Genomic DNA, 56,650 nt, shown 5'->3' with positions numbered 1-56,650 from the left:
CAGGGCATCGGCTTCGGTCTGCATGATCTGCGCCGCGCTGCGCCCTTCCCAGTCGCCAAAGTGCAGCTCGCGCACATCTGCCTCGCGCTGCACCGGCAAGCCCAGGCGCGCGCCCAGTTCGTCGGCGAACAACGCACAGCGCTGCAGCGGTGAGCTGACCACGATGTCCCAGGGGCCAGCCTGTGCCACGGCCTGACGCATCTGTGCCCAGCCGGTGGCGGTCAGTGCATCGTCCAGGCTGCCGCGCAGGCCGCCACCCAGTTCGGTCTCGCCGTGGCGCAGCAGGTCGAGGATCATGCCGGGCGGTCCGCCACCGCCGCTTCGGCGAAGGTCGCCATTTGCCCGTGCAGGGCACAGGCCAGGCGCAGCAGCGGCACAGCCAACGCCGCACCGCTGCCTTCGCCCAGGCGCAGGCCCAGGGCCAGCAGTGGCTCGGCCTGCAACGCGGCGAGCAGCGTCTTGTGGCCCGGCTCGGCGCCCTGGTGGGCGAACAGCAGCCAGGGGCGGCAATGCGGGTTGAGGCGCACCGCCACCAGGGCGGCGACGCTGCAGATGAAGCCATCGACCAACACCGCCACGCCGTGCTGGGCACAGGCCAGGTAGGCGCCGGCCAGCGCGGCGATCTCGAAGCCACCGACACAGGCCAGGGCCTGCAGCGGTTGGTCGGCGCGCAACCCGTGCAGTACCAGCGCCGCCTCGATCACTTCGGCCTTGTGCCGCACACCGGCGCTGTCCAGGCCGGTGCCCGGCCCGCTCAGTTCGCGCGCCGGGCAGCTCAGCAAGGTGCTGGCCAGGGCCGCTGCCGCCGTGGTGTTGCCAATGCCCATCTCGCCGCCGATGAACAGCTGGGCGCCGTCCTCGACCGCACGCAGGGCGCTGTCGCGACCGGCCTGCAGGGCGGCGGCCAGCTGGGTGTCGGTCATCGCCGGCTGGCGGGCGAAGTTGGCCGTGCCCGCGCCCAGGCGCAGGTGGTGCACGCCGGGCAGTTCGAGGGACGGATCGATGGTGCCGAGGTCGACCACCTCAAGACTTGCGTCGAGCTGGCGGGCCAGCACGCTGATCGCCGCGCCGCCACCGACGAAGTTGCGCAGCATCTGCCCGGTCACTGCTTGCGGGTAGGCGGAGATGCCCTCCTCCACCACACCGTGGTCGCCGGCGAAGATGCTGATCGCGACCTTGTCCACGCTGGGCCGTTCGCGCCCCTGCAAGGCGGCCAGGTGAATCGCCAGGCCTTCGAGCTGGCCAAGGGAACCGGCGGGCTTGGTCAGTTGCTGCTGACGGGCGCGGGCCTGGTCCATGGCGGCGGTGTCGAGGGATTGGCAGGCATCACGCCACCACATCTGGGTCATAGAGCGGGTCCTTTGAGCATGAGAGGGAGGCCGGCCACGGTCAGCACCACGCGCTGGCAGCGTTCGGCCACGGCCTGGTGCAACAGCCCGGCGTGGTCGACGTAGCGGCGGGTCAGCTCGCCCATGGGCACCACGCCCAGGCCGGTTTCGTTGCTGACCAGGATGATCGTGCCGGGCAATTGCTCAAGGCACGCCAGCAGCGCATCGCGCTCCTGCGCCAGGCGTTGCTCGTCGTCGAGCATCAGCAGGTTTGTCAGCCACAGCGTCAGGCAGTCCACCAGCAGGCAACGCCCTTCGCCGGCTTCGGCACGCAGCACCTTGGCCAAGGCCAAGGGTTCTTCGATCAGCCCCCAGTCGGCCGGGCGGCGTTCACGGTGCAGGCGCACCCGGTCGTTCATCTCGCCATCGAGCGCTTCGCTGGTGGCGATATAGGTCACCGGCAGGCCACTGGAGCCGGCCAACTGCTCGGCCAGGCGGCTCTTGCCCGAGCGGGCGCCGCCGAGGATCAGGTTACGCATGGGCAGTGATTCCACACAGCTGGCGCAAGTGCGCGGTGTCCAGGTGTTGCTCGACCAGGTCGGCCAGGCGCTCGATATCACGCTCGCGCAGGGCCTCGTAGTCGATGGCCTGTACATCGGCGAGCCCGGCCCAGCGCAGCAGTGCCGCACACGACTGGCTGCCTTCGAACAGGCCGTGCAGATAGGTGGCGAGAATCTGCCCGTCGGCACTGATGGCACCGTCGCTGCGGCCGTCCTGCAACTGCACGGCTGGATGCTCCAGCGCCGGGCCACGGGTGACACCGGCATGAATTTCGTAGCCGGCTATCGGTGATTGCGCCAACGCCAGCGTGCCACTGACGTTGCGCAGTTGCTTCTCGGCCTCGAGCACCGTCTCGTAGTCCAGCAGGCCAAGCCCGGCACTGGAGCCGGCCGGGCCTTCCAGGCCGAGCGGATCGTGAACTTCGCGGCCCAGCATCTGCAAACCGCCGCAAATGCCGATCAGCTTGCCGCCGTAGCGCAGATGCCGGGCGATGGCCGTGTCCCAGCCACGCGCGCGCAACTGCGCCAGGTCCCCGCGCACGCTCTTGGAGCCGGGCAGGATGATCAGGTCGGCGGGCGGGATCGGCTGGCCCGGGCCGATGAATTGCAGGTCGACCTGCGGGTGCAGGCGCAGCGGGTCAAAATCGGTGTGGTTGCTGATGCGCGGCAGCACCGGGACTATCACCTTGAGCAGCCGTTCGCCCTTGACTGCTTGGCGCACGTCGATGCCGTCCTCGGCCTCCAGGTGCAGGTCGGTGACAAAGGGCAGCACCCCAAGCACCGGCTTGCCGGTGCGCTGCTCCAGCCAGTCCAGGCCCGGTTGCAGCAAGGCGATATCGCCACGGAAGCGGTTGATGACGAAGCCTTTGACCCGCGCCTGCTCGCTCGGCGAGAGCAGCTCCAGGGTGCCCACCAGGTGCGCGAACACCCCGCCACGGTTGATATCGGCCACCAGAATCACCGGGCAGTCGACCGCTTCGGCAAAGCCCATGTTGGCGATGTCGCCGGCGCGCAGGTTGATCTCGGCGGGGGAGCCTGCGCCTTCGACCATCACCACTTGATAGGCCTGTTCAAGCCGCTCATGGGAGGCCAGCACCGCCTGCATGGCAATGGCTTTGTAGCCGTGGTAGGCCACGGCGTTCATGCTGGTGACCGCGCGCCCATGGATGATCACCTGGGCCCCGGTGTCGCTGTTGGGCTTGAGCAGCACCGGGTTCATGTCGGTGTGCGGCGCCAGCCGGCAGGCTTGGGCCTGCACCGCCTGGGCGCGGCCGATTTCGCCACCGTCGGCGGTCACTGCGCTGTTGAGCGCCATGTTCTGCGGCTTGAACGGCACCACTGCAACGCCTTGGCGCAGCAGCCAGCGGCACAGGGCGGTAACCAGCGTGCTTTTGCCGGCATCGGAAGTGGTGCCTTGCACCATCAGGGTGGTCATGCCGATTCCTTTTGATAATCCAGCAACGCGTCGCGCAGGCGTTGCTCCTGCGCCGCATTGGCCGGCAGGCCGAAGCGCAGCGCCGCCGGTTGCTCGAACAGGCGCACGAGGATGCCGCGCCGGGCGAGGAACTCATGTAACTGCGCAGCACGCTCGGTGGCCACGTACTGGAACAGGTCGCAGCCCCCCGTCGGCGCCAGGCCGGCTTCGCTGAGCAACGCCACCAGCCGCGCGCGAGCCTTGGCGCAGCGGTCGATCTGCATCAGGTGGGCCAGTTCATCGGCCAGGCACACCTTGCCCAGCACCCGGGTCGGGCCGCTCACCGTCCACGGCCCCAGCAGCTCGGCCAGCGCCTGCAGCAGTGCCGGTTGCGCCATCACGAAGCCCAGCCGCACGCCTGCCAGGCCGAAGAACTTGCCGAACGAGCGCAACACGATCAGCCCAGGCCGATCGGCATGGGCGCACAGGCTGAGCTTCGGGGTGTTGTCGATGAACGCTTCGTCGACCACCAGCCAGCCGCCCCGCGCTGCCAGCCGGGCGTGCCAGGCCAACAGACGCTCACGGGAGATCAGCCGGCCGGTGGGGTTGTTGGGGTTGACCAGCACCAGCACGTCGAGGCTGTCGAGTGCGTCATCGACCTGGTCGTCAGCCAGCTCGACCAGCGTGTGCCCCGCGCGCTGCCAGGCGTGCGGATGCTCGGCGTAGCAGGGTGTCAGCACCCCGACACGGCCAGGCGCGCGCAGCTGCGGCAGGGCCTGGATCGCCGCCTGGGAACCGGCCACGGCCAGCAACGGATCGGCGTGATAGTAGGTGCGGGCCGCCTGCTCCAGGCCGTCCTCGGTTTCCGGCAACCGCGCCCAGGCCTCCTGGGGAATCGACGGCACGGCATAGGGCCAGGGCGCGATGCCGCTGGACAGGTCGAGCCAACGCTCGCGGGCAATTGCGTACTGCGCCACCGCCCGCAGCAGGCGGCCACCGTGTTCAAGCATTCAGGTAACTCCCCAGGCAGATCACCAGCAACCATAGCCACACCCCGCGCTGCACCAGGCTCCAGCCGCGCTCGATGGCGTCGGCGTCGGCCATCGGCCCCTCGCCCAGGCGTGGCCGCTCGTGCAGCTCGCCGTGGTACACCGCAGGCCCTCCCAGCTCCACACCCAGCGCACCGGCGCCGGCGGCCATCACGGGGCCGGCGTTGGGGCTGTCCCACAGCGGCCCCTGCTGGCGCCAGCAGCGCAGCGCCAGGCGAGTCTTGCCGAGCACCGCGTAGGTCAGCGCCACCAGGCGCGCGGGAATGTAGTTGAGCACGTCGTCGATACGCGCCGCGCACCAGCCGAAGCGTTCGAAGCGTTCGTTGCGATACCCCCACATGGCATCGAGGGTATTGCTCAGGCGATACAGCACCACCCCCGGCGCACCGGCCACGGCAAACCAGAACAGCGCGGCGAACACGGCATCGCTGCCGTTCTCCAGCACCGATTCGGTGGCGGCCCGGGCTACGGCGGGCTCGTCCAGCTCGCGGGTTTCGCGGCTGACCAGGTAACCGACCCGGCGCCGCGCTTCGTCCAGGTCTCCCTGGCGCAGGGCCTGGGCCACCGGCAGCACATGCTCGCCGAGGCTGCGCAGGCCCAGCGCGCAGTACAGCGCCAGCACATCGACGACCCAGCCAACGTACGGCAGCCAGGACAGGAACAGCGCCAGCAGGGTCAGTGGCACCACGGCAAGGAACCAGGCGCTGACACCATGGCTGCGCCAGCCACGGCCACCGGCATTCAGGCGCCGCTCCAGGTTCGCCGCCAGGTTGCCGAAGCCCACCAACGGGTGCCGGCGTTGCGGCTCGCCGAGCAAGGCGTCCAGGGCCACGCCCGCGACAGTCAGCAAGGCCACGCTCATGGCCGGTCTCCCCAATGGTTCTCGTACAGCATTTCGCTCAGGGGCCGTTGCTCGGCCCAGTTTTCCAGCACCAGCATCGGCGCCGGGTAGAACTCGGTCACCGGCCCCAGGCACAGCACCGCCACCGGTTTGGCCCCGGCGGGCATGCCCAGCAGCTCGGCCAGCGCCTGTGGCTCGAACAGCGACACCCAGCCCATGCCCAGGCCCTCGGCCCGCGCCGCCAGCCAGAGGTTCTGGATGGCACAGGCCAGCGAGGCCAGGTCCATTTCCGGCAGGGTGCGTCGGCCGAAGATGTGCGGCTCGCGGTTGTCCATCAACGCCGCCACCCACAGTTCGGCGCAGTCGTTGATGCCCTCGACCTTGAGCTTCATGAATTCATCGGAGCGTTCGTTCAAGGCGTCGGCGGTGCGTACCCGCTCGTCCTCCACCAGCGCCTGGATACGCGTGCGCAGCTCGGTTCGGGTGATGCGGATGAAACGCCACGGCTGCATCAGGCCGACGCTCGGCGCCTGGTGCGCGGCGGCCAGCAGGCGCTCGAGCAGCTCCGGCGCCACTACCCCACCGGCGAAATGGCGCATGTCGCGGCGCTCACCGATGGCCCGGTAGACGGCCGCGCGCTCGGCGTCGCTGTAGGCGTGCTCGCTCATGGTCGCAGCAGCGCCGCCGCCGCGTCGGGGTTGGAGGGGAAGTAGAAATGCACGTAGGAGGCGGTCAGCCGGCCCAGGCGGTACACCGCTTCGTTGCCACGGCCGCCGTTGGGGCTCAGGCCACGGGCGATCGGCTCCAGCGTGGTGCTGGTCAGCGAGTGGTGATAGGTGTGCCCGCGCAGGGTGCCCTCCGGCAGTTCGACCGCCTGCAAGGCCAGGGCGGCCAGGCGCTTCTGCATGGTCGCCTCGCCCGGCAGCAGGCCGAGCAGCGCGGCGCGTTCGCCGGCCACGTCGGTCAGGGCATCGAGCAGGTAGAGCATGCCGCCGCATTCGGCCAGCAAGGGCTTGCCCTGGGCGTGATGGGCGCGGATCGCCTCCAGCATCGGCGCGTTGGCGGCCAGTGCGTGGTGGTGAAGCTCCGGGTAGCCGCCGGGCAGGTACAGGCTATCCACCGCGGGCAATTCGCGGTCATGCAGCGGCGAGAAGAATTCGAGGTGCGCGCCGAGGTTGCGCAGCAGCTCCAGGTTGGCGCCGTAGGTGAAGGCGAAGGCTTCGTCACGGGCCACGCCGATGCGTACACCCTCGAGCGAAGTCGAAAGCGCGGCAGGCGCTGGCGCGGCAAAACTCACTGGTGGCGGCAACGCCGCATCGCAACTGGCGGCGAGTGCTTCGGCGGCGGCGTCCAGGCGCGCATCCAGGTCATTCAGCTCGCTGGCCTGGACCAGCCCCAGGTGGCGGCTGGGCAGTTCGATGCCGCGCTCGCGGGACAGCCCGCCGTACCAGCGCAGTCCTTCGGTCAGGCTGCCTTCGAGCAATTGCGCGTGACGCAGGGTGCCGACACGGTTGGCCAGCACACCGGCAAACGGCAGGTCCGGCTGGTAGCGCGCCAGGCCCAGGGCCAGGGCGCCGAAGGTCTGGGCCATGGCCGTGCCGTCGATCACGGCCAGCACCGGAACGCCGAAGTGGCGCGCAAGGTCGGCACTCGACGGGGTGCCGTCGAACAGCCCCATCACCCCTTCGATCAGGATCAGGTCGGCATCGCGGGCCGCTTCCCACAGCAGGCGACGGCTCTCATCGGCACCGATCATCCACAGGTCCAGCTGGTACACCGGCGCGCCGCTGGCACGCTCGAGGATCATCGGGTCGAGGAAGTCCGGGCCGCACTTGAACACCCGTACCTTGCGCCCGAGGTTGCGGTGCAGGCGCGCAAGGGCGGCGGTGACGGTGGTCTTGCCCTGGCCGGAGGCTGGCGCTGCGATCAGCACCGCCGGGCACTGACGTGCTTCACTCACAGTTCAACGCCCTTCTGCGCGCGGATACCGGCCTGGAATGCATGTTTGAGCATGCCCATCTCGGTGACGGTATCGGCCAGTTCGACCATCTCGGGCTTGGCCGCGCGGCCAGTGACGATCACGTGCTGCATCGGCGGGCGGGCCTGGATATCGCTGAGCACCTGATCGAGGTCGAGGTAGCCGTGCTTAAGGGCGATGTTCAGCTCATCGAGCACGACGAACTGGATCGCTGGGTCCTGCAGCAACTGGCGCGACACCGCCCAGGCGGCCTCGGCAGCGACGATGTCGCGCTGGCGGTCCTGGGTTTCCCAGGTGAAGCCCTCGCCCATCACGTGGTAGCTCACCTGCTCGGGGAAGCGCCGGAAGAACAGCTCCTCGCCGGTGCTGTTGCGGCCCTTGATGAACTGCACCACGCCGCACTGCATGCCGTGCCCCATGGCCCGGGCGAGCATGCCGAAAGCCGAGCTGCTCTTGCCCTTGCCGTTGCCGGTGAGCACCAGCAGCAAGCCGCATTCGTTAGGGGAGTTGGCGATGCGCTCGTCGATGAGCGCCTTCTTGCGCTGCATGCGCGCCAGGTGGCGTTCGTCGCGTTCGGGGGATTCGCTCATCAGGGTTCTCCGCAGCTGTCGCAGCCAGGCGACAGGTAAAAGGCGGGCAGACGGAGAACGCGCAGGGGCCGTGGCCTGGGCCACATCGCACTGCGCATCACCCTCCGTGATGCCGTTGGCAGTTCCAGGCCGGTCTCCGGGCTCGTGAGCGGGCATCTGGCCCTTGCCTGCGCGCCTTCCCGGGTGCTTGCACCCAGTGGCCCTGCGCGGATTTTCACTCACTTACCGTTGCGGGGGCAGCGCCGGAATCGCGCCTGCTGGCGCCCACCGGCTTCCCAGTTTCACCCTGCCAAACCAAGGTTCGCAGGGCACCTGAAACACGCCGCGAAGGTTAGAGGGTTGCACCGGGAGCGTCAATCGAACGTGGGCCGATCTGGCCTGGATCAATGGCCAATCCGTCGGCTTGTGCCACACTGATGGCAGTGATATCACTTAGCCATCAATCTCGCTGACCTCAATGACAATGACAAGGAGCGCCCAGCATGCAAGGCCTTATAGTCAACAACACCCACTTCGAATTCCTGCGCCCGGCGCTGGAGCGCTGGGTCGACTGCATCGACCGCTTCAACCAGCTGCAAGGGGACGCTGACGCGCCCTACTGGCACGGCAGCGCCGCCAACGTCGGCATGCTCGCGGCAGCGGCCTGGCAAGGCGAGCTGGTGGCACTGCAGCAGTACCAGAGCAAGAAGCAACGTGACGAGGGTGAGCGCGAGGGGCGGTGCGACCTGTCGATCAGCAACGCCGAAGCCTCCGTGCACCTGCATGCTGGCCAGCGCTGGCCACGTATCGCCCGCCTCGACCTGGCCTCGGCGCTGCAGGAAACCGCCGCCCAGGCCAGGCACATCGGCTATGCCAGCCAGCTCAAGGCCGGCGCGCTGTTCGTCACCCCCTGGAAAGCCGGCCAGCACGCCAGCCCCGAAGAGCTGCAGGACCTGGTCGACGACCTGCAGAAGCACACCGCCTGCGCCATCGCTTGGTACTTCCCCTATGCCTATCGCAAGCTGCACAACGAGCTGGGGCAGTACTTCCCCGGCGTGGCGTTGCTGCTCAAACAGGCCTGATGCCCCTCAGTCGGGGAAAAAGCGGTCTGCCAGTTCCGCATTCCCCAAGCGCACGGTGTAGCCGGCCTTGTCGAACGGCAGGCCGGTGCGCAACTCGAAGACCGGGCCGGTCGCAGGCTTGGGCACCTCGCTCAGCTTGACGTTGACGAAGTGGTAGTCGCTGCCGCGGATCTCCTTGATGGCGTCGACACGGAAGTAGGAGCCCGGCATGAACAGTGTTTCGGCCTCGTTGGAATGCGTGGAGAAGGCACTGACCGGCGTTCCGTGCTGATAACTGCCCGCCGGCAGCTCGAACACCACCGAGCTGTCGTCGAAGACCCCCTCCAGGCCACTGCTCGCCTTTAGATCGTTGTCGGCGGCGAACAGCCGGACGATGTAGGGGTTTTCAGTGAAGGATGTGAGGTCGGTGTTGACCAGAACATCGCCTGCCTTGATCTGCCCGTTGCGAAAGTGGCTGCCGCTGGTGCTGCGCGAACCATGCCCGCCCCGGTACAACGGTACCTCGTGGCTTTCCGGCAAACCCACTAGCCCGTCGGCGAGTTTGTTCAGGTACGCCACTTCATCGCCGTAATCGAACTCCCGTACCCCTTCACGCAGGTAGCGATTGATCTGCGCCCCGTCTTCATCCGTGTAGATCAGGATCAAGTGGTTCTTGTAGAGGCCATGGTGTTTGTAGGTATAGACACGGGCGCCATCGTCGTCGGCGTAGTCGAACCCTTCCTCGTCCTCCAGGGGGTCACTGTCCTCATCTAGCTCGAAAAAATCACAGTCCTGCAGCAACGCCCGCTGACGCACCAGCGCCGCCTCGGACATTGCATTGCTGCGTGCTTCATCGGTGCGCATGTATTCATCCCAGAAAGCCGATGGCTCACTGGCCAGGCTATTTTCCGGGGCGCCGCCGGCCAACCGGGGTGGAGCAAGCAGCTCCCACTCGCCTGCCGTGCCGAGGCGCACCGGGCGCAAGGGAGCGAAGGCGAAGGGGTTGTCCGCGTCCACGATCAGCCAACTGGACAGTTCCGGGCTATAGCGAACTCGATAGGGCAGGCCGTCCAACTCGATCCAGCACGAGCCATCCCCTCCCAGACGAATGCCCTGCAAGCGGCCATGGCCCAGCGCCTTGTTCTCCAGCAGCTCGTTGCCTTCTTGCCCTTCGAGCGTCGATTGCGGCGCCTCGGCCACCTCCCAGTCGGCCAACGAAACGTCAATTTCATGAAAGGGCGCCTGATAGGCGAGCGAGGCCAAGCTACTGCCGAACCCCACATCGACCATGTTCAGCGCAGCGAAGATCGAGTCGAGGATCGCCGCCCGCATGGCCGCGCGCCGCTCCAGCCTATTGCGCGCATGAAGCGCCGCATCCACATCCAGCCCGACCTTGGACAGGGTGACGCCAAGCAGCACCAGGGACATCGGCCAACCCAGCGGCACGAAACCGCCGAACACCGTGAGGAAAGCGCCGAGGTAACCACGCCACATGGCCTTGCGCAGTTGGCTGTTGTCGACCATGCGTGCCGCGACGCGTTGCATCTGTGCATGGGACTGATCGGCCAGAAATTCGAAGAATGAATCGCTGACCTCGATACGCCCCTGCTCGAGCAGCACCAGTGCGGCGGCATCGCTTTGACTGTCGCCCAACGCCTGCAGCGCCTGGGTTACCGCCAGGGACAGGTCACTGTCGTGCGGATCGCAGATCAGGGCCTGCTCGAAACGCGCCCTGCCCTCGGGTGTTCCCAGCTGGCTTCGCAACCATCCGGCCATGGCCTGTCGGGACGCAAAGCCACGCAGCGCCTGATCGGCCCATGGCAGGTACAGCAGGACCCGGCCACCCTGCCGAGTGAAAACATGCAGACCCGGCTGGACCGCCCCCATCCGGTAGCTGCTGATGGCCAAATCGACGGTTCGAGCGTCGCTGCGCAGTTGCGCCAACGTCGGCACTTGGCCCGGCGCCCTCAGTTCCGGCGACGCCATGGCCCGCACGCTGGACGCATCCTCGGCGCTCAAGCGTCCATCTTTTTCTGCTGTCGCGCACTGAGCGAGCAGATTGACCTTGGCCAACAAACGGAAGCCTTCGCGATGCCTGTCCCAGAACGTGGTCACCTGCTGGCGAAAAAGCTGGGCGAAATCCAAAGCCCAGAAATCCGCCTGAACGTCGCGGGCCAGCAAGGGCACTTCGTTGCGCTCGTCATAACGAGAAGCATGCCCGCCCTGGCGATAGAAGCCGCCGTACAGGTCCAGTTCGTCCGAGGCATCCTGGAACGCCACGTCGAATCGTTCGAGCATCAGCTGGGGGAAGCGCATCGACTTGACCGGCAGGCCACTATGCGCCCAGCCGGTGAAACTGCGACTGCTGGAACTGGCGCCGCTGAATTGATGCCACCAGACCTCTTGCGGATCCCAGTCCTTGCCCGTGCGTGCGCGCAGAATGCCGGCTGCCTCGGTGATGGCCAACTGATAGGGGTCTGGATAATCGCGCAGCAAGCCTTCGGCCATCCGGGCCAGCTCACGCCCGGTGCCCAGCACATGCAGATTGTGCTGCAGCGCGTTTTCGATGGTGCTCATGGAGGTGCCTCTTTCGATGAAGAAGCACGCATCCTTTACCAGCGGCTCAATCTATCCGCGGTAGATAAAGCAAGCGGCTGGCCGAGGCGCCGAAATCAGGGATTCTGCGCCAGGTGTCCGGGCGGCAGTACCCGCTTGGCCTGCAGATAGGCCTTGGCCCAGTAGTTGCTGGAGAGGTAGTCCAGGCGCACCGTGCCGCCGGTAGAAGGCGCATGGACGAAACGCCCTTCGCCGACATAAATGCCGGCATGGCTGACCTGCGCTCCACCATTGGTGGCAAAGAACACAAGGTCGCCGGACTGCAAGGCATTGATGTCCACACTGGGCGCACGCATGACGATCATGTCGCGCGTGGTGCGTGGCAGGCTGATGCCCGCCGCATCACGGTACACGTAGCCGATCAGGCCGCTGCAGTCGAACCCCGAATCAGGGGTATTGCCGCCCCAACGATAGGGCGTGCCGACGAGGCCGATCGCGCGGAACAGCACATCCTCCGCCGCAGGCGATGCCGCCGGTTGCTGGCTGAAGACCATGGGCTGTTTGACCGGCGCCGGGGCCGGTGCACGGCTGGAGCAGGCAGCAAGCAATGCCGCCATGGAGAGAAATGCGAAGCGCGCCAACATCGCCATGATGCGAACGTCCTGTCAGACAAGCCTCGGCCACGGCCGAAGATGAAAATAGGTGAGAAATTAGATTAGACGCTTTCTGTAAATGCGCACGGCGGCGAGCTTTTCAGCTACGCCGCCGCGGCAGGGTACAGCATTTTGATATCAAATCAATTGCGCGAAATGGTGGTCGGTGCCATGGCCAGCGCGCGCTTGGCTTCGATGAAGGTCTTGCTCCAGTAGCGATCGCCGAGGCTGTCGATGCGCACGCCACCGCTGCGGCGGCTGCTGGAGTGGATGAACTGGTTGTCGCCCAGGTAGATGCCGGCGTGGCTGACGCGGCCGCGACCATTGGTGCTGAAGAACAGCAGGTCGCCTGGCTTGAGCTTGTTGCGCGCGACTTTGGGGGCGTCGACGTTGATCATCTCGCGGGTCGAGCGCGGCAGGTTCATGCCGGCTTCTTCACGGAACAGATAACCAATGAAGCCGCTGCAGTCGAAGCCTTGCTCGGTGGTGCCGCCAAAGCGGTAACGGGTACCGATCAGCGCCATGCCACGCTCGAGGATGCTGTCGGCCAGCACCGGGAGCTGATAGGGCTTGCTGTTGCTGGAGAAGGCATTCAGGTCATCTTCGCTGGCCAGCTCTTCCTCGGTGAATACGGAAGAAGCGGAAGCCTTGGCCTTGAGCGATTGCTCGGCGACCGGGCGATGATCCTGGGATTGAGTGGCCGGGCCATGAGCGGCGCAACCAAACAGAAAGGTGGCAAGTGCAAGTGGCACGAGGGGTGCGAAGCGCTTCAGCATGGGCACGACCGTGTCTGTAGTCCTTTAGAAGGGGGAAACTATGCCTTCTATCGGAACCATTTGCAAATTTTATCGAAAAACATGTGACTTTTCTGTTTTGACGCTCTGGCCCCGTGTTTTCAGGGGGTCACCAACCCAGGGTTTCCTTGAGGAACGGGATGGTCAGCTTGCGTTGCGCCTGCAGCGAAGCCTGATCGAGGCGTTCGAGCAGGTCGAACAGCGCACTCATGCTGCGTGTGCCACGGGTGAGGATGAAGTGGCCGACTTCGTCGGTCAGGTGCAGGCCGCGCCGCGAGGCACGCAGTTGCAGGGCGCGCAGCTTGTCCTCGTCGGACATGCCGCGCATCTGGAAAATCAGTGCCAGGGTCAGCCGCGACTTGAGGTCCGCCAGCTTGATCGGCAGTTCGCGAGGCGAGCTGGAAGCGGCCAGCAGCAGCCGTCGGCCACTGTCGCGCAGGCGGTTGAACAGGTGGAACATGGCCTCTTCCCAATCCGCCTTGCCGGCGATCACGTGCAGGTCATCGATGCACACCAGTTCGTATTGTTCGAGATGGTCGAGCAACTCGACGCCGCGCTCCAGCAGTTGCGCCAGCGGCAGGTAGACGGCGGGCTCGCCGCGCTGCTGGAAACGCTGGGTAGCGGCTTGCAGCAGGTGGGTACGGCCAACGCCCTGTTTGCCCCACAGGTAGATGAGGCTCTCGGTCCAGCCGGCGTCGGCTTCGCATAGCCGCTCGACGTAGCCCAATGCCGCGGCATTGGCGCCCGGATAGTAGTTGATGAAGGTGGCGTCATCACGGAGACGCACACCCAGGGGCAACTGGATCGGTTTCATGCTCGCGGGCGGTCGCGGGGACCACAGGGGGCCTTTGGTGAAGAGTGTGCAAAGTCTATACCCGCAACGCGGGCGGCACAATCCGGCAGGGGAAGAGCACAAGTAAAATCAAGCAGTTGCGATGTTCACACAGCCCCTGTGGGCGCGGCGGCTCGCCGCCGCTCCCCAGTTGACGCGGTCACTTACAGGTCCGGATCGATCTCCCCGGCATACATGTCCGACTCCTTGTAGAGGTCATGCACATGCCGCAACAGCACCATGATCACCGCCGCCACCGGCAGCGCCAGCAGCACCCCGGTGAAGCCGAACAGCTCACCACCGGCGAGGATGGCGAAGATCACCGCCACCGGATGCAGGCCGATGCGGTCGCCCACCAGCAGGGGCGTCAGTACCATGCCTTCCAGCGCCTGGCCGACCATGAACACCGCGACAATCCCCAGCATCGGATACAACTCGCCGCTGAACTGGAACAACCCGGCCACCAGGGCTGCGCCGATGCCGATGATGAAGCCCATGTACGGGACGATTGCCGCCAGCCCCGCCAGCATGCCGATCAGCAGGCCCAGCTCCAGGCCCACCAGCATCAGCCCGGTGGAATAGATGACGCCCAGGGCGAGCATCACCAGCAACTGGCCACGCACGAACGCCCCCAGCACTTCATGGCACTCACCGGCCAACCCCACCACCTGCTCTTCGCGCTGGCGCGGCAACAGGCTGCGCAGCTTGGCCATCATCAGGTCCCAATCGCGCAACAAGTAGAACCCCACCACCGGGATCAGCACCAGGTTGGCCAGCCAGCCGATCAGGGCCAGGCTCGACGCGGTGGCCTGGGACAGCAACACACCGACGATGTCGGTGGTCTGGCCCATGTGCGCGCCGATGGCGGCCTTGATCTTGTCGAACTTCCAGAACCCATCGGCCAGGCCCAGGCGGCTTTGCACCCAAGGCAGGGCCACATGCTGCAGCCAGTCGAGCATCTGCGGCGCCAGCTCGTACAAGCGCACCAGCTGCTTGGCCAACATCGGGATCAGCACCAGCAGCAGGGCCATGAACAGCAGGGTGAACAAGCTGAAGACCACCACCACGCCCCAGGTCCGCGACAGCCCGGCCCGTTCTAGGCGGTCGACCAGCGGGTCGGCCAGGTAGGCCAGCAGAATCCCCACCAGGAAGGGGGAAAGGATGTTGTGCAGCAGGTACAGCAACACGGCGACCAGCAAGGCGGCGCCCAGCCCGATCCAACGACGCGTATCAATCATGTCCAATCTTCCTTACCAGCGAAAACGCAAGCCATCGAACGGCTTGGCTGCAGCGCCAGGGGGTGTCGCGCCCGGCTCGCCCTGGGCCGCAGGTGGCGGCGCGGCCTCGGCAGGCAACTCCTGCAACTTGGCTAGGCCCAGTTGCGCCCGCAACTGCTCACGGTTGCCGGTGACGCCGTAGGTCAGGGTGGCGCCGTCGGCCATCTGCAAACGCGCGCCGTAAGGTTCGAGCACGCGGCTCAGTTCGGCATAGCGCTGCAGGTTCATGCCCTGCACCTGCACCTGCAGGTCACTGCTGGCGCCGGGGCGGGTCACATAGCGCGGCGCCAGGCGGTTGCTCACGGCCAGCAGCACGGCATCGGCCAGGGCGGCCTGGTCGGCACCTTCGGCGTTGCCCTGCTCGCGCTGGTCGCCCAGCCACAGTTGCCACTTGCCTTGCCACTTGCCGTCGGCCTCATGGGCATGCACCGCCAGCAAGGCATTGGCGCCGTAACGCTCGGACGCCTCGCGCAACGGCGCCGGGTCATTGCCTTCGAGCTGCTTGGCGTTGGCCACCAGTTGCTCCTGCAGGTCGGCCAGCGGCAGGCGCAGCGGCAAGCCACGGTGCTGGGCGGCACGGCGCAGCGGTTGGGCGGCGGCCTGGCCATCGCCGACCAGGTTGCTGCCCTCGACACTGTCGAAGAGCCACCAGCCGAGGATCGACGGCCGGTTGTTGCCCCACAGCGCCAGGCCCGCCTGGCGCAGCGCGCGTTCAGTACTGCCGGGGTCGAACTCGACCAGCAGCGCCTCGGGCGGCCCGGCCTCGGTGCCGACCTGGTTGATGATTTGCTGGGGATCCTTGCGCAGGGCCGCCAAGGCCGGGCTCTGCGCTGCCTTGGGGTCGCCGGTCAGGCGCAGCACCAGGGTATCCAGGGCCTTGCTGGTAGCCTGGGCGCGGGCATCGGCGCCCTGCCCTTCGACCGGTTCGCGGACCTGATACAGCCCGGTGACGGTTTCGGCCTGCGCCGCAGCGCCGACCAGCACCAGGCACCCGGCCGCGATGTAATTGAAAAGACGCATTGAGGATTCCTGTCCAGATGACCACGAGCGACGAGCCCGGACCTGCCGGCTGTGACCGCGCAACGCAGAGAAATGCTCCGCTGCCGCGGCCCTTTGTGCCCGTCACGATGCCTATACCTTATACAGGCACCGCCGCGGCAACCAGTCGCGCACCGTGAAAGCGCTTTTTTGCCCAGATTTCCGGCCTGCCCGTCGGCCTGAGGATGGCCGCTTCGGGGCAACCCTGATAAAATCGCGCGCCTTCGCAGACCAGTGACGTACAGGCAGCCGCCGCTTCTGAAGCCGGCCTTGGCCGTCCCGGTCGTTTTCCAAGAATCCCTCCCTCTTAAAGGCCTGGATCAATGAGCAAGCAACCCTCCCTGAGCTACAAGGACGCCGGTGTAGACATCGACGCCGGCGAAGCACTGGTCGAACGCATCAAGGGCGTCGCCAAGCGCACCGCACGCCCTGAAGTCATGGGTGGCCTGGGCGGCTTCGGCGCCCTCTGCGAGATCCCGGCCGGCTACAAACAGCCGGTGCTGGTCTCCGGCACCGACGGTGTCGGCACCAAGCTGCGCCTGGCACTGAACCTGAACAAGCACGACAGCATCGGTCAGGACCTGGTCGCCATGTGCGTCAACGACCTGGTGGTGTGCGGCGCCGAGCCGCTGTTCTTCCTCGACTACTACGCCACTGGCAAGCTCAACGTCGACGTGGCCGCTACCGTGGTTACCGGCATCGGCGCCGGTTGCGAACTGGCCGGCTGCTCGCTGGTCGGTGGTGAAACCGCCGAAATGCCAGGCATGTACGAAGGCGAAGACTACGACCTGGCCGGCTTCTGCGTCGGCGTGGTGGAAAAAGCCGAAATCATCGACGGCTCGAAAGTCGCCACCGGCGACGCCCTGCTCGCCCTGCCTTCCTCCGGCCCGCACTCCAACGGCTACTCGCTGATCCGCAAGATCCTCGAAGTGTCCGGCACCGACATCGAAAACACCCAGCTCGACGGCAAACCGCTGACCGACCTGCTGATGGCGCCGACCCGCATCTACGTCAAGCCGCTGCTGCAGCTGATCAAGAACACCGGCGCGGTCAAGGCCATGGCCCACATCACCGGCGGCGGCCTGCTGGACAACATCCCGCGCGTACTGCCGAAAAACGCCCAGGCCGTGGTCGATGTGGCCAGCTGGCAGCGCCCGGCGGTATTCGACTTCCTGCAGGAAAAAGGCAACGTCGACGAGCACGAGATGCACCGCGTACTGAACTGCGGCGTAGGCATGGTCATCTGTGTCGCCCAGGATCAGGTCGAAGCCGCCCTGAACGAACTGCGCGCCGCCGGTGAGCAGCCTTGGGTGATCGGCCACATCGCCGAAGCCGCCGAAGGCGCCGCTCAGGTCGAGCTGCAGAACCTCAAGGCACACTGATGCCGAGCAAGACCTGCAACGTCGTGGTATTGCTGTCGGGCTCCGGCAGCAACCTGCAAGCGCTGATCGACAACACCAGCGCCAGTGACAGCCCGGTACGCATCCGCGCGGTGATTTCCAACCGCGCCGATGCCTACGGCCTGGAACGTGCCAAGGCAGCCGGTATCGACACCGCGCTGCTGGAGCACCAGGGTTTCGACGGCCGCGAAGCCTTCGATGCGGCGCTGATGGCGCTGATCGACGGCTTCGAGCCCGACCTGGTGGTACTGGCCGGCTTCATGCGCATTCTCAGTGGCGGCTTTGTACGCCACTACCAGGGCCGCCTGCTCAACATACATCCGTCACTGTTGCCCAGGTATAAAGGCCTGCACACCCACCGGCGCGCGCTGGAGGCTGGCGATGCCGAGCACGGCTGCAGCGTGCACTTCGTCACCGAGGAACTCGATGGCGGGCCTTTGGTCGTACAGGCTGTGGTTCCGGTTGCAACGGACGACACCGAGCAGTCGCTCGCCCAGCGCGTGCACCTGCAGGAACACCAGATCTACCCGCTGGCGGTGCGCTGGTTCGGCGAAGGACGCTTGCGTCTGGGCGAACAGGGTGCATTACTGGATGGCCAGCCGCTGGCGGCCAGCGGTCACTTGATTCGATCCTAGGAGAATTTATGCGTCGCGCCCTGCTCTTGGCTCTCGCCGTGCTCGCCCTGCCCCTCCAGGCAGCTGATTTGAAGCCTTTCGCAGCCAGTTACACGGCTGACTGGAAGCAGCTGCCCATGAGCGGCACTGCCGAGCGTAGCCTGGTGAAGAACGCCAACGGTACCTGGGACCTTAATTTCAAGGCCTCCATGATGATCGCCAGCCTCACCGAGCAAAGCACCCTCAAGCTCGACAACGACACCCTGCTGCCGCAGAAGTACCACTTCGAGCGCGGTGGCCTGGGCAAGGCGAAGAAAGTCGACCTCAGCTTCGACTGGAACGGCAAGAAGGTCACCGGCAGCGACCGTGGCGACGCGATCAGCCTGCCGCTCAACCGCGGCGTGCTGGACAAGTCGTCCTACCAGTTGGCGCTGCAGCATGACGTGGCCGCCGGTAAGAAGAGCATGACCTACCAGGTGGTCGACGGTGACGAGATCGACACCTACGACTTCCGCGTGCTGGGCACCGAGAAGGTCGCGACCAAGGCCGGCCAGGTCGATGCGATCAAGGTCGAGCGCGTACGCGACCCGAGCCAGAGCAAGCGCATCACCGAGCTGTGGTTCGCCAAGAACTGGGACTACCTGCTGGTGCAACTGCGCCAGGTCGAGACCGACGGCAAGGAGTACGTGATCGTGCTGCAGGACGGCACGGTCGATGGCAAGGCGGTCAAGGGCAACTGATTGGTCATTGCCCCAGTAACACCGGAAGCCCCGCCTTGTGCGGGGCTTCTTTTTGCCTGGGCTACGCCGACCTCTGTAGGAGCGGCCTTGTGTCGCGAAAGGGGGCGCGTAGCGGCCCCGGGATTTCAGCGCCGACGCAGAAATTGCCGGGGCCGCCGTGCGGCCCTTTCGCGGCACAAGGCCGCTCCTACAGTGCTATGCGTTGCGCCTCATGAAACTTGTTTCATCGCCGTTTAATTTACTTAGCCTGCTAACAAATTCTATAAAGAAGGCCTGCGACACAGTGCCGCAGCCCATCAAGCAGTGGAGTTTGACGATGACAGTTCAAGTAACCGAACGCGACGAATCGAAAATGTCCCACGAAGGCCTGGCCGCTGGCGTGCGGATCTGGGACGTGCACCAACAGGGCCAACTGGTCGGCATGTTCCACGAAGAGCACCTGGCCCAGCAGTACCGCAGCGAACTGGAAGTCCTGGAAAACCAGCGCACGCCCCAGTAACGCCTCCTTAAAACAAAAAACCCCGCCTAGGCGGGGTTTTTCATGCTTACCACATCAGATCGTCAGGGATCTTGTAAGCGGCGTACGGATCGTCCTCGTCCGCTTCCTCGACATGGGTGTTGAGCAGCAGGATACGGTTGGGATCGCGTTCCTGAATCTTCACTGCCGCTTCACGCGGGATCACTTCGTAGCCGCCGGCATGGCCGACGATCGCCAACGCACCGTTGCTCAACTTGGTGCGCATCAGGGCGTTGACGGCGATGCGCTTGACCTTCTTGTCATCGACGAAGTTGAAATAGTCCTCGGTGGTAAGCTTGGGCAGGCGGGTGGCCTCGATCAGTTGCTTGATCTGCGCGGCGCGGGCTTTCTGCTCGGCCTTTTCCTGGACCTGGCGGTTCAGTTCCTGGTCTTTCCTGGCCTTTTCGGCCAGGGCTTCCTTGGCCAGGCGTTGCTGGCTGTCGTCCACCTCGACCTGGCCTTTGTGCTCCAGGCGCTTCTGTTTTTTCTCAGCCTTGTTGGTCTGGGAAACCTGTTTCTGGTTGACCAGGCCGGCTTTGAGCAACTGGTCGCGAAGGGAAAGGCTCATGGGTGTCTTTACTCACTTATGCATCGGCTCAGCCGCAGCTGGGCAGGTTCTTTTCCTGACGCTTGGCCTCGCCCCACAGGGCGTCCAGCTCGTCGAGGGTACGATCTTGGATGTTCAGGCCCTGCTCGCGCAATGCCTGTTCGATAAAACGGAAACGTCGTTCGAATTTGCGGTTGGCGCGGCGTAGGGCGTTTTCCGGGTCGTGCTTGAGGTGCCGGGCCAGGTTGACAGTGGCGAACAGCAGGTCGCCCAGTTCGTCTTCCAACGCATCGCTGTCACCATCGGCCATCGCCTGCAGCACTTCGTCGAGTTCTTCGCGCACCTTGTCCAGCACCGGCAGCGCGTCGGGCCAGTCGAAGCCGACCGTGGCCGCGCGCTTCTGCAACTTGGCGGCGCGGGACAGTGCCGGCAGTGCGGCCGGCACATCGTCGAGCAGCGACAATTGCTCCGGCTCGCTGTTTTCGGCACGCTCTTCGGCCTTGATCTCTTCCCAGCGCGACTTGACCTGGGCCTCGCTCAACGAAGGCGTATCGACGGGCGCATAGAGCTCGCCGGTGGGGAACACATGGGGGTGGCGACGAACCAGCTTGCGGGTGATCGAGTCGACCACGCCGGCGAACTCGAAACGCCCCTCTTCCCGCGCCAGCTGGCTGTAGTAGACCACCTGGAACAGCAGGTCGCCCAGCTCACCCTGCAGGTGGGCGAAATCACCCCGCTCGATGGTGTCGGCGACTTCGTAGGCTTCTTCGATGGTGTGCTGGACGATGCTGGCGTAGTCCTGCTTGAGGTCCCACGGGCAGCCATATTGCGGGTCGCGCAGGCGGGCCATGAGGTGCAGCAGGTCGTCGAGGGTATAGGTCATGAATGCAGGTCCTTCGGCGGCGCCTGCTTCGCGGGTAAACCCGCTCCCACAGAGGCTTGCGACCTGCCTGTGGGAGCGGGTTCACCCGCGAAGAAGCCACCTCGTTCTCAAGGGGTACGGTTACGCCGCGTCTCGATGATGTTCGGCAACTGCGAGATCCTGCCGAGCAGGCGCCCGAGGGCATCCAGGCCGGGGATCTCGATGGTCAGCGACATCAAGGCGGTGTTGTCTTCCTTGTTCGAGCGGGTGTTGACCGCCAGCACGTTGATCTTCTCGTTGAGCAGCACCTGCGACACGTCGCGCAGCAGCCCCGGGCGGTCGTAGGCACGGATGACGATGTCGACCGGGTAGGTCTGCACCGGGATCGGCCCCCAGCTGACCTGGATGATCCGCTCCGGCTCCTTGCCCGCCAGTTGCAGCACCGAGGCGCAGTCCTGGCGGTGAATGCTCACGCCGCGGCCCTGGGTGATGTAGCCGACGATGGCATCGCCCGGCAGCGGCTGGCAGCAGCCGGCCATCTGCGTGAGCAGGTTGCCGACGCCCTGGATCTGGATGTCGTTGCGCTTGCCCGCGCGGATGCCCCGCGCCTGGCGCGGCACCAGCTCGACCTGCTCGATACGCTCGGGCTCGAGCAACTGCTGGGCGGCGTTGACCATGTGCGCCAGGCGCAGGTCGCCGGCACCGAGGGCGGCGAACATGTCTTCGGCGGTCTTGACGTTGGCCTTCTCGGCGAGGCGCTCGAAGTCCACCTGTGGCAGGCCCAGGCGGCTGAGCTCGCGCTCGATCAGGGTCTTGCCGGCAGCGACGTTCTGGTCGCGCGCCTGCAGCTTGAACCAGTGGACGATCTTCGCCCGTGCCCGCGAGGTGGTCACGTAACCGAGGTTGGAGTTCAGCCAGTCCCGGCTCGGATTGCCGTGCTTGCTGGTGATGATCTCCACCTGCTCGCCGGTCTGCAGGCTGTAGTTGAGCGGCACGATGCGCCCGTTGATCTTGGCGCCCCGGCAGTTGTGGCCGATCTCGGTGTGCACGCGGTAGGCGAAGTCCAGCGGCGTGGCGCCCTTGGGCAGGTCGATGGCATGGCCGTCGGGGGTGAACACGTAGACCCGGTCCGGCTCGATGTCGACCCGCAGCTGTTCGGCCAGGCCGCCGATGTCGCCCAGCTCTTCATGCCATTCGAGCACCTGGCGCAGCCAGGAAATCTTCTCTTCGTAGTGGTTGGAGCTGGGCTTGACGTCGGTGCCCTTGTAGCGCCAATGGGCGCACACCCCAAGCTCGGCCTCTTCGTGCATGGCGTGGGTGCGGATCTGCACTTCCAGCACCTTGCCCTCGGGGCCGATCACCGCGGTGTGCAGCGAGCGGTAGCCGTTTTCCTTGGGGTTGGCGATGTAGTCGTCGAATTCCTTGGGGATGTGCCGCCACAGGGTGTGCACGATGCCCAGCGCGGTGTAGCAGTCGCGCACTTCCGGCACCAGCACGCGTACCGCACGCACGTCGTAGATCTGGCTGAACTCCAGGCCCTTGCGCTGCATCTTGCGCCAGATCGAATAGATGTGTTTCGCCCGGCCGCTGATGTCGGCGTTGACGCCGGTGGCCAGCAGCTCGTTCTGCAGCTGGTTCATCACGTCGCTGATGAAGCGCTCGCGGTCCAGCCGGCGCTCGTGCAGGAGCTTGGCGATCTGCTTGTACTGGTCAGGCTCGAGATAGCGGAACGAAAGGTCTTCCAGTTCCCACTTGATATGGCCGATGCCCAAGCGGTGGGCCAGCGGTGCGTAGATATCGAACACCTCGCGGGCCACACGCAGGCGCTTTTCATCGTCGGCGGACTTCACCGCACGAATGGCGCAGGTGCGTTCGGCGAGCTTGATCAGCGCCACCCGCACATCGTCGACCATGGCCACGAGCATCTTGCGCAGGTTCTCGACCTGCGCCTGCGAACCCAGCACCAGCGACTGACGCGGGCTGAGGCTGGCACTGATGGCCGCCATGCGCAGCACGCCGTCGATCAGCTTGGACACCACCGGGCCGAAACGCTGGCCAACCTCGGCCACCGTCACCTTGCCTTCGCGCACCGAGCGGTAGATGACCGCCGCCATCAGCGAATCCTGGTCGAGCTTGAGGTCGGCAAGGATTTCGGCGATCTCCAGGCCCGCCTGGAAACTGGACGTGCCATCGGCCCAGGAATGCTTGGCCGGGTTGCCCTTCTTCTCGATTTCCTGGGCGAACTCGCAGGCCTCTTTGAGCGCCGCGCGATCGAGCTGCGAATCGACGCTCACCACATGATCGAGCCATGCTTCGAGATTGATACTGCCGTCATTGTTGACCGGCTGGTGCACTCTCACCTGTACCATCTTTGTTTTACCTTTCCATACAGCGCACCACGCGGGTGCGCTGGTTATCACCTGTGCCGCCCTCGTTCCCTGAACGCCGCACCAAGAAGACCAGGCTCGCTAGCCCACTTCGAATAACGCCATGGCCTCGACATGCGCCGTCTGAGGAAACATGTCGAGAATCCCGGCCCTTTTTAACCGGTACCCCTGCCCGACCAGCACCTGCGCATCTCGCGCCAGCGTGGCCGGGTTGCACGATACGTAGACCAGCCGTTTCGCGCCGAGCCGAGCGATGCCTTGCACCACCTCGTAAGCCCCGTCGCGCGGTGGATCCAAGAGTACCGCAGAAAAGCCCTCGGCGACCCATCCGGCGCCCGCCAAAGGCTGCGATAAATCGGCCTGAAAAAACCGTGCGTTATGCACATCGTTGCTGCGGGCATTGGCCTCGGCGCGCTCGACCATGGCCTGCACGCCTTCTACCGCCACCACTTCCCGCGCCTGCCGGGCCAACGGCAAGGCAAAGTTGCCCAGGCCACAGAACAGGTCCAGCACCCGTTCATCCGCCTGCGGCGCCAGCCAGGCCAGGGCCTGCTGGATCATCAGGGTGTTGACCTGGGCATTGACCTGCACGAAGTCGCCCGGCCGCCAGGCCAGCTGCAACGCCCAAGGCTCCAGGGCAAAGCCCAGCTCGCTTGAGGCATCCACGGGTGCCGGGTCGCCTTCGCCCTGCAGCCACAACTGGGCGCCGGCCGCGCGGCAGAATGCCTCGAGGCGCGCCAGGTCTTCAGCAGGAAGGGCCGCCACATGACGCACCAGCACCGCCTCGGCACTGCCGCTGAACAGCTCCACATGCCCCAGTGCCTGCGGCTTGCTCAAGCTGCGCAGCACGGTCGGCAAGTGGCGGAAAATCGACTGCAAGGGTTGTACCAGTACCGCGCACTCGTCGATGGCGACGATGTCCTGGCTGGCCTCGGCGCGGAAGCCCACGTCCAGTTGACGGGCCTTGGCGTCCCAGCGCACGGCCACCCGTGCCCGGCGTCGATAACCGAACTCAGGCCCGCTCAGGGGCGCGGCCCACTCGTCCGGCTGAATGCCGGCGACACGCTGCAACTGCTCGGCAAGCGTACGCTGCTTGAGCGCCAGTTGGCCGTCATGGGGCAGGTGCTGCAGGTTGCAGCCGCCGCAGCGCTGGTAATGTTTGCACGGCGCTTCGCGACGCTCGGGGCTGGCCTGGAACACGCGCTCAAGGCGCGCCTCGACCACCTTGCCCCGGGCCGCGAGCACCCGCGCTTCGACCTCTTCGCCGTCCAGCGCACCGCTGACGAACCAGGTGCGCCCCTCGACGAAGGCGATACCGCGACCATCACCGGCCAGGCGCTCGATCTGCAGGCGCTGCTTCTTGCCCACGGGCACCTGGGTGCCACGGTCGCCGCCGGCCGGCTGGAAGCGCAGGCCGCTGTTGCTTTTCTTTCTGGACATCAGTTGGTATCGAACAGGCCGGTGGAAAGGTAACGGTCGCCACGGTCGCAGATGATGGCAACCATCACCGCGTTCTCGACTTCACGGGACAGGCGCAGCATGGCCGCCACCGCACCGCCGGAGGACACGCCACAGAAGATGCCCTCTTCGCGGGCAAGGCGGCGGGTGGTCTCTTCGGCTTCCTGCTGCGACATGTCGACCACGCGGTCGACCCGGGTGGCGTCGAAGATCTTCGGCAGGTATTCCTGGGGCCAGCGGCGGATGCCGGGGATGGCCGAACCTTCCATCGGTTGCAGGCCGATGATCTGCACCGCCGGGTTCTGTTCCTTCAGGTACTGCGAGCAGCCCATGATGGTACCGGTGGTGCCCATGGAACTGACGAAATGGGTGATGGTGCCCTGGGTCTGTTGCCAGATCTCCGGCCCGGTGCTGTTGTAGTGGGCAATCGGGTTGTCGCCGTTGGCGAACTGGTCGAGCACCAGGCCACGGCCTTCTGCCTGCAGCTTTTCAGCCAGGTCGCGCGCGCCTTCCATGCCCTCTTCCTTGGTCACCAGGATCAACTCGGCGCCATAGGCGGTCATCGCCGCCTTGCGTTCGGCGGTGGAGTTGTCCGGCATGATCAGGATCATCTTGTAACCCTTGATCGCCGCCGCCATGGCCAGCGCGATCCCGGTGTTGCCGGAGGTCGCTTCGATGAGGGTGTCGCCGGGCTTGATCTGATTGCGCAGCTCGGCGCGGGTGATCATCGACAACGCCGGGCGGTCCTTGACCGAACCTGCCGGGTTGTTGCCTTCGAGCTTGAGCAAAAGCGTGTTGCTGGTAGCCCCGGCGATGCGCTGCAGGCGAACCAGAGGCGTGTTGCCGACGCAATCGGCGATGGTTGGGTACTGCAGGGTCATGGGCGTTATCGCAATCCGGACGGCAGGGGCGCCTATCATACCGGCAAACCCCGCGAGGCCATATCACGCAATTGTCGGACGCTATAGCTGTCAGCTATAAGCCCTGTGGTGATCGCGGGGCGTCGCACTCCGTGGCAGTGGCGAAGCGCCGATGCGACTTACCCCGCGATGAATCGCAATCGCCCACCGCCAAGCGCATGCAGACCTTCAGCCCACGCTCGCCGTTCTGCGCCCATATCCTGCCGCCCTGGCGCCGGATGGCGCTGCGGGCAATGCTCAGCCCCAACCCGAAACCACCATCCCCCGGCCGCGAACCGTCGAGCCGCGAGAACGGCGCGAAGATCCGCTCCAGGTCCTCCTCGGCCACGCCTGCGCCCTCGTCTTCGAGTTCGATGCGCCAGTAACCGCCTTCGCGTGTGCCACTCAGGCGCACATGGCCGTCGATCGGCGAATGACGAATGGCATTGCGCAGGATGTTCTCCAACGCCTGGGCCAGGTGATTGAGATTGCCCTGCACCCAGCAGTCGGGTGGCACGGCACAGACCAGGCGCTGCGGCGCCCAGCCACTTTCATAGCAGGCATTTTCGCTGAGCATGTCCCACAACACCGGCAACTGGATCGGCTCCAGGTTCATCGGTGCACGCTCGGCATCCTGCCAGGCCAGCTGCAGGGTGTCCTCGACCAGTTGCTGCATGCCGTCCACCTCGCGGTGCACGCGTTCGCGCAGGCGCTCAAGGTCGGTTTCGCCATCGCAGGCCACGCGCAAACGGCTGAGCGGGGTGCGCATTTCATGGGAGAGGTCGCGCAACAGCTGCTGCTGCAGCACCACGGTACCCTGCAGGCGCTCGGCCATCTGATCGAACGCCCGGGCCAGTTCGCCCAGTTCGTCACGGCGCTGGATGGTGCGCGAGTCGAGCCGCGTCGTGAGCTGGTCGGCACGCCAGGCACGGGCCTGCTCGCGCAATTGATTGAGCGGCACGATCAGCATGCGGTACAGGCCGACACACAGCAGCAGGGTGAATAACCCGGGAATGATTCCGTTGGTGATCACCCGCCAGAAAAGGCGGTACTGGCCCGGGTTGAAGCGCTCGGGCAGCTCGATCACCAGCGAGCCATGGTCCGGGCTGTTGGGGAACGGCAGACGCAGCCAGGGCTGGCCGATGCTGCGTCGGCTCATGGGCCAGTCGACCCCGCGCAAACGGGTCAAGTGCTGAACTTCGGCACTGCCCAGGCTGAAGCTGGCCAGCGGCCGGAGGTCACCGTCGAGTACGCCGACCCAACCCTTTTCGCGCGCGCGCATACCCTCCAGCCAGCGATCTACGCCCTCCCGTCCACCTGTTTCCCAGGCTTGTTCGGCTTCGGCGGCATAGCCGCGCAATACCTGGCGGGCCGGCTCGGAGAGGAAGGCGTTCTGGGTTTCCATGTGCCGGCCCCAGGTGTAGCTCAGGCCGATCATCAACAGGCAGAAACCCACCAGCAGGATGGCCAGCTTCCAGAACAGCGAATGGCGATCAAGCACGCTCAGTCCGCCTCGCCCGCGCCAAACAGGTAGCCCTTGCCCCACACCGTGCGGACCTGCCGCTCGTGGTAACCGATGGCCTTGAGCTTGCGGCGGATCTGGCTGACGTGCATGTCCAGGCTGCGGTCGTGGCGGGCGTAGCCGCGTTGCAGCACCTGCTGATAAAGGAAGGGCTTGCTCAGCACTTCGTCCTGGCTGCGGTGGAGGATGTCGAGCAGGCGGAATTCGCTGGGAGTCAGGCCCGCCCAGGCCCCCTCGAGGCTGACATCGCACAGTGGCTCGTCGAAGTGCAACTGGCCGACGACCGCCTCCTGCGGCACCTTGGCGCGACGCTCGAAGGCCACCCGGCGCAGGATCGCCTCGATCCGCACGCGCAGCTCAGCAAAGCTGAAGGGTTTGGGCAGATAGTCGTCGGCGCCGCGCTCGAAGCCGCTGATCCGGTCCGCCTCGGCCCCCAGCGCCGACATCAGGATGACCGGCGTGGCGCTGTGCCGTCGCAGGCGCGCCAGGGCATCCAGGCCGTTGAGGCCCGGTAGCAGGATATCCATCAACACCAGGTCGAACACCTGGCGCCCGGCGGCCTCCAGCCCTTCCAGGCCGTTGCGGCACCAGGTCACCTGGTAGCCGCCGCGCTGCAACTCTTCATGCAGGTAGGCACCCAGGACAGGATCGTCCTCGATGGCCAGGATACTGGACTCGTGAATAGCTACGGGATTCATTGGCAACTGCCATCAATTCTCAGTTGCACGATTATTGGCTATACCGTCTTGCCAAGGCAACCGCTGCACGACCGACGCGAACCTTGACGCGGACCGTGCAGGCATTCGCAAACCGCAGAGCGGTCAGCCCTGGCAGACAAAAACCAATACAAATGAGTGCATTGCCACCAAGCCCGGAGTAACGTTCCCGCTGGAGCGCGTTCGCGCGTTGGCACATGACAGGAGACAGGTGTGCTCGATCGTTTGGGAATCCGCAGCCGCGTGCTGCTGCTGGCGTTGCTGCCAGCCAGCCTGATGGCCCTGGTGCTGGGCAGCTACTTCACCTGGCTGCAGCAGAACGAACTGCGCACGCAATTGTTGCAACGCGGCAAGATGATCGCCGAGCAGTTGGCCCCGCTGGCCGCCCCAGCCATGGCCCGCCTGGCCCCGGAGCAGTTGGAGCGCATCGCCGCCCAGGCGCTGGAGCAGTCCGACGTGCGCGCCGTGGCGTTTCTTGCCGCCGACCGCACGCGCCTGGCACACGCAGGCCCGAGCATGCTCAACCAGCCCCCCAGCGGCGGCACCGGCACACAACTGTTGCAGCGCACCGGCAATGACGCCACCCGCTACCTGATGCCGGTGTTCGGCCATCACCGCGACCTTGCCACCGATGCCGTCCCCAACGAGGCCGAGCGGCTGCTCGGCTGGGTGGAGATCGAACTGTCCCACGACGGCACCCTGCTGCGCGGCTACCGCAACCTGTTCACCAGCCTGCTGCTGATCTTCGCCTGCCTGAGCCTGACCGCCCTGCTCGCCGTGCGCATGGGCCGCACCATCAACGGCCCGATCAACCACATCAAACATGCAGTCAACCAGCTCAAGGACGGCCACCTCGAGGCACGCCTGCCGGCCATGGGCAGCCATGAGCTGGACGAGTTGGCCGCGGGTATCAACCGCATGGCCGAAACCCTGCACAGCGCTCACGAAGAGTTGCAGCACAGCATCGACCAGGCCACCGAGGATGTACGCCAGAACCTGGAAACCATCGAAATTCAGAACATCGAACTGGACATGGCGCGCAAGGAAGCACTGGAAGCCAGCCGCATCAAGTCCGAGTTCCTCGCCAACATGAGCCATGAAATCCGCACCCCGCTCAATGGCATCCTGGGCTTCACCCATCTGTTGCAGAAAAGCGAGCTGACCCCACGCCAGCTCGATTACCTGGGCACCATCGAAAAGTCCGCCGACAACCTGCTGGGGATCATCAACGAGATCCTCGACTTCTCCAAGATCGAGGCCGGCAAGCTGGTGCTCGACAGCATCCCGTTCAACCTGCGCGACCTGATCCAGGACACCCTGACCATCCTCGCCCCGGCGGCCCACGCCAAGCAGCTGGAGCTGCTCAGCCTGGTGTACCGCGACACGCCTTTGTCGCTGGTGGGCGACCCGCTGCGGCTCAAGCAGATCCTGACCAACCTGGTGAGCAACGCGATCAAGTTCACCCGCGAGGGCACGATCGTGGTGCGCGCCATGCTCGAAGACGAGCAGGAAGACAGCGTGCAGCTGCGCATCAGCGTGCAGGACACCGGCATCGGTCTTTCGCCGCAGGACGTACGCACCCTGTTCCAGGCCTTCAGCCAGGCCGACAACTCGCTGTCGCGCCAGCCCGGCGGCACCGGCCTGGGGCTGGTGATTTCCAAGCGCCTGATCGAGCAGATGGGCGGTGAGATCGGCGTCGACAGCACCCCGGGCGAAGGCTCGCAGTTCTGGATCAGCCTCAACCTGCCCAGGGCCCACGACGATATCGAGGAGCAACCGTTGCAGGCGCTGCTGGGCCGCCGGGTGGCCATCGTCGACGGCCATGACCTGGCGCGCCAGGCCCTGGAGCATCAGTTGGAGGACTGCGGGCTGTCGGTCTGCCTGTTCACCTCCTACGACCAACTGTTGCAGGCCGTGCACGCGGCCGCGCAAGCCGGGCAGCCCTTCGATTTCGCCGTGATCGGCACCAACCTGGGCAGCCTCTCGCCCGAACAGCTCGGCCACTATCACCAGCAGCTCGAACGCCAGGGCTGCCAGTGCGTGGTGCTCTGCCCGACCACCGAGCAGCCGCTCTACCACCCCTACCTGCCCAACGCCCATGGCCAGTTGCTGGCCAAACCGACCTGCACACGCAAGCTGCGCCGCCTGCTGCTGGAACTGGTGCAACCGCGCCGCCCACTCGGCGAACAGCGCCTTGTCACAGGCGAGCGCATGCCCAAGGTGCTGTGCGTCGACGACAATCCGGCCAACCTGCTGCTGGTGCAGACCCTGCTTGAAGGCATGGGCGCCGAAGTGCTGGCGGTGGACAGTGGCTTCGCGGCGGCCCAGGCCGTGCAGGATGAACCCTTCGATCTGGTACTGATGGATGTGCAGATGCCGGGCATGGACGGGCGAGCCTGCACCGAACAGATCCGCCGCTGGGAAAGCAGCCACAGCGGCCCGGCGCTGCCGATCGTCGCCCTGACCGCGCACGCCATGGCCAATGAAAAGCGCGCCTTGCTGCACAGCGGCATGGACGACTACCTGACCAAGCCGATCAGTGAACGCCAGCTGGCCCAGGTGGTGATGAAATGGACCGGCCTGAGCCTGGGAGCCCCACAACCCGAACGCAGCCCCGAACGCATGCCCGACAGCAGCGAACTGAAGGTGCTCGACCCGGAGGAAGGGCTGCGCCTGGCCGCCGGCAAACCGGACCTGGCGGCGGACATGCTGGCCATGCTGCTCGCCTCGCTGGCGTCTGAACGGGAGGCCATCCTTGCAGCCCGTGAAGCAGGCGACCATGCCACCCTGATCGAGCGCGTGCATCGGCTCAACGGCGCCTCGCGCTATTGCGGCGTGCCACAGTTGCGGGCGGCCTGCCAGCGCAGCGAAACCTTGCTCAAGCAGGACAACCCACAGGCCCAGGCTGCGCTCGACGACCTCGACCAAGCCATCGAGCGGCTGGCGGAGCAAGCGCGCCAGCACGCTTAGCAGCCTCACGAGGCATTGAACGATTGCACTCGGCTTAGGCCTTGTGCCGCGAAAGGGCTGCAAAGCAGCCCCGGCATTCTTGAGTGCAAGCGACGTATCTGAGCCGCGCAGATCAATACCGAGCCTGCCCACTGGCCTAGACTGGCAACGGTCTCATGAAAGGAACCCAAACATGCGCGCCCTGTTGTTCAGCAGCCAGCACTACGATCAGGAAAGCTTCGACCGTGCCGCAGCTGGCACGGCCCTGGACCTGCACTACCAGCCCGCGCGCCTGACCCTCGACACGGCGGCCCTGGCATGCGGTTACGAGGTGGTCTGCGCGTTCATCAACGACGAACTCGACGCCCCGGTGCTGGAGCGCCTGGCGGCTGGCGGCACGCGCCTGATCGCCCTGCGCTCGGCCGGCTACAACCACGTCGACCTGGCAGCAGCGCAGCGCCTGGGGCTGGCGGTAGTGCGAGTGCCCGCCTACTCGCCGCACGCCGTCGCCGAACATGCCGTGGCCTTGATCCTGGCCCTCAACCGGCGCCTGCACCGCGCCTACAACCGCACCCGCGAAGGTGACTTCACCCTGCATGGCCTGACCGGCTTCGACCTGCATGGCAAGACCGTCGGCGTGGTCGGCACCGGGCAGATCGGCGCGGCGTTCGCCCGCATCATGGCCGGTTTCGGTTGCCAGTTGCTGGCCTACGACCCCTACCCCAACCCCGAACTGCTGGCCCTGGGAGCACGCTACCTGGCGCTGCCCGAGCTGCTGCGCGAGGCCCGCATCATCAGCCTGCATTGCCCACTGACCGAGCACACCCGGCACCTGATCAACGCCCACAGCCTGGCCCAGCTGCAACCCGGCGCCATGCTGATCAACACCGGCCGCGGCGCATTGGTCGACACCCCGGCGCTGATCAATGCGCTCAAAAGCGGCCAGCTCGGCTACCTGGGGCTGGATGTGTATGAAGAAGAGGCGCAACTGTTCTTCGAGGACCGCTCCGACCAGCCCCTGCAGGACGATGTGCTGGCGCGGCTGCTGACCTTCCCCAACGTGATCGTCACCGCGCACCAGGCCTTCCTGACCCGCGAGGCGCTGGATGCCATCGCCGCGACCACCCTGGACAACATCACCCGCTGGGCGGCAGGCAATCCGCAGAACATCGTCGAAGGTTGATGCTAGGATACGCGGCAATTCTGGAGGACCCATGGTCGAACACGATTTCCGCTACACCCTTTTCAACCCGCAACACACCCTGATCGAATGCCGCGCGCTGGTGCCGGGCCGTTACCAGGTCACCGGCAACGGCGGCTCGATCCAGAAAAACGACGTGCTGCTGGTCAGCCTCAAGGGCAGCAAGACCCTGTCCATGCGCCTGACCGTGGAAACCGTCCGCCACCTGATCAACCCGAGCGGCCAGTGGGTCGCCGTGGCCAAGGGCCCGGTGTTCAACGAGCTGGAGATCCACGAATGGCAGGTCAAGTGCGACAGCTGCGACGCCGTGCTGGACTTCGAGTTCGCCGCTGAAGCCAAGCTGGGCAAGAAAGGCCACGCACCGGCCGCCAGCGCCCGCGTGGCGGAGCTGGGCTGGGCCAGCCAAGGCGACAAGCACCTGTGCCCACAGTGTCAGGAGCGCGCTTGAGTGAAACAGCTGTTGAGCGCCGCGCTGATCGCCGGCGGCCTGATGGGTTGCGCAGCGCAGCCTTCGCCCCTGCAGCAGGAGCAGAGCTATGTGCTGGAATGGATCGGTGAGCGACCGCTGATCGACTACAGCCACCTCACGCTCACCCTGGCCAACGATGGCCGAGCCTACGGCAATGCCGGCTGCAACCACTGGTTCGCACCGTACACGCTGAACGGCGAGCAGCTGAGCTTCGGCAAGGTCGGCAAGACCCGCAAGCTGTGTGCGCCAGCCTTGATGGACCAGGAAAAACGCTTCCTGCAGGCGCTGGAAACGGTACAGCGCTGGGATGTGTCGCCGATCGAGCAGATCCGCTTCTGGCCGGCCGAGGGCAAGCCGCTGCGGTTTTGGCCTGAGGAAGGCTGAAACACCCAGGGCTGCGTTGCAGCCCTTCGCGGGTAAACCCGCTCCCACAGGGATCGCGCATATCTGTGGGAGCGGGTTTACCCGCGAAGGGCCGCAGAGCGGCCCCAAATATTCAAGCGCCGCCCTTGAGCGCCTTGATCTTCGCCTGCAGCCCTTCAAGGGTCTGCTCGCCCATCAACTGCTCACGCACCTTGCCCTTGTCGTCGATGATGTACGTCACCGGCAGCGCTTCGCTGCGCGGCAGCTCGTAGCGCTCGGCCGGGTCCTGGGCGAGCACGGTGAAGGCGATGCCCAGGGTGTCGGCGGCGGCCTTGAGGTCGGCGCCCTGCAAGCCGTCGAAGTTCACCCCGAGCACCTTGATGCCCTGGGCCTCCCACTGCTTGGCCGCAGCATTGAGCTCGGGAATTTCCGTACGGCACGGGCCGCACCATTCGGCCCAGTAGTTGAGCACCAGCCAGTGCCCGTCAAGCTGTTCGCTCTTCACCGTATTGCCGTGCTGGTCCACACCGTAGTCTGCACCGCAGCCGCCGAGCAACAGGCTCGCGGTGATGGCCAGTGCAGCTGCCAAACGCCTTGCCATGGGTCAATCCTTCTCGAAGTTTTCAAGCATTGAAGTCGGTTAGAATAGCCGCCACACCCTGCTGGATGCGACCCGTCATGACCGATCTGACCCTGTATCATAACCCGCGCTGCTCGAAATCCCGCGGCGCCCTGGAGCTGCTCGAGGCACGCGGCTTGTCGCCCACCATCGTGCGCTATCTGGAAACCCCGCCAGACGCGGCCACCCTCAAGCAACTGCTTGCCCAGCTGGGCATCGGCGCACGCCAGCTGCTGCGCAGCGGTGAGGACGAATACAAGGCCCTCGACCTGGCCAACCCGGCCTTGACCGATACCCAACTGATCGAGGCCATGGTCCAGCACCCCAAATTGATCGAACGCCCCATTCTGGTGGCCGGCAGCAAGGCCGTGATCGGCCGCCCGCCGGAGAAAGTGCTGGAGATCCTGCCGTGAGCGCCCCGTACATTCTGGTGCTGTATTACAGCCGCCACGGCTCGACCAGCGAGATGGCCCGGCACATCGCCCGCGGCGTCGAGATGGCCGGCCTGGAAGCCCGCCTGCGCACAGTGCCGGCGATCTCCACCGAGTGCGAAGCGGTAGCCCCGGACATTCCTGCCAGCGGCGCGCTGTACGCCACCCTCGACGACCTGCGCCATTGCGCCGGCCTGGCCATGGGCAGCCCGACCCGCTTCGGCAACATGGCCGCCCCGCTCAAGTACTTCCTCGACGGCACCAGCAGCCTGTGGCTCGGTGGCGAGCTGGTGGGCAAGCCGGCGGCGGTGTTCACCTCCACCGCCAGCCTGCACGGCGGCCAGGAAACCACCCTGCTGTCGATGCTGCTGCCGCTGATGCACCACGGCATGCTGGTGCTGGGCTTGCCCTACAGCGAGTCGGCCTTGCTGGAAACCCGCGGCGGTGGCACACCGTATGGCGCCAGCCACCATGCCGGTGCCGACGGCAAGCGCGAACTCGATCAGCACGAAATCGCCCTGTGCCGCGCACTCGGCCAACGCCTGGCGAATACCGCCAAGGCCCTGGGTGGCGAACGTGGCTAAAAAACCCAAGGTACTGCCGCCTCTGGACTGGCTGGCGCCGCGGGTACGCTTGACCCGCGCCTTGAGCCTGGCCTGTTTCTTCGGCCTGCTCGCCTTGCTGGTGGTGAACAACCTGTGGTTCGCCGACCTGCACGGGGCACGGGTCGGGGTGATCCTGGCCGTCGAGCTGATCCCCCTGCTGCTGCTGTTGCCCGGCATGCTCAAAGGCAGCGCCCGGGCACATGCCTGGACCTGCTTCGTGGTGAACATCTACTTCATCAAGGGCGTGCTGGCGGCGTTCGACCCGGCGCGAGCGGTGTTTGGCTGGGTCGAGGTGCTGGTGAGCCTGGGCTTGTTCGTCAGCGGGTTGCTGTTCGTGCGCTGGAAGTTCCAGCAGGAGCGGCGCCTGGCGGGCGAAGGAAGCTGAACACCATCGCGGGACAAGTCGCAGCGGCGGTCCGCCGCTGCGACTTGTCCCGCGATGGCATTACCACTGATCTCAATGGTTGACGGTATGCGCCAGCATCACCGACAACTGGCACAGCGGCCGCCCGCTCTCGGCGTGCCACTGGTTGAACGCCTGCTGCACCAACGCCAGGTCGCGCTGGCTGGTCGGCGGCTTGTCGATGATCTTCTGCGCGATCAATGCAGCCGCCATGTCGTCGGTGGGGATGAAGGTATCCTTGCCGACCATGCGCAAGAAGCGCGGCGCCGACAGCCCGCCCAATTGGTTACCGTGCTTGGCCAGGTACTTCCACAGCCCGACGATGTCGGTCTCTGGCCAATCGGCGATAAACGCGCCGAAACTGCCCTTCTCCCTGGCCACATCCAGCACCATCTGCGCATTGCGCGGCACGCTCTTGAGCTTGCCCAGGTGGCGGATGATGCGCTCGTCCTGCATCAACCGCTCCAGGTGCTCGGCGCCCATCAGCACGACTTTCTCCGGGTCGAAGCCAAAGAACACCTGCTCGAACGCCGGCCACTTGGCGTCCACCAGGCTGTGCTTGAGCCCGGCGCGGAACACGCGCAGGGCCAGGGTCGACAGGTAGCGGTCATCGCTGATGCCGCGCAACTGCGCCGGCGTGCGCGGCTGCGGCAGGAAAGCCTCCAGGGCCTGGGCCGAGCCGAAGCGGTTCAGGCAGTACTCATGCAACCACGGGTAGTCGCGCATGGGCTCAGAGATTCACCACGTCGAGAAAGCGCGGGGTGGCGTTTTCGTCGATCGTAAGGCTGGTGAAGTCGAACAGGTTGCGGTCGGCCAGCTGCGACGGCGCCACGTTCTGCATGGCGCGGAAGATGCTCTCGGTACGGCCCGGGTGCTTGCGCTCCCACTCCACCAGCATGTCCTTGACCACCTGGCGCTGCAGGTTCTCCTGCGAGCCGCACAGGTTGCACGGGATGATCGGGAATTCCTTCATGTCCGAATAGGCCTGGATGTCCTTCTCGCTGCAGTAGGCCAGCGGGCGGATCACCACGTTGCGCCCGTCATCGGCGCGCAGCTTCGGCGGCATGCCCTTGAGCGCGCCGTTGAAGAACATGTTGAGGAAGAAGGTCTCGACGATGTCGTCGCGGTGGTGCCCCAGGGCCATCTTGGTCGCGCCGATCTCGTCGGCGAAGGTGTACAGCGTGCCACGGCGCAGGCGCGAGCACAGCGAGCAGGTGGTCTTGCCCTCGGGCACCAGTTCCTTGACCACCGAGTAGGTGTCCTTCTCGACGATGTGGTACTCGACCCCCAGTTCCTTGAGGTAGGCCGGCAGCACGTGCTCGGGGAAGCCCGGCTGCTTCTGGTCCATGTTCACCGCGACGATATCGAACTTGATCGGCGCCACCTTCTGCAGGTGCAACAGAACGTCGAGCATGGTGTAGCTGTCCTTGCCGCCGGACAGGCAGACCATGACCTTGTCGCCATCCTCGATCATGTTGTAGTCGGTGATGGCTTCGCCAGCGAGACGACGCAGGCGTTTTTGCAGTTTGTTCTGGTTGACCGAGAGGGTGCCCATAGCGCTTGGATCCGCGAGGTGTGACAAAAGGCGACTATTTTACGCACAAATGGCGCACCGCTGTAGGCCATTCCGATAAAGACTTCAAGGGAATCAACACCGGGCCTGACAGCGCAATTTGCTCTAAAAAGCGGGTTTTGTGTGGGGAACGGCTTCCTATACTGCGACATAAGGCCACATGACCGCGGCAATCGGTGTTCCTGGCCTCGGGCCACAGGCGCTCCATCTGGGGGGCGTTTGGCAACGACGATAGGAGTGACCAGTATGATTCATCACGTTGTTGGGTTGTTCACCCACCCTGACCAGGAGTGGCGGGAGATCCGTGGCGAGGACGAAAGCATCAGCCACATGTACCTGACGCACACACTGATCCTGGCGGCGATCCCCGCCGTCTCGGCGTTCATCGGCACCACCCAGGTCGGCTGGGTGATCGGCGAGCGCCCGGCAGTGATGCTGACCATGGAAAGCGCGATCTGGATGAGCATCATGTCGTACCTGGCGATGCTCGCCGGGGTGGCCGTGATGGGTGCCTTCATCCACTGGATGGCGCGCACCTACGACGCCAACCCGAGCATGGCGCAATGCATCGCCTTCGCCACCTACACCGCGACCCCGCTGTTCATTGGCGGCCTGGCGGCGCTGTACCCACACTTGTGGCTGGGCATGCTGATCGGTACGGCGGCGATCTGCTACACGGTCTACTTGCTGTATGTGGGGCTACCGACATTCATGAACATTCCATCCGACGAGGGTTTCCTGTTCTCCAGTTCGGTGCTCGCGGTGGGCCTGGTGGTTCTGGTGGCGATCATGGCCGCCACGGTGATCATCTGGGGACTGGGCGTGGGGCCCGTCTACACCAACTAGCACATACCTATCAGATCGACCCGACACGGGAGCATCACCCGAGGCCGCCGCAAGGCGGCTTCGTTCCATCTGCTGATAGGCGGCTCGGCAGGCCCCAAGCGCTTGCGGCATAATGCCCGGTCAGGAGAACTACCCCGCCATGCCCGAGCAGCTCAAGCAACGCGTCGAAACCTGTTACCAGCAAGCCGAAACCTTCTTCAAACGGCCCTTCCCGCGCCCGGAAGTGAGCTTCAAGCTGCGCGGGCAAAAGGCCGGTGTCGCTCACCTGCACGAGAACCTGCTGCGTTTCAACCTGCAGCTGTACCGCGAGAACCAGGAAGACTTCCTGCGCCAGACCGTGGCCCATGAAGTGGCGCACCTGGTCGCCCACCAACTGTTCGGCGAGCGCATCCAGGCCCATGGCGAAGAGTGGCAGCTGATCATGCGGGGGGTGTACGAACTGCCGCCCAACCGTTGCCACAACTACGAAGTGCAACGGCGGGTGGTGACGCGCTACATCTACCGCTGCCCGTGCCCGCAAAGTGATTTCCCGTTCACCGCGCAGCGCCACAAGCTGGTGCGCCAGGGGCGGCGGTATCTGTGCCGGCGGTGTCGGGAGATTCTGGTGTACAGCGGCGAGACCCGGGTCGAGTGACCGGGCCCCTTCGCGGGTAAACCCGCTCCCACAGGTATTGCGCTGCCCTTGTGAGAGCGGGTTTACCCGCGAAAGGGCCGGCACGGACGCCACCATTATCCCAGTCACAAAAAAGGCGACCCGAAGGTCGCCTTTTGCATTTCACGCCGCGATCAACGCGCCGGGCCTTCAGCTACGCCCAGGTCGTCGGTCGGACGGGTATCGACCAGCGGCGAACCACCGGAGGCCAGCTCCGACTCCAGCTTGTCGGTATCCAGTTCCTTGACCCACTTGGCCACTACCACGGTGGCCACGGCGTTGCCGATCAGGTTGGTCAGGGCGCGGGCTTCGGACATGAAGCGGTCGATGCCGAGGATCAGCGCCAGGCCGGCAACCGGCAGGTGGCCGACGGCCGACAAGGTCGCGGCCAGGACGATGAAGCCCGAACCGGTAACGCCGGCAGCACCTTTGGACGCGACCAGCAGCACCAGCAGCAGGGTGATCTGGTGGGTGATGTCCATGGTGGTGTCGGTGGCCTGGGCGATGAACACCGCAGCCATGGTCAGGTAGATCGAGGTGCCGTCGAGGTTGAACGAGTAGCCGGTCGGGATTACCAGGCCAACCACGGATTTCTTCGCGCCCAGGCGCTCCATCTTGGCCAGCATGCGTGGCAGGGCCGACTCGGAGGACGAGGTGCCCAGCACGATCATCAGTTCTTCACGGATGTAGCGGATCAGCTTGAGTACGCTGAAGCCATGGGCGCGGCAGATGCCGCCCAGCACCACCAGCACGAACAGCACGCAGGTGATGTAGAAGCAGGCCATCAGGTAGCCCAGCTGCACCAGCGAACCCACGCCGTACTGGCCGATGGTGAAGGCCATGGCACCGAAGGCGCCGATCGGGGCCAGCTTCATGATCATGTTGATGATGTTGAACATGACATGGGCGAAGCGGTCGATCAGGTCCAGCAGCGGCTTGCCGTAGCTGCCCAGGCGGTGCAGGGCGAAGCCGAAGATCACCGAGAACATCAGCACTTGCAGGATGTCGCCGTTGGCGAAGGCGCCGACCACGGTGTTGGGGATGATGTTGAGCAGGAAGCCAACGGTGGTCTGCTGTGCGCCGGCGGCGGCGTAAGCGGCCACGCTGCTGGCGTTCAGGGTGCTGACGTCGATGTGCATGCCAGCGCCTGGCTTGACCACGTTGACGACGACCAGGCCGATGATCAGGGCGATGGTGGAGACGATCTCGAAGTACAGCAGCGCGTAGCCGCCGGTCTTGCCCACCGACTTCATGCTTTGCATGCCAGCGATGCCGCTGACCACGGTGCAGAAGATGATCGGGGCGATGACCATCTTGATCAGTTTGACGAACCCGTCACCCAGCGGTTTGAGGGCAACGCCGGTTTCCGGATAGAAGTGGCCGAGCAGGATACCGATGGTGATGGCGACCAACACCTGGATATACAGCGATTTGTACAGCGGCTGACGTGTCGTCATGGCTCAATTTTCCTCAAGTGTGCCAGCGCATCCTTCCCAGGATGTGGGGCACCTGAATCGCGAACCCTCCTGCACCCGGAGGGATTTGTCGTTGTGTTCGAGCGCCTGGGCAGGCCTCTGCCAGATGAATAGCAAGGGCGATGCCAATGTGCCCGCTTGGGGTGCATGGCCCGTATTTACGGGGTGGGAATGCCCTCGGACGGGGCGTAAATGCAGGTAGGAGATGGCGGATTCCCGCCCGATGGCGGAAAACGTACAAGGTGGGTTGGCGGGAATCCGCCTTGGAGGAGTACGGCGATGGTCGTAGTCGTGGGAGCGGGCTTGCCCCGCGATGAGGCCCGCACCGGATGGCACCGGCTTCGCCGGTATCGCGGGGCAAGCCCGCTCCCACGCACCGCCGCCCTCGACGAGGAAGCGTCCCCTCCCTGGGCTAGGAGGGTTAAGTTCCCACCCGCAGAGTCACTCGAGTCGGAATGCGATACGGAACGCAGCACCGCCCAACGGCGAATCGCCCAGGCTCAGCTCGGCGTCGTAGCTGTCGATGATGTCCTTGACCACCGCCAGGCCGATACCCTGCCCCGGGTGCTGGCTGTCCAGCCGCTCGCCGCGCTCGAGGATGCGCTCGCGCTGATCGGGAGGCACGCCGGGGCCGTCGTCTTCGACGCACAGCTCCAGCAGCCCCGGCGTTTCATGCAGGCTGACCCGCACCTGCCCCAGGCACAGCCGATAGGCGTTTTCCAGCAGGTTGCCGAGCAGTTCGAGCAAAGCCCCCTGCTCCATCGGCACCCGCGCCTGGGCCGGGATGTCGAGGCTGACCTCGACGCGCTTGTCACGGTAGACCTTGGCCAGGGTGCTGCACAGGCTGTCGAGCAACGGGCCGAGCTGCACCTGGTGGCGCACCAGCCCGCTCTTGCGCAGGCTGGCGCGCTGCAACTGGTAGTCGATCTGCTGGCTCATGCGCTCGATCTGGCCCTGCAGCACCCGCCCCTGTTCCGGCTCCTGTTTGCCCTGGGCCATGCTTTCGCCCACGCCCTGCAACACCGCCAGTGGGGTCTTGAGGCTATGCGCCAGGTCGTCGAGCGAGTCCCTGTAGCGCTGGCGCTGCTCGCGCTCGCTGCGCAGCAGGCGGTTGAGCGAGCCCGTCAGGCGCAGCAATTCACGGGGGTGCTCACGGCTGAGCCCCTCCCGCGCGCCGGCTTCGACCTCGTCGAGTTCGACGCTGAGCCGGCGCAACGAACGCAAGCCCCAGGTCAGGCCGGCCCAAAGCAGCAGCATCAACGCCAGCAGGGCGGCGCCAAAACCCAGGTAGAGCTTTTCGCGCAAGCCATCGAGGGTGTCCTGGTACTCGCGCACCGGTTGCAGGGCCACGATGCTGAACGCAGCGCTCTTGCCGCCCAGCAACTTGACCTCTACGTCATACACGAAGAACTCGTCGCCATCGCTTTGGTGGATGCGCGCGAATTCGTTGCCCCGCCCGTCGTAACGCGGCTGGTAATTGATGTTCTGGTTGCGGGTGGCCCGCGACTGCCAGACCAGCTTGCCCTGGCGGTCGAAGATATAGCCGAGCAGGCCCGTGTAGGGCAGGTTGAAACGTTCGTCCGGCAGCAGCGCCGGCATCTGCAACTGGCCGCGCTCGATGCGCGCGGCGGAGATCAGGGTGGTGACATCCGAAGCCAGGCGCTGCTCGATCGACTCCTGCAACGCCAGGCTGAACGCCTTCTGCAACGCCGGCAGCAGCGCCAGCATGAACAGCAACGCCAACAGCGCCGCCGCCAACATCAGGCGCACGCGCAGCGAACGAATCATCGGCAGCGCTCGGTGAACAGGTAGCCCAGGCCGCGCACCGTGTCGATCGGCTTGAAGCCCTGCTCGCCCTCGAGCTTGCGCCGCAAGCGGCCGACCAGCACTTCGATGACGTTAGGGTCGCGTTCTTCGTCCCCCGGGTAGAGCTGCTCCATCAGCCGGTCCTTGGCCACCACCTGCTGGTGATGGCGCATGAGGTATTCGAGGATGCGGTATTCGTAGGCGGTCAACGCCAGCGGTGCGTCGTCCAGGGTTGCCTGCTTGCGGTTGAGGTCCAGCACCAGGGGGCCGGCGGCGATGGTCGACTGGGTGAAACCGCTGGAGCGGCGCAGCAGCGCATTCAGGCGCGCTTCCAACTCCTCGAACTGGAACGGCTTGACCACGTAATCGTCGGCACCGGCGGCCAGGCCTTCGACCTTGTCCTGCCAGTTGCCGCGGGCGGTGAGGATGAGGATCGGGAAGCTCTGGCCCTGGCTGCGCAATTGGCGGATCAGGTCCAGCCCGCTCATGCCCGGCAGGCCCAGGTCGATGATCGCCAGGTCGTGGTTGTACTGCTCGGCCTGGTACAGGGCCTCCTCGGCATTGGCCACCGCCTGCACCACATGGCCGCCCTCGCCCAGGCGAGTGGACAGATGATGACGCAGCAGCGCCTCGTCCTCGACCACCAGCAATTTCATGCAACTCTCCTTTTTCGGTTGCCAGTGCGATCCCATTCGCGGGTAAACCCGCTCCCACAGGTACTGCATCGCACTATAGGCTTGCACTTGACCTGTGGGAGCGGGTTTACCCGCGAATGGGCCGGTACAGAATAACAGCGACCTCAGAACTTGTAGTTGGCCGCCAGGTAAGTCTGCGCGCTGCTGTTCAGGCGCAGGGTACCGATCTTCGCGCCGTCATGGGGCGACAGCTCGGTGCTGGCGTTGCTGCGCAGGTAGCGGTAGCCCAACTCCACCGAGGCATTGTCGGTGACCTGCTGCAGCACGCCGCCCTGCAGGCCGACGGCGTAGCCGGTATCGGTGTCGCGGCTGTAGCCGGAGGACTCCTGGGACAGTTTGGTCACGCCCAGCGACGCACCGCCGAACAGCTTGGTGGTATCGCCCACCGGCAGGAACAGGTCGTAGCTGCCGAGCAGGTTTTCCTGGCGCAGCTTGAGGCCGCTGTGCTCGCCCGAGACGTTGTCGTAGGTCAGGTAGTAGCGGCCCTGGTTGTTCATCTGGCCCAGGCGCACGCCCCAGGTACCGTCCTTGGCGATGACGCCATCGGTGTTCAGGTGGTCGGTGTTGCTCTGCAGCAGGCCGGACTTGCGGACCTTGTCGCTGGTCTGGCCATAGGTGAGGCTGGCGAAGGTGTCGTCGGCCTGGGCAGTGGTGGCGATGCCAGCGGCGCAAACGGCCATGGCGGCAAGCAGGGTGTTGAAGGTTTTCATGGGTTCGTACTCCAGTTGGATGCGCTGTTTCGGTCTGGGGACTAGAGTAGGGAGGACGCCCTGAACCACCGCTGAACCCGGCCTGAACCCCGGCTGAACGAAATACCCACCGCAAAAGAAGGAGCTTTGCCCATGCGTTCCCTGCTTGCCCTGGCCCTGCTGTGCAGTACCGCCCTTGCCCAGGCAGCGGTGCAGACCCGCGAGATCCGCTACCAGGATGCCGACGGCACCCCCCTGATCGGTTACTACGCCTATGACGACGCGGTCGAAGGCAAACGCCCCGGTATCGTCGTGGTGCATGAATGGTGGGGCCTGAACGATTACGCCAAGCGCCGCGCCCGGGATTTCGCGGCGCTGGGCTACAACGCCCTGGCCATCGACATGTACGGCGACGGCAAGCACACCGAGCACCCGCAGGATGCCCAGGCGTTCATGGCGGCGGCGATGAAGGACCCGCAGGCGGCCGCCAAACGCTTCGATGCGGGGCTGGAGCTGTTGAAGCTGCAGCCCAACACCCGGCAACACCAGTTGGCCGCCGTGGGCTACTGCTTCGGCGGCAAGGTGGTGCTCGACGCCGCGCGCCGCGGCGAGAAGCTCGATGCCGTGGTGAGTTTCCACGGCGCACTGGCCACCCAGACGCCGGCCAAGCCCGACGTGATCCGGGCCAAGATCCTGGTGGAGCATGGCGAGGCCGACAGCATGGTCACGCCGGAGCAGGTGGCGGCGTTCAAGGCAGAGATGGATGCGGCCAAGGCCGACTATAAATTCGTCGGGATTCCAGGGGCCAAGCATGGGTTTACCAACCCGGATGCCGATCGGTTGAGCCATGGCGAGCATGGCGGGCCGGACATTGGTTATGACAAAGCGGCGGATGAGAGCTCATGGAAGGATATGCAGGCGTTCCTCAAGTCGGCGTTTGATTGAAAACCGCTGGGGCCGCTTTGCGGCCCGTTCGCGGCACAAGGCCGCTCCTACAGGGGCACGCGATCTCCTGTAGGAGCGGCCTTGTGCCGCGAAGGGCTGCGAAGCAGCCCCAGCAATTTCAGCTCCACCGCCCGCCCAACGGCTGGCACAATACCCGCCATGAACAGACTCCCCGCCTGCTGCGCCCCCCTTCAGCACCACTGGCCCCTGCCCCGTCCGGTCCCCGGCGCGGTGCTGGTCAGTTGCGCCTTCGACCCGGCCCAGCTCGCCGCCGATGACTTCCAGCGCGCCGGCATCGCGCAAAGCGCCAGCCTGCAACGCTCGGTGGCCAAGCGCCAGGCCGAGTACCTGGCCGGCCGCGTATGCGCCCGCGAGGCCCTGCAGCGCCTGGATGGCCGCGACTATGTACCCGCCACTCACGAGGACCGCTCGCCGATCTGGCCCGCCGGCATCCACGGTTCGATCACCCACGGCAAGGGCTGGGCCGCCGCTGTGGTGGCGGCCGACAGCGCCTGCCGCGGCCTGGGGCTGGATCAGGAAAGCCTGCTGAGCGAGGAGCGTGCCGAACGCCTGGCCGGCGAGATCCTCACCCCCGCCGAACTGGAACGCCTGGACCGCAGCCAGCAGGCCCTGGCCGTGACCCTGACCTTCTCGCTCAAGGAAAGCCTGTTCAAGACGCTCTACCCGCTGACCCGACAACGCTTCTACTTCGAGCACGCCGAGCTGCTGGCATGGTCCGCCGATGGCCACGCCCGCCTGCGCCTGCTGGCCGACCTGTCGGCACAGTGGCGCCACGGCGTCGAGCTCGATGGCCAGTTCTGCGTGCAGGACGGCCACCTGCTCAGCCTTATCAGCGTTTAATCCCGTGGCTGCTCGCGCGGCCAGCTCAGGCTGAAACACGCCCCGCCCAACTGCTCGCTACGCCCCACCAGGGCGCGGCCGCCGTGCCAGTAGATGATCCGCCGCACGATCGACAGGCCCAGGCCATGCCCGCCCGAGGCGCGGGTGCGGCTGTCGTCCAGGCGGGTGAACGGGGTGAAAATCCGGTCCCATACCCCCTCCGGTATGCCCGGCCCGTCATCCTCCACATCGATACGGCAACGCTGCTGGCCGAGTTGATAGCTCAGGCGCACCTCGGACTCGGCGTGGCGCATGGCATTGCGCACCAGGTTCTGCAAGGCGCGGTGCAAGTAGCGCGGCTCGGCCTCGACCCAGGCAGCGCCGCCGTCCAGCCCATGGCATTCGCCGCGCAGCACGCGCACATCGGCGCGCAGCGGGGCCAACTCGTCGATCACCCGGGCCAGCAGGTCATCCAGGTCCACCGCCTGGAACAGCAAGGCCGGAGCGCCCTGCTCCAGTCGGGCGTAGGTCAGCATCTCGTCGACCAGCTTGTCCAGGTCCTGGATATCGCCGTCCATGCCGGCCAGGTGCTTGGCCCGGGCCTGCTCGGTGCTGGCGCTCTCGATCATCTCCAGGCCGAAGCGCAGGCGCGCCACCGGCGTGCGCAATTCGTGGGACACCGCCCGCACCAGCTCGCGCTGCATGGTCAGCGAACGCTGCAGGTGCTCGGCCATGCCATTGAAGGCTTCGGCCAGGCGCCCGACCGAGTCGGCGTCACCGGCCGGCACGCGGGTATCGAGGCTGCCCTGGGCGATGCGCGTGGCAGCCACTTCCAGGCCCGAGACGCGCCGCTCCAACTGGCGCACCAGCAGGTACACCACCAGGCCGATCAGGCACAGGCCAAGAAAGGCGATCAGAATCAGCAACTGCGGCGGGTACGGGTTGAGCTGGTGCAGCGGGCCGATCTCCAGTACCCAGGGCGAGCCGGGCAAGCCCGAAAACACGCGGATCGAGTCACCGTCCTTGCCCAGCGCCATCACCGTGTCGCCCTCCTCCACCCGGCGCCGCTGGTCGTCATCCAGCGCCGCACGCTCGATGCGTTGCAGGGCGATGTCGAAGCCAAAGCCCTTGCTCTGGCGGATCTGCGCCAGGCGGCTCTGTTGTTCGGTGACCGGGTAACGCACCAGTTCGTCGGCCAGCAGATAAAGGGTGGCACGCGCCAGCTGCTCGCTGACCTGCTTGACCTCGGCCACCAGCAACTGGTCTTCGCGCCCGATCCGGCGCAGCACCCGGGCGGCATGCGGGCCGGTCTTTTCCACCACCACCAGGTCGCGGTACAGCCGTGCGCGCTGGCCGCCATCGAGGGTGAAAGCCGACAGGGGTTGCAGGTCGAGCGGCACCCCCAGCAACCGCTCCCAGATCACCAGCGAACGCTTGCGCTCCACGTCGTTCTGCTGGGCCAGGTTGTCGGCCATCAGGCTGAAGGTGCCTTGGGCCAGGCCTTCGCGGTGCTGGCCAGCACGCACCTCGTTGGCCAGGTGCAGGCTGAGCACGCCGAGCACGGCCACCAGTACCAGCACGGCGAGCATGCCGCCATAGACGCGCAGGAAAATGGAATTCATGGGGCCGGTGCCTGGGCGGCCTCGCCGACGAACAGGTAGCCCTTGCTGCGCAGGGTCTTGATCAGGCGCGGGTTGATCGGGTCATCGCCGATCTTGGGGCGGATCTTGGAGATGCGTACGTCGATGGAGCGGTCCTGGCCGTCGTAACCGACGCCGCGCAATGAGGTGAAGATTTCCTCGCGCGACAGCACCCGCCCGGCGTTGCTGGCCAGCAGCCACAGCAGGTCGAATTCGGCGCCGGTCAGCTCGACCAGCTGGCCGCCCAGGCGCGCCTCGCGCAGGCGCTGGTCGATGTGCAGCGGGCCGAAGGCCAGTGCCTGCTGGCGCTCCGGCGCTTCGCTGCGGCGCAGCAGGGCATGGATGCGCGCCAGCAACAGGCGTGGGCGCACCGGTTTGCATACATAGTCGTCGGCGCCCTGGTCCAGGCCCTGGACCTGGTCGAGCTCGTCACTGCGGGCGGTGAGCATGAGGATGGGGCCGGCGTACTGGCCGCGCACCCGGCGGCAGATGCTCAGGCCGTCTTCGCCGGGGAGCATCAGGTCGAGGATGACCAGGTCGGGCTGGCTGTCGATGATGCGTCGCGCCGCGCGGCCGCCATCGCCTTCTACCGCCACCTCGAAGCCGTTGGCCTGGAGGTACTCGGCGGTGAGCTCGGCGAGGCGCTGGTCGTCCTCGACGATCAGGATGCGGTTGTTCGGCTGATCCATGGCCCTTTACCCTTTGTTGGTCTTGTTCGGGGGCACTGCAGGCTTATGCGGGCCCATCGCGGGGCAAGCCCGCTCCCACGATATTCCCCCATCATGGTGTGAGCATCGTGGGAGCGGGCTTGCCCCGCGATGGGCCCGCACAGGCACCACAACAACTTGATTGTGCTGATGATTCCCTTTCACCAAAGAGCAACATCGCCCCCGGATACTACGTTCCGGGCTCACGCCTGCCAATCACCTCAAACCCCCCTTGGCTGAAGCGATTTCTGTGATAGGGTTCGCGCCCGCAAAAAACTGCCCAAGGGCGGCGAGACGCAGAAAAATCGTGAAAACCTCTTGGGACAAGGCCTACAGCGACTACCCAGGAATCACACACAAAGTACCCACAACTTATCCACAGGCGCTCGCCTTGCAAAGCCCCCCAGACCGCATTATCTTGTATCCCGATCGCAGCGAACCACTAGATGTTGGGGTTCGAGCAAAATCACACACACAAGTCAACAGGCAAATTCAAGCGAATTTCACCTACTGAACTTAACGTGATTCCAGCAGCCAAACCGCTCCTGCGGAGGCGACCGAGGCAAGCCCTTTCAAGGCCTTGTTCGGGCATGGGTGTTGCAGGCCAGGCCTGACACCCATCAGCAACAGATTTTGGGTTCGCCCAAAAACTTTGACTTCGGCCAGGGAGCGGCAGGTTATTGCCCTTTATTCCTGAGTCTGTCCCGAAGTCGGTACGCCCGAGCGGACGGATGCGTGTGCTTCACGCGCATCCCCGCCTGGGCCACCAGGCAAGTGGACGGAACGGTGGGCGCCCAAAAGGCGCCTGAACACTATAGAAACTGTGGAGACACCCACCCATGCAAACCGACACAACTCGCGAGAACCCGCAGGCTCTGGCGCCGCAGGCCGAGTCCAACCAGGACCTGGCTGCCACCGCCCCAGGCCAACTGCGCGTGATCAAGCGTAACGGTACTGTCGTCCCCTACACCGACGACAAGATCACCGTGGCCATCACCAAGGCGTTCCTCGCAGTTGAAGGCGGCACCGCTGCCGCTTCGTCGCGCATCCACGACACCGTCGCGCGCCTGACCGAGCAGGTCACCGCCACGTTCAAGCGGCGCATGCCATCGGGTGGCACCATCCACATCGAAGAAATCCAGGACCAGGTCGAACTGGCCCTGATGCGCGCCGGCGAGCAGAAAGTCGCCCGCGACTACGTGATCTACCGCGACCAGCGCGCCAAAGAGCGCGCCACCCGCGCCAACACCGGCGCCGTGGTCGAGCCGCACCCAAGCATCCGCATCACCCTGGCCGACGGCAGCCTGGCGCCGCTGGACATGGCGCGCCTGAACACCATCATCAGCGAAGCCTGCGAAGGCCTGGCCGAAGTCGATGGCGAGCTGATCCAGCGCGAAACCCTGAAGAACCTCTACGACGGCGTGGCCATCAAGGACGTCAACACCGCCCTGGTGATGACTTCCCGCACCCTGGTAGAGCGTGAGCCGAACTACTCGTTCGTCACCGCCCGCCTGCTGATGGACACCCTGCGCGCCGAAGGCCTGGGCTTCCTGGGCGTGGCCGACAGCGCCACCCACCACGAGATGGCCGACCTGTACGCCAAGGCCCTGCCGGCCTACGTGGCCAAAGGTATCGAGTTCGAACTGCTCAACCCGGCCCTGGCCGACTTCGACCTGGAAAAACTGGGCAAGGCGATCAACCACGAGCGCGACCAGCAGTTCACCTACCTGGGCCTGCAGACCCTGTACGACCGCTACTTCATCCACAAGGATGGCGTGCGCTTCGAGCTGCCGCAGGTGTTCTTCATGCGTGTGGCCATGGGCCTGGCGCTGGAAGAGAAAGACAAGGAAGCCCGCGCGATCGAGTTCTACAACCTGTTGTCGTCGTTCGACTACATGGCCTCGACCCCGACCCTGTTCAACGCCGGTACCCTGCGCCCGCAGCTGTCGAGCTGCTACCTGACCACCGTGCCGGACGACCTGTCGGGCATCTACCACGCGATCCACGACAACGCCATGCTGTCGAAATTCGCCGGTGGCCTGGGCAACGACTGGACCCCGGTGCGCGCCCTGGGCTCGTACATCAAGGGCACCAACGGCAAGTCGCAAGGCGTCGTGCCGTTCCTTAAAGTCGTCAACGACACCGCCGTTGCCGTGAACCAGGGTGGCAAGCGCAAAGGCGCCGTATGTGCCTACCTGGAAACCTGGCACCTGGACATCGAAGAATTCATCGAGCTGCGCAAGAACACCGGTGATGACCGTCGTCGTACCCACGACATGAACACCGCCAACTGGATCCCTGACCTGTTCATGAAGCGCGTCTTCGATGACGGCAAGTGGACCCTGTTCTCGCCAAGCGAAGTACCTGATCTGCACGACCTGACCGGCAAGGCCTTCGAAGAGCGCTACGAGTACTACGAAGCCCTGACCGAGTACAACAAGATCAAGGTGTTCAAGACCATCCAGGCCAAAGACCTGTGGCGCAAGATGCTCTCGATGCTGTTCGAGACCGGCCACCCATGGCTGACCTTCAAGGACCCGTGCAACCTGCGCAGCCCGCAGCAGCACGTGGGCGTGGTCCACAGCTCGAACCTGTGCACCGAGATCACCCTGAACACCAACAAGGACGAGATCGCGGTCTGCAACCTGGGCTCGATCAACCTGCCGAACCACATCGTCGACGGCAAGCTGGACACCGCCAAGCTGCAACGCACCGTGAACACCGCCGTGCGCATGCTCGACAACGTGATCGACATCAACTACTACTCGGTGCCGCAGGCGCGTAACTCGAACCTCAAGCACCGCCCGGTGGGCCTGGGCATCATGGGCTTCCAGGACGCGCTGTACCTGCAGCACATCGCCTACGGTTCCGACGCTGCCGTCGAGTTCGCCGACAAGTCGATGGAAGCGGTCAGCTACTACGCGATCCAGGCTTCCTGCGACCTGGCCGACGAGCGCGGCGCCTACGAGACCTTCCAGGGTTCGCTGTGGTCCAAAGGCATCCTGCCGCTGGATTCGCAACAGATCCTGATCGAGGCCCGTGGCCAGAAGTACATCGACGTCGACCTGACCGAAAGCCTGGACTGGGCACCGGTGCGCGAGCGCGTGCAAAAAGGTATTCGTAACTCGAACATCATGGCCATCGCGCCGACCGCGACCATCGCCAACATCACTGGCGTGTCGCAGTCCATCGAGCCGACCTACCAGAACCTGTACGTGAAATCGAACCTGTCGGGCGAGTTCACCGTGATCAACCCATACCTGGTCCGCGACCTGAAAGCCCGCGACCTGTGGGACTCGGTGATGATCAACGACCTGAAGTACTACGACGGTTCGGTGCAGCAGATCGAGCGCATCCCGCAAGAGCTCAAAGACCTGTACGCCACCGCGTTCGAAGTCGAGACCAAGTGGATCGTCGATGCCGCCTCCCGTCGCCAGAAGTGGATCGACCAGGCCCAGTCGCTGAACCTGTACATCGCCGGTGCCTCGGGCAAGAAGCTGGACGTGACCTACCGCATGGCCTGGTACCGTGGTCTGAAGACCACCTACTACCTCCGTGCCCTGGCCGCGACCAGCACCGAGAAGTCGACCATCAACACCGGCAAACTCAACGCCGTGTCGAGCGGCGGCGACAGCGCCCCGGTCCAGGCCGCGGGCCCTGCCCCGGTACCGAAGGCTTGCGCCATCGACGAGCCGGATTGCGAAGCCTGCCAGTAAGGCTTGGCTGAGGCTTCCCCCGGGAAGCCTCTTTTCCGTGTAGCCACACGGAACCCTGTGGGAGCGGGTTTACCCGCGAAGAGGCCGGCACTGCCGCCCCCTGCCCCACAGCCAAACACAATAGGCCCGGGCGCCAATACCCGGGCCAGCCCCTCAAAGGGCATTCAGATTTGCGTGCACTGCAGTACCCCATCCGGGGCCAAAGCACCGCAACCAAGATCCACCGGCCATACTCAAGATGGCCCTCAAGCAGGAGAACTCACCATGCTGAGCTGGGACGAATTCGATAAAGAAGACGGCGAAGTAGCCGCCAAGGGCAACACCGGCGCACAAGCCGCCGCAGCCGCCACCCTGGACAAGCTCGACAGCGCCGGCGGTGCCGCCGCCCTGGAAGCCCGCGCCGCCACCGCCTCGGACTCCGACGCCGTCAAGCGCGCCAAGGCTGCCCTGGACGCCCTGGACATCGCCGAAGGCCTGGCCGAGCTGGAAGGCTCGTCGGCCCGCGTCGCCGTTGACGAAAAGCGCATGATCAACTGCCGCGCCGACCTCAACCAGCTGGTCCCGTTCAAGTACGACTGGGCCTGGCAGAAGTACCTGGACGGCTGCGCCAACCACTGGATGCCGCAAGAGGTCAACATGACCGCCGACATCGCCCTGTGGAAGAGCATGGACGGCCTGACCGAAGACGAGCGCCGCATCGTGATGCGCAACCTCGGCTTCTTCTCCACCGCCGACTCCCTGGTTGCCAACAACCTGGCCCTGGCCGTGTACCGCCTGATCACCAACCCCGAGTGCCGCCAGTACATCCTGCGCCAGGCCTTCGAAGAGGCGATCCACACCCACGCCTACCAGTACTGCATCGAGTCGCTGGGCATGGACGAAGGCGAGATCTTCAACATGTACCACGAGATCCCGTCGGTCGCTAAGAAAGCCGCCTGGGGCCTGAAGTACACCCGCGCCATCTCGGACCCGGAGTTCAACACCGGCACCGTCGAGACCGACAAAGAGCTGCTGCGCAACCTGATCGCCTACTACTGCGTGCTGGAAGGCATCTTCTTCTACTGCGGCTTCACCCAGATCCTGTCCATGGGCCGCCGCAACAAGATGACCGGCGTTGCCGAGCAGTTCCAGTACATCCTGCGTGACGAGTCCATGCACCTGAACTTCGGCATCGACGTGATCAACCAGATCAAGATCGAGAACCCGCACCTGTGGGATGCGGCGATGAAGGAAGAGGCGACCCAGATGATCCTGCAAGGGACTCAGCTGGAGATCGAATACGCGCGCGACACCATGCCACGCGGCGTGCTGGGGATGAACGCGGCGATGATGGAGGATTACCTCAAGTTCATTGCTAACCGTCGTTTGACCCAGATTGGGTTGAAGGAAGAGTATCCGGGGACTACCAACCCGTTCCCATGGATGAGCGAGATCATGGACTTGAAGAAAGAGAAGAACTTCTTTGAGACTCGCGTGATTGAGTATCAGACTGGTGGGGCGTTGAGCTGGGATTAAGACTAACGGTAGAGTGGGCTGAAAATAGGCTCACTCTGCCGCAATAAGTTGGATCCAAGTATTGACCTTTATATAATGGCCACTTAACATATTAATCTGAAATAAAAAAGCTCAACCCTTTCGGGTTGAGCCTTTGCAATCTTCTGTAAGGGCTAAGTTTCTCAGGCCTACCCTTCAGAAGCCCCCGAGTCACTGATCGGAACAAGGAGGCGTAGGATTCTACACGTAGGTTTAGCAGCCAGCAAGCCTCTGATGTAATTTCATACGCCCCCTCTGATCGGGCTCATATCTAAGCTGGAGAAAATTCCATGGCTAACGGTAAGAAGCCCGGTGAAAACACCGGAAAAAATGGCGGTATCTTTCAAGAGCAAGGTCCTCGGGGAGGACTGAAAGATAACTACGCAACAGTACCCGATAAAACATCGTTGCCTCCTACGTCCAAGTCGGGGAATACATGGGTACAGGTCGAGCGCACTCCTGATAGCAATCGCTAACTGTTTCGTAGCACCCACCACTCAGCACTCACTTGCTAGCGCTTGGCGCTAGCAAGTGAGTAGCCCTGAATCATCCGGAGCTTATATGTCTGAAAATTCTCAAAGTGCTTACCCTAACCTCGTCTGGGGCGCCTTAATTATTATCGTTGGGCTTGCATTACTAGCTGAGCAGTTCGGCTTAATCAGTAAAGACGTAAGATGGTTTATCCCCATAGTCATCGTGGCCTATGGTGCCAACCTAATATATCAGAACAAAAAAAATCACCAGCAGTAGAGCGTTAACCGGGGTATTAAAGCATGCTCATGCTTGACGATTTCGAAATAACAAAATCTGCAAAATTTTTCAAACTCTCAAAAGCAAAAAAACCTACAAAAGCGGACATAGATAAATTTTTTCGAAATGCCTCAGAGAACAAAGAAGGCAACTACCTCCTTAAAACAATTCGAGAAGAAATATCCTCAACTGATGGACGCTCAGCCTTGCTGAGCGCCATTTGCTATAAAGTAATAGACAAGCCATCTTTCTTAACCACTAGAAAGTTACTTGAAACCAAGTACGCCTACCTTATCTTGGTCGAGTTCGGCAACTACATGGCCATACTTAAGAAAAATTCCGGCGATCTTGCCAGCGAACTCAAAGGCCACATAGAGCTCTTTACCAGTTCTGAAATTTCACGCTACAGTAGCAACAGCATTGACGAACACTGCGAAAGGCTCTCGGTCCGAGGGATGGCGATATCGAAATACTCCATCCTTCAAAAATCTTATGAAGCTTTTGATTTAAACGACAGCTTACCGACGACGAACAGTCACCGACAGATACCGAACACTGCAAAATTTCGAAATAAAGACTCAAGCTATTCAATAGCCATAAGTACGAGCCGCATTACCGAACACTCGGAAAGAATCAACCTTGAACAGCTAGCAACCTGGTGCTTCATCTTCAAAGACAAAATAGAAAACAACGACCCCTCGAGTTTTTTACAGCAATTCTCGAATTCAATTAACTTAAAAGACATACCAGCCAACACTCACCCGAATGGCTTGCTACTGACTGCCCATGAGCTTATAGAGAGCTTACACAGCGACTATGAGATAAGCCTTAATAAGCGACCTATTAAAAGCTCGCTTCTTTCCTGGCTGATCCAGTCCCATGCCGAACCTGCGGAAGCCTACGCTCAAATCCACAATACCACTCAACTAAAGGGCAGAATTGATCTAGAAGTCATCAGAAACAAAAATACGTTTACACTGAAATCAAAGTACCTATCCAAAATATCCTTGCGCAACAAATTAACCGGAACAGAAAAAACCTTAACAAGCATACTAAATGACAAGGGACTATTTACTCTCACCTTCAACGATCCGCGGTTTTTTTATTCTCAAAAGCGCATCTATCGCGACAACGAAATAATAAATAATTTTGAGCGCATAACTGAAATCTTTGAGCCTGTAACCAATTTCTCCAAGGCAATAACAGAAAAGGGTGAAAAAGGACTCAGCGGTGTGAGCACAGATTTTCCGACCCATTCACTATTTTACAGAGTTCAAGAGCATTTCAATAAAGGTGTCAGCAAGACTATAATTTGTGACGACTTAGGCAGTAAGGAATGGGCAGATCACTTCATCATTGAAAATAGTGAAAACCCCAAAATAACCTTAGTTCACAGCAAAGCCAGTGACAAGGTTAGCCATGGAGCTAGCTCCATGCAAGAGGTAGTTAGTCAAGCCATAAAAAATATTGGAAAGACAAATTTAGGAGCAAAAGAGCTCAGCGAAAAAAAGAGACTCTGGACAGCACCTTACAGAACCCAAAATGTCCAAACTTCCATCAATCGAATAACTTCGCAAACCAAAGACTTTGAACAACTAACCCGAATAATATCACGAATAACATCATCACCCAAAACCACAAAAACAGTGGCAATCGCAGTTAATTTTATAGAGAAAACAGAAATAACCAAAATCTTTGAGAAAGCAAAACTCAACAAGCTCGCCTCACATGAAACACAACTTATATGGCTCTTATCATCTTTCGTCAGCGCTTGCGTTGAATCTGGAGCCCGTCCATTGATTCTTTGTAGACCTGGCCAGGCCTGATTTTAGGAGTTCTCCTACAAGATCAACGATTGACTATGAACCCATTACGATTACCCTTTAATCGGCGCCTAAGAAACGCCTCACGTAGCGGTCACTCCGCCCCGATAGATGCGGCTTTTTTGTGCATGTGGTCTAATCCTGCGCGCAGAAAACGTGTTACGTCGGGAGCGGACTAATACAAGACCCGCAAGGGGAATACGTCCGGTCCGCTACGTGGGATTTCTTAGCTCCCGACACCCAGCCCTAAGAAAGCTGAAACACGTAGAGGAAAAGGAAATGCCTATCGAGACTTGTGTTCACAGGCTATTCGCACATGTGTTACGCCTGTTCCAATCCGTAAGGATCCAGGAGGCCAGCCATGACTGACCTCCACGACTCCATCCTGTTCAACCGCCACAATCGCCCCCTCCATACCCTCTGGCTCGAATCCCAAGCCTGGTTCTGCGCCCACGAACTCGGCCGGATGACCGGGCGCTTCTTCGACGAACACTGCATCCGCAAACTCGACCCGGACCAGCATCGCACCGTGCAGCTGCTGCGCTACGGCCAGTACAGCGAGACCACCATGGTCAGCGAGTCCGGGGCCTATACCCTGCTGGCCCATCATCACATTCCGGAAAACCGCCACCTGCGACACTGGCTGACCCATGAGGTGGTGGCGGTGCTGCGCGATGGGCAGGACTCGGCGCTGAACGATCTGCCGCGCCTGGGCAGGATGTGTTGGCCGGGTGGGCATACGGCGAGCCTTTTGTATTGGCAGAGTGAGCCTTGGGTACGGATGCGGGATATGCCGGTGGTGATGGCGGCGGAAGTGCCTTTGGCCGTGGCTACAAAGCGCAAGCTGAGCTGGAGGGAATGTGCGCAGCGGGCGTTGCGGTTGCATGGGGTTGGGGATTGAAGAGCCCTGGGGCCGCGCTGCGGCCCTTCGCGGGTAAACCCGCTCCCACACAAGGCGGTAATGGCAGAAGGAGGGCTTGCCCTCGCCACAATGGGCATCGATGTGCCGGACTGGAACATGCCAGTCACGTGGTCGCGGGCAAGACCGTTGATGAGTTTAGAGCGGACCATGAGTGTTGCGACATCGAAGGCAGCGCTTTCAAAGTGTTGGCGTAATGGCCGGCAGGTGTTCGCCGAAGACCTTGCAGCGCCTATCAGATCGAGCGCCGCCCGCGCGGCGCTTCGCGGGTAAACCCGCTCCCACATCTGTTTCGGGCCAGTCTCTCCTGTGCCATCACCTGATCCGCCTTGTTGGCTCGACACAATTTCAGCGTGGGCGTTGCTGCCGCCCCACATGACTCCAGGCATGCACCAGGGCAGGCGCTGGTACTTTCAAAGGAATAATTGGCCCGAAACAAACTGTGGGAGCGGGTTTACCCGCGAAGCGCCGCGCGGGCGGCGCTCGATCTCAAGAACGCTGCAAGACTATCGCCAAGCGCCTTGCGGCCCTCACGCAATAACACTCGAAAGACCATCAACGGCTAGGCCTGAAACAGCTATCGATCATTCGGTGCATTGGGGCGGCTTTGCGGCCCATCGCGGGGCAAGCCCGCTCTACAGGTTTTGCGGCGCAGTTCTGTGGGAGCGGGCTTGCCCCGCGATGGCGCCAGCACCGGCAACGATAGGCTTAGTTAGCAACATCCAACGGCATCCGGTACTCGATCACCCCCGGCTTCTCGGCAATCCAGTCATACAACCGCTGCGCAGTCTGGTTGCTCTCCTGGGTATGCCAGTACAACCGGTCGCACTGCTGCTGCCGGGCCTGGTCCTGGACGAACTCGATCAGCCGCTTGCCGACCGTCCGGCCCCGTGCGCTCGGGCACACGAACAGGTCTTCCAGGTAGCAGAAGTCGTTGCGCCCCCAGGTCGAGCGGTGGAACACGTAGTGGACGAAGCCGAAGAGCTGCTCCCCGTCGGTGGCCACGGCGCAGTGCATGGGCTCGGCCGGGTCGAAGAAGCGGGCCCAGGTGCACTCGGTTATGGCTGGGCCCAGGTCCACTTTGTAGAAGGCCTGGTATTGCGCCCAGTGTTCGCGCCAGGGCTGCAGATCGGCTTGCTTCACTCGGCGAACGAAAACGGGCAGTTGGGTGGTGGTCATGGTTGGAACCCTTTTGGACAAGACAGCGTGAATGAGTGAGGGGCCGGCCTGCCCGTAGCGCTTGCCTTCCTTGGCGGCTGCTTGCGGGCCTGGGTTTTATAGCGGATAAATGGTTGGTTTTTACCTGCCAATTGATTGGTAATGGCCAGACCATTTTGGGGTTCTGGATGGGCGTAAGGCTTGGGATCGCCGGGGCTGCTTTGCAGCCCT

At 64.0% G+C, this 56,650-nt stretch carries 54 protein-coding genes and 1 riboswitch (1 of these 55 cut by a window edge); of the genes, 21 read left to right on the top strand and 33 right to left on the bottom strand.

Translation table 11 applies throughout. The annotated features are described in order from the left end of the window. The 9 genes in view from cobC to cobO are tightly spaced (each overlapping or abutting the next) and all read right to left on the bottom strand, a layout consistent with a single transcriptional unit that may run on beyond the window. Positions 1-297: the 5' portion of an alpha-ribazole phosphatase family protein gene (gene cobC / locus DM373_RS08080; RefSeq protein ID WP_110993048.1), read on the bottom strand. Its footprint begins 273 nt before the window's first position; 297 of the gene's 570 nt are visible here — the first part of the coding sequence; it begins with the start codon at positions 295-297; its stop codon lies off the left edge, out of view. Next, complete coding sequence (cobT, locus tag DM373_RS08075) at positions 294-1,349, bottom strand: nicotinate-nucleotide--dimethylbenzimidazole phosphoribosyltransferase (RefSeq protein ID WP_110993047.1); 1,056 nt, start codon at positions 1,347-1,349, stop codon at positions 294-296. Before cobT ends, cobC begins: the two co-directional genes overlap by 4 nt. Then, the gene (cobU, locus tag DM373_RS08070) at positions 1,346-1,867 is read right to left on the bottom strand and encodes a bifunctional adenosylcobinamide kinase/adenosylcobinamide-phosphate guanylyltransferase (RefSeq protein ID WP_110993046.1); all 522 of its coding nucleotides are present in this window, start codon (positions 1,865-1,867) and stop codon (positions 1,346-1,348) included. The genes cobT and cobU overlap by 4 nt, the downstream gene beginning before the upstream one ends. Then, positions 1,860-3,323 (bottom strand): cobyric acid synthase, encoded by a 1,464-nt coding sequence (locus DM373_RS08065; protein WP_110993045.1) that lies wholly within the window; start codon positions 3,321-3,323, stop codon positions 1,860-1,862. Before DM373_RS08065 ends, cobU begins: the two co-directional genes overlap by 8 nt. Next, complete coding sequence (gene cobD / locus DM373_RS08060; protein ID WP_110993044.1) at positions 3,320-4,312, bottom strand: threonine-phosphate decarboxylase CobD; 993 nt, start codon at positions 4,310-4,312, stop codon at positions 3,320-3,322. Before cobD ends, DM373_RS08065 begins: the two co-directional genes overlap by 4 nt. After that, entirely contained in the window at positions 4,305-5,213 is a 909-nt protein-coding gene (gene cbiB, locus DM373_RS08055) for an adenosylcobinamide-phosphate synthase CbiB (protein ID WP_110993043.1), read from the bottom strand. Before cbiB ends, cobD begins: the two co-directional genes overlap by 8 nt. Beyond that, on the bottom strand, positions 5,210-5,860 hold the full coding sequence (gene bluB / locus DM373_RS08050; protein WP_110993042.1) for a 5,6-dimethylbenzimidazole synthase: 651 nt from the start codon (positions 5,858-5,860) through the stop codon (positions 5,210-5,212). The genes cbiB and bluB overlap by 4 nt, the downstream gene beginning before the upstream one ends. Then, entirely contained in the window at positions 5,857-7,152 is a 1,296-nt protein-coding gene (locus DM373_RS08045; protein WP_110993041.1) for a cobyrinic acid a,c-diamide synthase CobB, read from the bottom strand. The genes bluB and DM373_RS08045 overlap by 4 nt, the downstream gene beginning before the upstream one ends. Then, positions 7,149-7,760, bottom strand: coding sequence for a cob(I)yrinic acid a,c-diamide adenosyltransferase (gene cobO / locus DM373_RS08040; RefSeq protein WP_110993040.1), 612 nt, complete (start codon positions 7,758-7,760; stop codon positions 7,149-7,151). The genes DM373_RS08045 and cobO overlap by 4 nt, the downstream gene beginning before the upstream one ends. 110 nt (positions 7,761-7,870) lie before the next feature. Beyond that, positions 7,871-8,091, bottom strand: a riboswitch (cobalamin riboswitch). A gap of 151 nt (positions 8,092-8,242) precedes the next feature. Here cobO and DM373_RS08035 point away from each other — a divergent pair. Further along, positions 8,243-8,821, top strand: coding sequence for a hypothetical protein (locus DM373_RS08035; RefSeq protein WP_110993039.1), 579 nt, complete (start codon positions 8,243-8,245; stop codon positions 8,819-8,821). 6 nt (positions 8,822-8,827) lie between these two features. Here the strand turns inward: DM373_RS08035 and DM373_RS08030 are convergent, their stop codons facing one another. From DM373_RS08030 to DM373_RS08005, 6 genes are all read right to left on the bottom strand, one after another. Continuing rightward, complete coding sequence (locus tag DM373_RS08030; RefSeq protein WP_110993038.1) at positions 8,828-11,377, bottom strand: dermonecrotic toxin domain-containing protein; 2,550 nt, start codon at positions 11,375-11,377, stop codon at positions 8,828-8,830. Positions 11,378-11,472: 95 nt separating this feature from the next. Further along, positions 11,473-12,006 carry a C40 family peptidase gene (locus DM373_RS08025; RefSeq protein ID WP_110993037.1) on the bottom strand — a complete coding sequence of 178 codons (534 nt, stop codon included), beginning with the start codon at positions 12,004-12,006 and terminating at the stop codon, positions 11,473-11,475. A gap of 146 nt (positions 12,007-12,152) precedes the next feature. Then, complete coding sequence (locus tag DM373_RS08020) at positions 12,153-12,785, bottom strand: C40 family peptidase (protein ID WP_110993036.1); 633 nt, start codon at positions 12,783-12,785, stop codon at positions 12,153-12,155. 127 nt (positions 12,786-12,912) lie between these two features. Then, on the bottom strand, positions 12,913-13,617 hold the full coding sequence (gene hda, locus DM373_RS08015; RefSeq protein ID WP_110993035.1) for a DnaA regulatory inactivator Hda: 705 nt from the start codon (positions 13,615-13,617) through the stop codon (positions 12,913-12,915). Between the two features lie 182 nt (positions 13,618-13,799). Beyond that, positions 13,800-14,873, bottom strand: coding sequence for an AI-2E family transporter (locus DM373_RS08010; protein WP_110993034.1), 1,074 nt, complete (start codon positions 14,871-14,873; stop codon positions 13,800-13,802). Between the two features lie 12 nt (positions 14,874-14,885). After that, positions 14,886-15,932 (bottom strand): DUF2066 domain-containing protein, encoded by a 1,047-nt coding sequence (locus tag DM373_RS08005; protein ID WP_110993033.1) that lies wholly within the window; start codon positions 15,930-15,932, stop codon positions 14,886-14,888. 341 nt (positions 15,933-16,273) lie between these two features. Here DM373_RS08005 and purM point away from each other — a divergent pair, with 341 nt between their 5' ends. From purM to DM373_RS07985, 4 genes are all read left to right on the top strand, one after another. Beyond that, complete coding sequence (purM, locus tag DM373_RS08000; RefSeq protein ID WP_110993032.1) at positions 16,274-17,332, top strand: phosphoribosylformylglycinamidine cyclo-ligase; 1,059 nt, start codon at positions 16,274-16,276, stop codon at positions 17,330-17,332. Further along, positions 17,332-17,985 (top strand): phosphoribosylglycinamide formyltransferase, encoded by a 654-nt coding sequence (gene purN, locus DM373_RS07995; RefSeq protein ID WP_110993031.1) that lies wholly within the window; start codon positions 17,332-17,334, stop codon positions 17,983-17,985. Before purM ends, purN begins: the two co-directional genes overlap by 1 nt. An 8-nt stretch (positions 17,986-17,993) precedes the next feature. After that, complete coding sequence (locus tag DM373_RS07990; RefSeq protein ID WP_110993030.1) at positions 17,994-18,704, top strand: DUF3108 domain-containing protein; 711 nt, start codon at positions 17,994-17,996, stop codon at positions 18,702-18,704. 316 nt (positions 18,705-19,020) lie between these two features. After that, positions 19,021-19,203: a hypothetical protein gene (locus tag DM373_RS07985; RefSeq protein WP_110993029.1), complete on the top strand. Its 183-nt coding sequence runs from the start codon at positions 19,021-19,023 to the stop codon at positions 19,201-19,203. Between the two features lie 46 nt (positions 19,204-19,249). Here the strand turns inward: DM373_RS07985 and DM373_RS07980 are convergent, their stop codons facing one another. From DM373_RS07980 to DM373_RS07950, 7 genes are all read right to left on the bottom strand, one after another. Next, positions 19,250-19,789: a DUF2058 domain-containing protein gene (locus DM373_RS07980; protein ID WP_110993028.1), complete on the bottom strand. Its 540-nt coding sequence runs from the start codon at positions 19,787-19,789 to the stop codon at positions 19,250-19,252. 28 nt (positions 19,790-19,817) lie between these two features. Then, entirely contained in the window at positions 19,818-20,651 is an 834-nt protein-coding gene (mazG, locus tag DM373_RS07975; protein ID WP_110993027.1) for a nucleoside triphosphate pyrophosphohydrolase, read from the bottom strand. A gap of 107 nt (positions 20,652-20,758) precedes the next feature. Then, entirely contained in the window at positions 20,759-22,999 is a 2,241-nt protein-coding gene (gene relA / locus DM373_RS07970) for a GTP diphosphokinase (RefSeq protein WP_110993026.1), read from the bottom strand. A gap of 99 nt (positions 23,000-23,098) precedes the next feature. Continuing rightward, a complete protein-coding gene (gene rlmD, locus DM373_RS07965; protein ID WP_110993025.1) occupies positions 23,099-24,457 on the bottom strand; it encodes a 23S rRNA (uracil(1939)-C(5))-methyltransferase RlmD in 1,359 nt (452 codons plus the stop codon). Further along, entirely contained in the window at positions 24,457-25,356 is a 900-nt protein-coding gene (gene cysM / locus DM373_RS07960) for a cysteine synthase CysM (protein WP_110993024.1), read from the bottom strand. The genes rlmD and cysM overlap by 1 nt, the downstream gene beginning before the upstream one ends. Before the next feature lie 94 nt (positions 25,357-25,450). Continuing rightward, the gene (locus tag DM373_RS07955; RefSeq protein WP_110993023.1) at positions 25,451-26,875 is read right to left on the bottom strand and encodes a sensor histidine kinase; all 1,425 of its coding nucleotides are present in this window, start codon (positions 26,873-26,875) and stop codon (positions 25,451-25,453) included. Positions 26,876-26,877: 2 nt separating this feature from the next. Beyond that, positions 26,878-27,594, bottom strand: a complete 717-nt coding sequence (locus DM373_RS07950) for a response regulator transcription factor (protein WP_110993022.1) — start codon at positions 27,592-27,594, stop codon at positions 26,878-26,880. Positions 27,595-27,825: 231 nt separating this feature from the next. Between DM373_RS07950 and DM373_RS07945 the strand changes: the two genes are divergently transcribed. From DM373_RS07945 to DM373_RS07930, 4 genes are all read left to right on the top strand, one after another. Next, positions 27,826-30,582, top strand: coding sequence for a response regulator (locus tag DM373_RS07945; RefSeq protein ID WP_110993021.1), 2,757 nt, complete (start codon positions 27,826-27,828; stop codon positions 30,580-30,582). A gap of 172 nt (positions 30,583-30,754) precedes the next feature. After that, complete coding sequence (locus tag DM373_RS07940) at positions 30,755-31,744, top strand: 2-hydroxyacid dehydrogenase (RefSeq protein ID WP_110993020.1); 990 nt, start codon at positions 30,755-30,757, stop codon at positions 31,742-31,744. A 31-nt stretch (positions 31,745-31,775) separates the two neighbouring features. Beyond that, positions 31,776-32,210 carry a hypothetical protein gene (locus tag DM373_RS07935; protein ID WP_110993019.1) on the top strand — a complete coding sequence of 145 codons (435 nt, stop codon included), beginning with the start codon at positions 31,776-31,778 and terminating at the stop codon, positions 32,208-32,210. Beyond that, positions 32,211-32,615, top strand: coding sequence for an META domain-containing protein (locus DM373_RS07930; protein WP_110993018.1), 405 nt, complete (start codon positions 32,211-32,213; stop codon positions 32,613-32,615). It abuts the gene before it with no gap. 112 nt (positions 32,616-32,727) lie between these two features. Here DM373_RS07930 and DM373_RS07925 read toward each other — a convergent pair whose 3' ends face one another. Beyond that, positions 32,728-33,195: a TlpA disulfide reductase family protein gene (locus DM373_RS07925; protein WP_110993017.1), complete on the bottom strand. Its 468-nt coding sequence runs from the start codon at positions 33,193-33,195 to the stop codon at positions 32,728-32,730. A 77-nt stretch (positions 33,196-33,272) separates the two neighbouring features. On the opposite strand from DM373_RS07925, the gene arsC reads away from it, so the two are divergent. The 3 genes from arsC to DM373_RS07910 are packed head-to-tail and all read left to right on the top strand — an operon-like array spanning position 33,273 to position 34,634. Then, entirely contained in the window at positions 33,273-33,626 is a 354-nt protein-coding gene (gene arsC / locus DM373_RS07920) for an arsenate reductase (glutaredoxin) (protein ID WP_110993016.1), read from the top strand. Next, on the top strand, positions 33,623-34,228 hold the full coding sequence (wrbA, locus tag DM373_RS07915; protein WP_110993015.1) for an NAD(P)H:quinone oxidoreductase: 606 nt from the start codon (positions 33,623-33,625) through the stop codon (positions 34,226-34,228). Before arsC ends, wrbA begins: the two co-directional genes overlap by 4 nt. Beyond that, positions 34,221-34,634, top strand: coding sequence for a DUF2069 domain-containing protein (locus tag DM373_RS07910; protein WP_110993089.1), 414 nt, complete (start codon positions 34,221-34,223; stop codon positions 34,632-34,634). Before wrbA ends, DM373_RS07910 begins: the two co-directional genes overlap by 8 nt. Positions 34,635-34,706: 72 nt before the next feature. Here the strand turns inward: DM373_RS07910 and DM373_RS07905 are convergent, their stop codons facing one another. Next, positions 34,707-35,378 (bottom strand): DNA-3-methyladenine glycosylase I, encoded by a 672-nt coding sequence (locus tag DM373_RS07905; RefSeq protein WP_110993014.1) that lies wholly within the window; start codon positions 35,376-35,378, stop codon positions 34,707-34,709. A gap of 4 nt (positions 35,379-35,382) precedes the next feature. After that, positions 35,383-36,207, bottom strand: a complete 825-nt coding sequence (ttcA, locus tag DM373_RS07900) for a tRNA 2-thiocytidine(32) synthetase TtcA (RefSeq protein WP_110993013.1) — start codon at positions 36,205-36,207, stop codon at positions 35,383-35,385. A gap of 264 nt (positions 36,208-36,471) precedes the next feature. Between ttcA and DM373_RS07895 the strand changes: the two genes are divergently transcribed. Together DM373_RS07895 and DM373_RS07890 are read left to right on the top strand one after the other, a co-directional pair. Then, positions 36,472-37,071, top strand: a complete 600-nt coding sequence (locus DM373_RS07895; RefSeq protein ID WP_110993012.1) for a Yip1 family protein — start codon at positions 36,472-36,474, stop codon at positions 37,069-37,071. 139 nt (positions 37,072-37,210) lie between these two features. Next, entirely contained in the window at positions 37,211-37,705 is a 495-nt protein-coding gene (locus DM373_RS07890; RefSeq protein WP_110993011.1) for a SprT family zinc-dependent metalloprotease, read from the top strand. Between the two features lie 152 nt (positions 37,706-37,857). Here the strand turns inward: DM373_RS07890 and DM373_RS07880 are convergent, their stop codons facing one another. The 4 genes from DM373_RS07880 to DM373_RS07865 form a co-directional block, all read right to left on the bottom strand. Beyond that, the gene (locus DM373_RS07880) at positions 37,858-39,180 is read right to left on the bottom strand and encodes a dicarboxylate/amino acid:cation symporter (protein ID WP_110993009.1); all 1,323 of its coding nucleotides are present in this window, start codon (positions 39,178-39,180) and stop codon (positions 37,858-37,860) included. Positions 39,181-39,639: 459 nt separating this feature from the next. Beyond that, positions 39,640-40,986, bottom strand: coding sequence for an ATP-binding protein (locus tag DM373_RS07875; protein ID WP_110993008.1), 1,347 nt, complete (start codon positions 40,984-40,986; stop codon positions 39,640-39,642). Continuing rightward, entirely contained in the window at positions 40,983-41,660 is a 678-nt protein-coding gene (locus tag DM373_RS07870; protein WP_110993007.1) for a response regulator, read from the bottom strand. Before DM373_RS07870 ends, DM373_RS07875 begins: the two co-directional genes overlap by 4 nt. A 143-nt stretch (positions 41,661-41,803) precedes the next feature. Further along, entirely contained in the window at positions 41,804-42,409 is a 606-nt protein-coding gene (locus DM373_RS07865; protein WP_110993006.1) for an outer membrane protein, read from the bottom strand. A gap of 132 nt (positions 42,410-42,541) precedes the next feature. Here DM373_RS07865 and DM373_RS07860 point away from each other — a divergent pair, with 132 nt between their 5' ends. Continuing rightward, positions 42,542-43,333, top strand: a complete 792-nt coding sequence (locus tag DM373_RS07860; RefSeq protein ID WP_110993005.1) for a dienelactone hydrolase family protein — start codon at positions 42,542-42,544, stop codon at positions 43,331-43,333. A gap of 159 nt (positions 43,334-43,492) precedes the next feature. Continuing rightward, positions 43,493-44,194: a 4'-phosphopantetheinyl transferase family protein gene (locus DM373_RS07855; RefSeq protein ID WP_110993004.1), complete on the top strand. Its 702-nt coding sequence runs from the start codon at positions 43,493-43,495 to the stop codon at positions 44,192-44,194. Here DM373_RS07855 and DM373_RS07850 read toward each other — a convergent pair. Both DM373_RS07850 and DM373_RS07845 read right to left on the bottom strand, forming a co-directional pair. Then, positions 44,191-45,795, bottom strand: a complete 1,605-nt coding sequence (locus DM373_RS07850) for an ATP-binding protein (RefSeq protein WP_110993003.1) — start codon at positions 45,793-45,795, stop codon at positions 44,191-44,193. The two genes, DM373_RS07855 and DM373_RS07850, sit on opposite strands and share 4 nt — an antisense overlap. After that, positions 45,792-46,502, bottom strand: a complete 711-nt coding sequence (locus DM373_RS07845) for a response regulator (RefSeq protein WP_110993002.1) — start codon at positions 46,500-46,502, stop codon at positions 45,792-45,794. The genes DM373_RS07850 and DM373_RS07845 overlap by 4 nt, the downstream gene beginning before the upstream one ends. Positions 46,503-47,359: 857 nt before the next feature. Here DM373_RS07845 and DM373_RS07840 point away from each other — a divergent pair. The 5 genes from DM373_RS07840 (at position 47,360) to DM373_RS07820 (ending at position 55,243) form a co-directional block, all read left to right on the top strand. Then, entirely contained in the window at positions 47,360-50,236 is a 2,877-nt protein-coding gene (locus tag DM373_RS07840) for a ribonucleoside-diphosphate reductase subunit alpha (protein WP_110993001.1), read from the top strand. A gap of 264 nt (positions 50,237-50,500) precedes the next feature. Beyond that, entirely contained in the window at positions 50,501-51,751 is a 1,251-nt protein-coding gene (locus DM373_RS07835) for a ribonucleotide-diphosphate reductase subunit beta (RefSeq protein ID WP_110993000.1), read from the top strand. A gap of 579 nt (positions 51,752-52,330) precedes the next feature. Next, complete coding sequence (locus DM373_RS29620; protein ID WP_110992999.1) at positions 52,331-52,519, top strand: LiaF transmembrane domain-containing protein; 189 nt, start codon at positions 52,331-52,333, stop codon at positions 52,517-52,519. Positions 52,520-52,542: 23 nt separating this feature from the next. After that, positions 52,543-54,345: a hypothetical protein gene (locus DM373_RS28690; RefSeq protein WP_157966818.1), complete on the top strand. Its 1,803-nt coding sequence runs from the start codon at positions 52,543-52,545 to the stop codon at positions 54,343-54,345. Positions 54,346-54,703: 358 nt separating this feature from the next. Further along, positions 54,704-55,243, top strand: a complete 540-nt coding sequence (locus DM373_RS07820) for a BRO-N domain-containing protein (RefSeq protein ID WP_110992998.1) — start codon at positions 54,704-54,706, stop codon at positions 55,241-55,243. A 726-nt stretch (positions 55,244-55,969) separates the two neighbouring features. Here the strand turns inward: DM373_RS07820 and DM373_RS07815 are convergent. Next, a complete protein-coding gene (locus DM373_RS07815) occupies positions 55,970-56,440 on the bottom strand; it encodes a GNAT family N-acetyltransferase (protein ID WP_110992997.1) in 471 nt (156 codons plus the stop codon). Beyond that, on the bottom strand, positions 56,437-56,650 hold a 214-nt coding region (locus tag DM373_RS29055), incomplete at its 5' end, for a hypothetical protein (RefSeq protein WP_208642783.1). The genes DM373_RS29055 and DM373_RS07815, both read right to left, overlap by 4 nt.

The organism is Pseudomonas sichuanensis (genome assembly GCF_003231305.1).
GTDB classification, from domain to species: domain Bacteria; phylum Pseudomonadota; class Gammaproteobacteria; order Pseudomonadales; family Pseudomonadaceae; genus Aquipseudomonas; species Aquipseudomonas sichuanensis.
Note: the sequence above shows the minus strand (reverse complement) of the source record. Positions and strands in the feature narration are given on the sequence as shown.

Coding starts and splice junctions, on each gene's coding strand:
- cobT (WP_110993047.1), bottom strand. CDS start 1,349: ATGACCCAGATGTGGTGGCGTGATGCCTGCCAATCCCTCGACACCGCC.
- cobU (WP_110993046.1), bottom strand. CDS start 1,867: ATGCGTAACCTGATCCTCGGCGGCGCCCGCTCGGGCAAGAGCCGCCTG.
- DM373_RS08065 (WP_110993045.1), bottom strand. CDS start 3,323: ATGACCACCCTGATGGTGCAAGGCACCACTTCCGATGCCGGCAAAAGC.
- cobD (WP_110993044.1), bottom strand. CDS start 4,312: ATGCTTGAACACGGTGGCCGCCTGCTGCGGGCGGTGGCGCAGTACGCA.
- cbiB (WP_110993043.1), bottom strand. CDS start 5,213: ATGAGCGTGGCCTTGCTGACTGTCGCGGGCGTGGCCCTGGACGCCTTG.
- bluB (WP_110993042.1), bottom strand. CDS start 5,860: ATGAGCGAGCACGCCTACAGCGACGCCGAGCGCGCGGCCGTCTACCGG.
- cobO (WP_110993040.1), bottom strand. CDS start 7,760: ATGAGCGAATCCCCCGAACGCGACGAACGCCACCTGGCGCGCATGCAG.
- DM373_RS08035 (WP_110993039.1), top strand. CDS start 8,243: ATGCAAGGCCTTATAGTCAACAACACCCACTTCGAATTCCTGCGCCCG.
- DM373_RS08030 (WP_110993038.1), bottom strand. CDS start 11,377: ATGAGCACCATCGAAAACGCGCTGCAGCACAATCTGCATGTGCTGGGC.
- DM373_RS08025 (WP_110993037.1), bottom strand. CDS start 12,006: ATGGCGATGTTGGCGCGCTTCGCATTTCTCTCCATGGCGGCATTGCTT.
- DM373_RS08020 (WP_110993036.1), bottom strand. CDS start 12,785: ATGCTGAAGCGCTTCGCACCCCTCGTGCCACTTGCACTTGCCACCTTT.
- hda (WP_110993035.1), bottom strand. CDS start 13,617: ATGAAACCGATCCAGTTGCCCCTGGGTGTGCGTCTCCGTGATGACGCC.
- DM373_RS08010 (WP_110993034.1), bottom strand. CDS start 14,873: ATGATTGATACGCGTCGTTGGATCGGGCTGGGCGCCGCCTTGCTGGTC.
- DM373_RS08005 (WP_110993033.1), bottom strand. CDS start 15,932: ATGCGTCTTTTCAATTACATCGCGGCCGGGTGCCTGGTGCTGGTCGGC.
- purM (WP_110993032.1), top strand. CDS start 16,274: ATGAGCAAGCAACCCTCCCTGAGCTACAAGGACGCCGGTGTAGACATC.
- purN (WP_110993031.1), top strand. CDS start 17,332: ATGCCGAGCAAGACCTGCAACGTCGTGGTATTGCTGTCGGGCTCCGGC.
- DM373_RS07990 (WP_110993030.1), top strand. CDS start 17,994: ATGCGTCGCGCCCTGCTCTTGGCTCTCGCCGTGCTCGCCCTGCCCCTC.
- DM373_RS07985 (WP_110993029.1), top strand. CDS start 19,021: ATGACAGTTCAAGTAACCGAACGCGACGAATCGAAAATGTCCCACGAA.
- DM373_RS07980 (WP_110993028.1), bottom strand. CDS start 19,789: ATGAGCCTTTCCCTTCGCGACCAGTTGCTCAAAGCCGGCCTGGTCAAC.
- mazG (WP_110993027.1), bottom strand. CDS start 20,651: ATGACCTATACCCTCGACGACCTGCTGCACCTCATGGCCCGCCTGCGC.
- relA (WP_110993026.1), bottom strand. CDS start 22,999: ATGGTACAGGTGAGAGTGCACCAGCCGGTCAACAATGACGGCAGTATC.
- rlmD (WP_110993025.1), bottom strand. CDS start 24,457: ATGTCCAGAAAGAAAAGCAACAGCGGCCTGCGCTTCCAGCCGGCCGGC.
- cysM (WP_110993024.1), bottom strand. CDS start 25,356: ATGACCCTGCAGTACCCAACCATCGCCGATTGCGTCGGCAACACGCCT.
- DM373_RS07950 (WP_110993022.1), bottom strand. CDS start 27,594: ATGAATCCCGTAGCTATTCACGAGTCCAGTATCCTGGCCATCGAGGAC.
- DM373_RS07940 (WP_110993020.1), top strand. CDS start 30,755: ATGCGCGCCCTGTTGTTCAGCAGCCAGCACTACGATCAGGAAAGCTTC.
- DM373_RS07935 (WP_110993019.1), top strand. CDS start 31,776: ATGGTCGAACACGATTTCCGCTACACCCTTTTCAACCCGCAACACACC.
- DM373_RS07925 (WP_110993017.1), bottom strand. CDS start 33,195: ATGGCAAGGCGTTTGGCAGCTGCACTGGCCATCACCGCGAGCCTGTTG.
- arsC (WP_110993016.1), top strand. CDS start 33,273: ATGACCGATCTGACCCTGTATCATAACCCGCGCTGCTCGAAATCCCGC.
- DM373_RS07905 (WP_110993014.1), bottom strand. CDS start 35,378: ATGCGCGACTACCCGTGGTTGCATGAGTACTGCCTGAACCGCTTCGGC.
- ttcA (WP_110993013.1), bottom strand. CDS start 36,207: ATGGGCACCCTCTCGGTCAACCAGAACAAACTGCAAAAACGCCTGCGT.
- DM373_RS07895 (WP_110993012.1), top strand. CDS start 36,472: ATGATTCATCACGTTGTTGGGTTGTTCACCCACCCTGACCAGGAGTGG.
- DM373_RS07890 (WP_110993011.1), top strand. CDS start 37,211: ATGCCCGAGCAGCTCAAGCAACGCGTCGAAACCTGTTACCAGCAAGCC.
- DM373_RS07880 (WP_110993009.1), bottom strand. CDS start 39,180: ATGACGACACGTCAGCCGCTGTACAAATCGCTGTATATCCAGGTGTTG.
- DM373_RS07875 (WP_110993008.1), bottom strand. CDS start 40,986: ATGATTCGTTCGCTGCGCGTGCGCCTGATGTTGGCGGCGGCGCTGTTG.
- DM373_RS07870 (WP_110993007.1), bottom strand. CDS start 41,660: ATGAAATTGCTGGTGGTCGAGGACGAGGCGCTGCTGCGTCATCATCTG.
- DM373_RS07865 (WP_110993006.1), bottom strand. CDS start 42,409: ATGAAAACCTTCAACACCCTGCTTGCCGCCATGGCCGTTTGCGCCGCT.
- DM373_RS07860 (WP_110993005.1), top strand. CDS start 42,542: ATGCGTTCCCTGCTTGCCCTGGCCCTGCTGTGCAGTACCGCCCTTGCC.
- DM373_RS07855 (WP_110993004.1), top strand. CDS start 43,493: ATGAACAGACTCCCCGCCTGCTGCGCCCCCCTTCAGCACCACTGGCCC.
- DM373_RS07850 (WP_110993003.1), bottom strand. CDS start 45,795: ATGAATTCCATTTTCCTGCGCGTCTATGGCGGCATGCTCGCCGTGCTG.
- DM373_RS07845 (WP_110993002.1), bottom strand. CDS start 46,502: ATGGATCAGCCGAACAACCGCATCCTGATCGTCGAGGACGACCAGCGC.
- DM373_RS07840 (WP_110993001.1), top strand. CDS start 47,360: ATGCAAACCGACACAACTCGCGAGAACCCGCAGGCTCTGGCGCCGCAG.
- DM373_RS07835 (WP_110993000.1), top strand. CDS start 50,501: ATGCTGAGCTGGGACGAATTCGATAAAGAAGACGGCGAAGTAGCCGCC.
- DM373_RS29620 (WP_110992999.1), top strand. CDS start 52,331: ATGTCTGAAAATTCTCAAAGTGCTTACCCTAACCTCGTCTGGGGCGCC.
- DM373_RS28690 (WP_157966818.1), top strand. CDS start 52,543: ATGCTCATGCTTGACGATTTCGAAATAACAAAATCTGCAAAATTTTTC.
- DM373_RS07820 (WP_110992998.1), top strand. CDS start 54,704: ATGACTGACCTCCACGACTCCATCCTGTTCAACCGCCACAATCGCCCC.
- DM373_RS07815 (WP_110992997.1), bottom strand. CDS start 56,440: ATGACCACCACCCAACTGCCCGTTTTCGTTCGCCGAGTGAAGCAAGCC.